Origin of the sequence: Agrobacterium sp. ICMP 6402, from assembly GCF_009498615.1 — a bacterium.
Classification (GTDB): Bacteria; Pseudomonadota; Alphaproteobacteria; order Rhizobiales; family Rhizobiaceae; genus Agrobacterium; species Agrobacterium burrii.
On sequence record NZ_QSNV01000009.1, the window covers coordinates 1 to 57,671 of the forward strand.

Here is a 57,671-nt window from a genome sequence, read left to right on the forward strand (position 1 = left end):
ACTTCGGCCGCGATCTCGTCCCACATCACCATGCCATGGCGCTGGGCGTTCGACTTGGTGACGACAGTCAGCAGTTTACGCGGGCGCGCCTGGGCCAGCTTGAAGGCGTAGCGCATAATGCGGGTCACGCCGACGCGGGTGAAGATCGCTACTTCCGTGCCGACCTCTTCCGGAAGGCCCCTATGGGCGCGGCCGCCATGGCCGGAATACTCGCCTTCGGAATTCTCCCGCACGATGACCCAGTCGAGATCGCCTGGACCGCAATTGCGCAAGGGCGGCGTGATGCCGGGCAGGATCTTCGTCGGGCGCACATTGGCGTACTGGTCGAACCCCTGGCAGATCGGCAGGCGCAGGCCCCAGAGCGTGATATGGTCGGGAACGTCAGGGGCGCCGACCGCACCGAAAAAGATCGCATCGAACTTCTTCAGCTTGTCCAGCCCGTCGGCCGGCATCATCACGCCGTGCTTCTTGTAATAGTCCGAACCCCAGTCGAAGGTTTCGGTATGGATCTTGAAGTCACCGCTGCGCTGTTCCAGCGCCTCCAGAACCTGCAGGCCCGCAGCTATAACCTCAGGGCCGATCCCATCCGCAGGGATCGCTGCAATCTTGTATTCACGCATGTCTGTGCTCCACTTTGAGATTTAACGATTTTGGACTGAGGCGACCTTGGCCCCGTTTTCCGATGCGGTGCGCGACAGCACGAGCGTCACGATCGCGGATACGACCAGCAATGCGGCGACGAAGTAGAGGCCACCCGCAAAACTGCCGGTGACGTCCTTGATCCAGCCGATCATCGACGGACCAACGAAGCCACCCAGGTTGCCAATCGAATTGATGGTGGCAATACCCGCTGCGGCCGCCGGCCCGGAGAGGAAGAGCGTGGGCATGCTCCAAAGCGGTGGTTTCGACGCGCTGATTCCGATATTGACCAGGGTCAGCGCAGCAAGGACGGCGAAGACAGTGGTTGCACCGGTCGCGAAGGCAAGCCCCGCCGAGGCGAGCAGGCAGGCGGCCACCACATGCCAAGTTCTTTCGCCCGACTTGTCGGAATGGCGTGCCCATAGAACCATGCCGACGACAGCGAATATCGCTGGAATTGAATTCAGCATGCCTACCTGGAAGGACGACAGACCGAACTCCTTGATGATCTGCGGCGCCCAGATTCCCAACGTGTAAAGGCCGGCGGATGTGCCGAAGTAGACGAGCGCAAGGGCAAGAACGCGCCGATCCGCCAAGCCCGACCACACACTGTGGCTCGCCTTCGACTTACCAGCGTTCTCTTTAACCATTGCTTCCACCAGCCAGTTCCGCTCTTCGGTCGTCAGCCAGTTAGCTTTCTCCGGGCGGTCGGTCAGGTAGAACAGCACGACCACGCCGAGCACGATCGCAGGAACTGCCTCGATCAGGAACATCCACTGCCAACCGGTGAGACCCAGAAATCCGTGCATCTCCAGCAGTGCACCGGAAATCGGCGACCCAATGGCTGTCGCAATCGGTGCTGCTGCCATGAACATCGCCGTTACCGCTGCTCTGCGACGGGCGGGAAACCAAAAGCTGAGATAGAGGATGATGCCTGGGAAAAACCCGGCTTCCGCGATACCGAGAAGGAAACGCAGCGTATAAAAACTTGTCGTTCCCTGAATGAAAGCCATGGCACCGGAGACGAGTCCCCAGGTGATCATGACGCGGGCGATCCAGATGCGAGCGCCAACCTTGTTAAGGATGAGGTTCGAAGGCACTTCGAACAGGAAATAGCCGATGAAGAAAATGCCTGCGCCGATGCCGAATACGGTCGGCGAAAACCCGAGATCCTCGTTCATCGTCAATGCCGCAAAGCCGATGTTTACCCGGTCGATGAAGGCGATGAGATAAAGTGCCATAATGAACGGCACGATGCGCAGAGTGATTTTGCGCAGGACGCGCGTCTCCAGGTCGCCATTCATAGCGAACTCCTCCCAATGATCAATTCGACGCACCTCCTGCGTCATCAACAGACGCTAATCCTCGCTTCCCTTCAACGCCATGTTGCTCTAATTATATAATCAAATGATACAATCGGTGCGCCATGGAACTAGAACAATTGAAGTGCTTTGTAGCAGTTGCCGAAGAACTGCACTTCGGCAGAGCAGCTCAAAAAATGGGATTGCTCCCAGCATCCTTGGGAAGGCATGTCAGATTGCTCGAAGAATCCCTGGGTACCCGCCTCATGTCCCGTACGACGCGGAGTGTCTCGTTAACGGAAGACGGAGCCGCCCTGCTCGAAGAGGTGAGACCCCTTCTCCATCGCCTGCAAGCACTCGCGGAAGAGTTTCGATCCAGGAAAAACCAGCAGGCGACCGTGCTGCGCATCGGCGCGATCGACAGTGCCGCAGCAGGCCTCATACCGCCGTTGCTGCACGATTTCCGTGAGCAGTGTCCAGGCATTGTCACTCAACTGGTCGAGGACAAGTCCATCCGCCTCATTCCAAAATTGATTGCCGGGCGACTGGATATCGTCTTCATTCGGCCCCGAGAGGGACTGAGCCGCAATCTGTCCGTTCGCACCCTGGTGCATGAAACGCCCGTTATTGCCCTTGCCGTCACGCATCCGCTAGCGGCCAGCAACCGCGTATCCGTCAAAGAATTGGGAGACGAGCCCCTTATCGTGCCCGAGCGTCGCTCTCGCCCGCACAGCTACGACCTGACGATGAAGCTGTTCCAGGATGTCGGGCTGCACCCGCGTATAGCCCAGATTGCCGACGAGAAGCAGACAATCATAAACCTCGTTGCAGCAGGCATCGGATCCGCCATCGTTCCTCGCTGGACAGCGAAACTGGCAGTATCTGGAGTGACCTTTGTTCCTCTTGCGAGCGCTGATGTATCATCATTGCGAAAACTGCCGCTCGCTGTAGCATGGCCCAAAGCTGTTCGCGATGCGGGGCGGGACCAGTTGCTGGAACTGCTCGATAAAAATATCGGGCGATATGCGGAGCAGGCCTAACCGCATGCGACGCGCTTCTAGCAGGTATGGGGTAGGCCGCGACCGTAATCTTCATTGTAATAGGTGAACCCACAGATCGCTCCGGGCAGACCCGAATGGGGTTGAGACCATCTTCGCATAGGCTGCCAGCAAGCTTATCCGGCGACCAAGGACTTCAACTGTAAGCGCTGTTTTCCTCCCACCTTCCGGATTGCCGGCTTATCGTTGATGTTGTGCCCGAACAGGGCTTCGACATATGACGATTACAGGGTTTACGCCTAGCACCAAGGCCGATGAGATGGTGCAGCGGTTTGAGGTTTTCACTGGATCAGGTCGCCGCCGCGAATGGAGCGACGAGGAGAAGCTTCAGATTGTTGCCGAAAGTCATAGCGGCGAGATGTCGGTCAGTGCTGTTGCGCGGCGGCACGGTTTGTCGCCTGGTCAGTTCTTCACCTGGCGGCGGCAGTCGCGGAAACCATCGGAGCAGACGTCAACGCCGATGTTCGTGCCAGCGGTGATGGATAAGCCTGCAGAGATGCCTTTGAGACGGCGAAAGACGATGGCTAAGAGCACGCCGCTAGCAGTCGCCATCGAATTGGAGATTGACGGTGCGCTACTCAGGATCGCATCTGGCACGGACAGCGCGACCATCGCAGCGGTCATCCAAGCTATGAAGGCATCGTCGTGATTGGCCCGTCTGGTGCGGTGAAAGTCATGATCGCCACCAAGCCCGTCGACTTCCGCAAAGGCGCAGAGGGATTGGCCGCATTGGTGAAGGCCGAGATGGGTGCTGATCCGTTCTCCGGCACAATCTATGTGTTCCGGGCCAAGCGAACCGACCGCATCAAACTGATATTCTGGGATGGCAGTGGCGTATGCCTGGTCGCCAAGCGGCTTGAGGATGGCGAGTTCCATTGGCCCCGAATGCAGGACGGCGCGATGCATCTGACGGCCGCGCAATTCTCGGCTTTGTTCGAGGGACTCGATTGGAAACGCGTGCATGCGCCAATCGAAACGCGCACCCCCGTTAAGGCCGGATAGCGGCCGCGAGCAATTGAATCAGCCGCATCCAATAGCTCGTTTTGCGAGGCAAAATATGCTGTTCTTGTCCCATGACGACAAGGGCGGAAGAGCTTCCGGATGACCTGAACGCGCTGAAAGCGATGGTGCTTTCGCGCGAGGCGGAGAATGCCCGCCTGCGTCAGATCATCAAGGAATTGCAGCGCCACCGGTTCGGTCGCCGCGCCGAAACGCTTCCCGAAGATCAGCTACTTCTGGGCTTGGAAGAAGCCGAGCAGGTCGAAGCGAATGGTCTGGAAGCGAAAGAAGAAGCCTCTGCCCCAGAGCGCCAGGCCCGTGTTGCCAAACGGCGGACGAACCGGGGTTCATTGCCAGCTCACCTGCCACGCATCGAGATGGTCGTCGATATCGATGATCACGCCTGTCCCGACTGCCGCCATGATCTGCATCGGATTGGCGAAGACGTCAGCGAAAAGCTCGACATTGTCCCCGCCCAGTTCCGTGTGCTGGTCGTGCGCCGCCCGAAATATGCCTGCCGGGCCTGCGAGGATGTCGTGGTTCAGGCTCCGGCTCCCTCCCGGCTGATCGAAGGCGGTATTCCGACCGAAGCAACCGTCGCCCAGGTTCTGGTCTCCAAGTATGCCGATCACCTGCCATTGTACCGCCAAGCGCAAATCTACAAGCGGCAAGGGGTCGATCTCGACCGCTCGACGCTTGCCGATTGGGTCGGCCGGGCCGCCTGGCACCTGCGGCCTGTTCATCAACGGCTGCTCGACCTTTTGAAGACATCATCCAAGCTCTTCGCCGACGAAACGACGGCCCCGGTTCTTGATCCGGGACGGGGCAAGACCAAGACCGGCCAGCTCTGGGCGTATGCCCGCGATGACAGGCCTTGGCAGGGAACCGATCCGCCCGGTGTCGTCTATGTCTACGCGCCGGATCGCAAAGCCGAGCGTCCGATGGCCCATCTCGACGGCTTCGTCGGCATTCTTCAGGTAGACGGCTATAGCGGCTATCGCCCGTTGGCTGCCAAGAACACCGTATCGCTGGCTTTCTGCTGGTCGCACGTTCGTCGGCGCTTTTACGAACTGGCGGCCGCCGGTCCCGCACCCATTGCTAGCGAGGCACTCAGACGCATTGCCGAACTCTACAAGATCGAAGACGAGATACGTGGCCGCACGCACGAAGAGCGCAGCACGGCTCGTCAGGAAAGAAGCCGTCCGATCACCGATAGCCTCGCTCCCTGGCTGCGTGAACAGCTTGGCTTCATCAGCCAGAAGACGAAGCTTGCAGAGGCGATCCGGTACGCACTATCACGCTGGGATGGGCTGACCCGGTTCGTCGACGACGGCCGCATCGAGATCGACTCCAACACAGTCGAGCGATCCATCAGGCCAATCGCCCTCAATCGCAAGAACTCACTGTTTGCTGGCTCCGATGCAGGGGCCGAACACTGGGCAACCATTGCCTCGCTCATTGAGACCGCCAAGCTCAATGGCGCTGAACCGCTTGGCTATCTCACCGACGTGCTTACCAGAATCGTCAATGGCCATCCCAACAGCCAGCTCGAAGAGTTGTTGCCGTGGTCATATAGGACCGATAAAATGGTCCCAATAGAAGAACAGACGTGGAGTGCACCGTGACAGAGCAGAACATCTCATGGGAGCAGGACGGCATCGACACGGGCTGGTTCTTTGCGAAGAATATCGGATCAGTGAGAAGCAGCACCAGTTATCGATCTGGAGGCTGGTGGTTCCTTGCAAAGTGGCTGCCTGACACGGAAGAAAACGATATCGGTCCTTTCAAAAGCAAAACTGCCGCACTGGCAGAAGCGGAAAGGCTAGCTGCTCAGCAGCGCACAAAATAGCTGGACACGCTGACGTCCGCTCCCGTGGCCCCAGAACAGCGCTTACCTTCAACTGGTCGGTCAACAGGTTGCAAACAACAGCCCCGTCAACAGCAGATCGGCCGTGACACGTTTGCCACCTGGCATTCGTGAACCGGTGAAACGTTCCAGTTCGACTGGTAGGAAGTCAGGGCAATTATCGGCAGTGAGCGCACTAAGTTGCAGCTGGCCGATACAAGGCCGAGTGATATCTCTGCTTAATCTCTGGAGCTAGGCAGGTACTACCACGTCTTCATGACCGCTTAGATCGAGAGACCTCCGAATGAAACCACTTGCTTTCATCCGGCGGATAAGTTCCGCGATATATTCTGCGGCAATCGGCCGGTCTGAACTAACGCCGACCGCTTGCGGTATGGCCATGAACGCTTCGCCCATCACCTCCAGGTCATGCTTTTCGTCGGCGACCTTCTGCATTGCTTGACGGACGCCGGCCAACCCATCGACTTCTCCGGCTTCCAGGGCGTTCACCGCTTGGGGAAATGAACCAAAGCGAACGATTCTCCCCGCCCAGCCCTGCCGAGAAAGGAAGAGTTCGTAGGCGCTCCCTCGCACCGCACCGATCCGTGAATTGCTTCGCCCGAAGTCGTCCAAGGTGATAATGGATTGGAGCCGAGGTACCAGATATGCCCCCTCGATCTGAACGTATGGCTCGCTGTATGCAATGCGTTCCGCTCTTTTGGGATCGATAGCAAGGAAGCAGACGTCCCACTCTCCGTTGCCTGCACTACCGGAGACATCACCCGCTTTATCGTAGTGGCGAAAGCGGATGGGGAGAGAAAGGCTGTCTGCGACTGCTCTCGCAATGTCCACAGAAACTCCGGTAGGGCTGTCGTCCGATTGTCCGCGCCGTACTAGAACGACATTCCCGTGATTGAGAGCGCATATCAGCGTCCCAGTGGGAGCGAGCTGCTTTCGAACGGCCTCTTGGTCGAGGTTGGTCAATGCCTTTTCCTTCGAATTACCGTTGGCGAACTAGATGGACTTCATCCACGAGTCTTCGATCGGGAACTGCGTAACCATTAGTTCTAGTCCGTCCTCGCCAGCGATTATGGTAGGAGCTGGCTCATCATGCCTTACGAAAAGCAGCGAGAACGGTTTGTAGGTCTCTCCGTCGTGAACGAGGTTACCGTTCAGTACGATCAGATACTGGCCGCCGCCGCCGTTCGTATCTGGCGTCTGCACCTGCATGTTGGGCCCAAGGCGAAACACCTTGCAGTTCATTCCGTCGTCACCCGGCTGTTCTTCAATCACCGTGTCCACCGTCAGCTCGGTTCGGTTGCGCAAGACGGGTTCGATCGACAAAGCGACGGCCTCCGAAGTACGGTGACGCCGTTTTGTCGGCTTGAGCTTCTCACGAACGTTTGGCGTCGTCAGGTACACAAGCCCGGCGTCCGTTTTGCTACGCAAGGTCAAGTAAGATAGCCCCTGTTCGCTCGCGATCAGCGGACCGTATCCCGTATGATGATCGGCGTAGTGCACCGTTACAAGGCGCACTTCGTCCCGGCCGATCATGCCACTACCAGCAATAAAGACCTGGAACTGATCGACGATATGAAAGTGGGATTCGAGCTTCTGATGAGCGTTAAGATCAAGGCGGAAGGCTTGAGGATCGGGGGCTGCGATGTCCGAATTCTTACCGAACATGTTGATTTTCCATGACTGGCCACGGCGGAATCGCAACGGTTCTTTTTCAGCGTAGGATGCAGCTTGCATCGGATTATCCTTCTAATATTTCTAGCCGAGAATTCTTCAATGACGATGTGGGGGTGGGAACTCGACGTCGAGCGCGGACGAGATGGCATCTCGGTCCATGCCAATCATGTCCTGCAACTTGCCGAACTGTTGCGGCGCATTGATCGTTTGAACGGCCAACAGACGACCGTCCCTGAAGCCCAGAACCGAGAAGGCTCCGCTCGCAGGGGCGTTCAGCACGGCCTCCATATCGGTGTCGTTGACGTTGCCGGACATCTGGATCTGGATGTCCGCCTGATGCGACCAAAAGCGAGGTAGGCGTTTAGGAGGCATCTCCGCTCCCATAATCGCAGCCGCGACGATTTTTGCTTGATCCTGCCCAGGATTTACAGCCTCGTTGCGAAAATGGCGCCCGAGCTGAGGTTCGAACCAAGCGGAGCAGTCACCGACGGCGTAGATTTCAGGGTGAGAGGTCTGTCCGTACTCTGAGGCAAGAATTCCGTTGTCAACTTTTAAGCCTGCCTCACGCGCTAGCGTTTCTTGTGGCGCCGCTCCGATCGCGGCTACGACAATGTCGGACTGGATTTGCTCGCCGTTGGATAATATCACCGCGTTCGCAATCCCGTCGTTGTTCTTCCTTATCGAGTCCACGCCACTACCGAGCAGGACGCGCATTCCTCTGTTCAGATAGCGGTCCAGGATATAGTTTGAGATGGATTTGCTGACGGTGCGCTCCATTATTCTGGAACCAGCCTCAACCACCGTTACCAAGAGGCCCTTCGACAAGGCTATTGCGGCAATCTCCATGCCGATCAAGCCGCCCCCCACGATCACAATCGACCTCGCGTGTGTTAGCTTGGCTTTCAAAACGACCAAATCCTCATGCGTGCGCAGATAGTTCGCGACTTCGCCCGGATCGATAGAAATCGGTAGGCGTCGAGGCTCCGCTCCGCAGGCGAGAACAAGGCGATCGTAGTGGAAACGATCGCCGCGCGAGGTTTCTGCGTATTCGCCCTCAAGATTCAATCCAACGATTTTCACACTTTGGTGCAAGTCGATACTGTTGTTGACGTAGAACGCCTCGGGACGGAGGAACGTCGGCGCGAATTCATCTTTGGACAGAGCTTCTTTCGAAAGCGGCGGACGATGGTAAGGGAGAACGGCCTCCTCGGTCACCAACGTTATGGGGGCGTCGCACTTGGCTGTCCGAAGCGCCGCAGCCACAGCGACGCCGGAATGAGAGGCGCCAATTATAAGGATTCCCGACATGGGCATACGATCTCTTATCCGATGACGACCATGTCGAACTCACTCTTGCGAGCCCCGCACTCAGGACAAACCCAATCGTCCGGAACGTCCTCCCAACGTGTACCAGGCCCTACCCCGCCGTCTGGATCGCCAAGAGCTTCGTCGTAAACGTAGGCACACAGCACGCATTGCCATATTTTATAGTCGCCTCTCTCGGCGACTTGCGCTGACGGCACCATCGAGACTCCTCCCATCACACTAGATTTCTCGCAAGTTAGACGACAGGGCATGGTATCGCCAGATGTTCTGCTCTACTATCAGTCATAACAAATTGGCATAGCTTTGATGGAACGGATGATATGGATATAAAGCAGCTTTCCTACTTCGTGAGAGTGGCTGAGCTTGGTAGTTTCAGCCGAGCGTCAGCGTTCCTGCACATCGCCCAACCGGCGCTTAGCCGCCAAGTGCGAAACCTTGAAACCGAGCTGAAAGAGCCGTTACTTCTTCGTAACGGACGCGGGGTCGAACTGACGGAGGCAGGTGAACGTCTTCTCGACAACGCGAGAGGCATTCTTCGCCAAATCGAGCGCACATACGAGGACATCGAGAATTCAAGGACGGGAAAGTCCGGCAAAGTGGGGATTGGGCTTCCCGCTACGATTTCTACTGCCATTGCAACCGCTCTCATACGCCGGCTGAGAGAGGAATTATCGGATGCCCAGGTGATGCTCGTCCACGGTCGCTCGAACCAGCTCCAGGAGTGGATACTCAGTGGACGGCTCGACATGGCGATCATGTACGACGCACCGTCCTCGCCGATGTTGGAGATCCACGACCTCGTTGACGAGAACCTCTATCTCATAGGGCGGAAGGGCGTGTTCAATGATGACCAGCCCGTGCACGTTGAAACTCTGGCCGACGTTCCGATGGTCATAGCGTGCCGGCCAAACAGCACGCGGGTGCTACTCGACTCAGAATTGGCGCGGTTCGGCCAAAAGCTTAACATCGTCTTCGAGCTCGATCCCTTGGATACGATGTTTGACCTCGTAAGGGATGGCTATGGATACACGGTGGCGTCAATTCGTACCCTCGCCTCCAAGGGGCCAGACGCCGGGCATGACTTGGAACTTCGCAAGATCGTTGGTCCTGAGTTGATCCTCTCTGTCCAGCTCGTGCAGCCGGCGAGAAGGCTCCCGAACCGTCTGCACGAAGCCGCCTTCAGGATATTGCGAGACCTCAGCTTCGAGCTTTTAAACCCGGAGGCCAAATAACGTTAAACATCGTCCGGACGGAACCGCATCTTTGACGCTTTGGGCAGACATAGCAAAGCGACTACGAACATAACCGCGGCACTGCAAGATACCGGTATCCGGAGCCCGAGGAACTCGGAGCTGAATCCCAGAACAAGGGCCCCTAAAGATGGACTGGCGCGGAAAATAAGGCCGTGGACGCTAAGCGTTCGTCCCCTCAACGCGGATGGTGTCCCTAGCTGGACGTAAGTCTGGGTAGCGATCAAGCTTACCGATGTAAGATATCCCATGAGCATCGCGAAAAACGCGAGCACCCATATCGAGTTCGTGCCAGAGAAGCAGCCGGCGGCACCCGACGCCAGCAACCAGGCCCATGTTATTTGGAATGGAAGTCTCGATGTCGAAAGGTAAGAGTTCATGGTCAGACCTGCCATGACTGATCCGAACGCCATGGACGAGGTTAGCACGGCCAGGCCAGTCGCCGGCACCAATGACAGATGTGCGGCAAACGCTGGCAGCATCTCGGCGATAGCTCGAACGAACATGCCGCCCGCAAACAGAAGCATCAGCATCACCCGCATATCCGCGTTTGAAGCGACGTATCGAAAGCCTTCGGCAATTTCGGTCACGACATTTTTTCCAGAATGTCGCTCTCGCCGAACTCCTTCCGATTGAACGCTTTGAAGCACGAATACGAAGACCAGTGTGACAAACGTGTTGAACAAAAAGACCGAGGCAACGTTCATGTTGACGATCACGACGCCGGCCAAGGCAGGTCCAACAAGTCTCGCTAGATTGACATTCATGGAGTTGATCGCAACGGCCGTCGGAACGTCGTCTCGCGAGACGAGTTCCTGAACGATCGTCATTTTAGCCGATTGGCCCAGTGCGATGACACAGCCTTGAACCGCTACAATCGAGATCAAAAACGTCAAGCTCAGCAGGTTTGCGTAGAATAACGCAGCCAGTGACGCCGCGATCAGCGTGAGGACGAACTGACAGAGTCTGTTCAATTTCAGAGCGTCCCACCTGTCGGTGGCGGCACCGCCAACCGGACCTAGAATGACTGTGGGAAGAAGGTCAGCGGCAGCAAGGACGCCAAGCCAGAATGGCGACTGGGTTAAATCCCAAACTACGAGGCTACAAGCGATACGCTGCATCCACGTGCCGAGAAGAGAGAGGCAGTTTCCGGCCGTGTACCACGCGAAATGCCCCCCGCTTAGCAGCCTCAAGAGCCGGGATTCACGAAATTTCCTTCCGCTCGCCACCTTAAGCTTCGACCGCCGCTCTCAGGTTGACAATGCGATCGGGGCGACCATCCAAAAAGGCTCCGATCAGGCGAACAGCGTCTTGGTAGTAGGTCCCCAGCATGTCCTTCGTAAAGTAGCCGATGTGGGGCGTTATTACGACGTTGCCAAGGCTTCGAAACGGATGATCGACCGGGAGCGGTTCGTGTTCATACACGTCGAGACCCGCCCCCGCTATCGTTCGGGCCTCAAGCGCGGCGAGCAACGCTGCTTCATTCACGATCGCACCTCGCGCAGTGTTAATGAGATACGCAGTCTCCTTCATCGACTGAATCTCAGTGGGCCCCACGATACCTCTGGTCCGCTCGCTGAGAGCGACGTGAACCGTGATGACGTCGCTAGTGGCAAACAGTGCTTCCTTGGATACCAGTACCGCGCCCGCAGAGGCTGCCTGCTCCTCTGACATATTCTGGCTCCACGCCTGGACCTTCATCCCAAACACCTGCCCGATTTCCGCGACACGTTGTCCAATCCCCCCTAGGCCAAGGATCCCAAGGACCTTTCCACCAACCGTCATGCCAGCACGCGTCTGCCAGCCTCCACCGCGCATTACGCGGTCTTCTGACGCGATATTTCGTGTGGTGGTGAGGATCAGACCCCAGACGAGTTCAGCCACCCCGCCAGCACCTTTTCCGATTACAGGAGTGTTGGAAACTAGGATGCCCTGTCGGGCCGCTGCAACAACGTCGACAGTATCGTAGCGCTTCCCGGTTACGACGATGTACTTCAGACGAGGCAGACGAACGATCAGATCGGCGGGAATAGGCATCCTCTCGCGAAGGGTGCATATCACGTCGAAATCAGCGAGCTCCCGAGCTGCCTCTTCTGACACAGCCAAGGGCCTGTCAAACACCACGATGTTTGCGCGGGACCGAAGTGGACCCCAGTCGGCAACTTCCTGGGAAATGCCCAGATAGTCGTCAAGAATGGCAACGTTCATCTTCATAATCCGGTCCCGCGCTATTATCGAACAGTTTTTCTGAGCCGACGCCCTGCGCTATTGCCGGCGCCATTCCTCCGACCAAATCTGCAACGGATCCAAGGTTCCTTGGCGGAAGTTTTTGAGGTCAGTCACTGTGACGTAGGCGCGCGGATAGAAATAAAGCGGAAGCATGGGGAGATCTTCGGCGAAAATGTCCTGGACCTTTGCCCATTTCTGCTTGGCGGTGTCAGGGTCCAGGGCCGATTCGAGGTCGCTGATCGCCTTGTCCATCTCCGGGTTTGAATAGGCGGAGAAGTTATTGCCGACACCGTTGTTCCCAGCGCTCGGTATCGCGTCCGATCCTAGAGCAATCCGCGGCGAAACGGATGGCGAAAAGTCGATCGATGACATTATCAAAGCCTTGAATTTCCGCTTTCTGGCCATCTCGCCGTTGAATTCCTGCAGGGGGACGAAATTGTTAGTGATCTCGACGCAGACATCCTTCAATTGGCTCTGGATTACCTGGGCAATTTGTTCGCGAGTCTGATTCCCCGCGGTCGAAACTAGCTCCAGAGATAGGCGGTCGCCTTTGTCGTTGACGCAGATGCCGTCGTCACCAGGTTTCCATCCCGCACTCGCCAGAAGTTCCTTGGCCTTTTCGGCATCATACGAATAGAGCTTCACGTCCTTGTTGTAGTAGGTGTTTTCATTGCTGAGAATTCCGTTCGCCACGGGTTGGAGCCCCCCGAACAATTCGTCGCTGATCGCTTGGCGATCGATCGAATAGAGAAGCGCTTGGCGGACCGATTTATCTTTGAGGATAGGGTTGTCGAAGTTGACAGCGATCCGCTCCATGTTGGTTCCGTACGCCATATGGTAGGTGAACTTGTCCGGCTGCTGACTCTTGAGATCTAGCATCTGCGAGAAGCTGATACCGCCGGGACTGACGGGAACGGCTTCTACGGAACCTGCAAGCAGATTTTGAAGCAGAGAGGAGGAGTTGTCTCGGTAACTCAGAATGATCCTCTGGAGATGAGGCTTCTCCCCCGGCCATTTGGGATTGGGCGTAAAGACAATACGGGTCCCGATCTCGTAGTCGCTCAGCAGATAGGAGCCATTCCACAAGCCAGGATTGGTCGGCTCGGTGTTGTAGAGCGATTGCTTGATGTAAGTGTCGAGCGTCGGATTGGCCGCGTAGACAGGCCCCTCGAGATGCTCGGGGATCACCTGGTCCCAGGAATTGTAGCTTGAGATCACCTGCGGGATCGTAAGCTGGACAGTGCGATCGTCAACAACCTTCAGCTCGGAAGCGCGTGCCCAAGAATTGTAGTTGGTGAAGCCGATCTTCGGATCGCTCGCCATCTTCCAGGTGAATTCGATATCCTTCGACGTAACCGGTACGCCATCGCCCCACGCAAGCCCCTCCCTGAGCTTCAATGTGACGTTCATCCCCTTCTTACCATCGGGAAGATCAACGATCTTGGCCATGCCGTTCTCGATGGTCGGCAAAGTTTCGCAGAGTACGCAGTGGTTGATGACATTCTCATCGAAAGCAGTCATCGGTCGCAGTGAGTAGTTAATGACAAGCCGCTTCGTGTTGTTCACCTGGACCAGCGGATGGAAGTTCGTCAGGAACTGCAACTGTCCGACGACCAACTGATCCTTCGCCTGAGCCATTGCACTATCGACGGATAGCGGTGTTAGGACAGCCGTCGCGAGTGCCGCGGCGAGAAGCGATCTGAGTCTTTTTCCTACAGGCGTCATATTATCCTCCATCAGACTTCTGTTAGTTGGTTAATGGGATCCCGATCGGGTTTCCGATCTCGGGTCGAAGGCGGAGCGGACGCCGTCGCCAACGAAGTTCACGGCCATGACGGTGGTGAAGATCAGAAGGCCTGGGTAAACCGCTAGCATAGGGGCAGAGATAATGAGCTGTTGTGCGTTGGTCAGCATGTTGCCCCAGGTGGGCGTCGGTGGAATGATGCCGAAACCAAGGAAGCTGAGCGTAGATTCGAATAAGATGATGCGGCCAACCGACAGCGTCATAGCCACGATGAGTGGAGTTGCGATGTTGGGAAGAATGTGAACGAAGACGTTGTAGCTTCCCTTTGCGCCACTGACGGTGGCTGCGCGGACGTAATCTACGTCGCGTAGGCCGATCGTGCCGGCTCTAGCGATCCTTGCGATAGTCGTCCAATCGACCAGTGCTATGATGATTACGATACGAAGAAAGACCGCCAGAGGAGATGTGGCTGCAGCTTGGCTGAGCCCGAGCTTCGTCAGATCTACGGCGCCGAGCACAATCAGCACGGGGATCAACGGCAGGGCGATGATGCAGTCCGTCATTCGCATGAGTACGTTATCGAATTTGCCCCCTATGTAGCCGGCGGTCACGCCGACCGTGATGCCAATGACTGCCGTAATAAACGTGGCAAGTAGGCCAACCGCGATGGATACCTGTCCTCCATTGAGTAGACGGAGAAGCACGTCGCGGCCGAGGTCGTCTGTGCCGAGCCAGTGTTGAAACGTCGGCGGCTTGAAACGTCGCAAAAGGTTCGTCGCGTTCGGGTCTATGCCAGCTAGGTGCGCGATGGGTCCTGCGAACGCGCACGCTAATGCAAGGACGACCACGAAGATCAGCGAGATCATGGCCAGCTTGTTGTGCCGGAAGCGCTCCCACCGCTTGCTCCACACGGAGTTCGATTCTGCGCGCTCAGGCGTGGTGTCGGTGACAACTGTGCTCATTTCAGTGTAATCCTCGGGTCAAGCCAGGCATAAGCGAGGTCGGCGAGCAGACTTGAGAACAACGTAACGATTGTCGCAAGAAGGAGGCCGACCAAAGCGAGGTTGAAGTCGATATTGCTGATTGCGTCGTAGATGACCTTGCCCATGCCGAGCATGCCGAAGATCGTTTCGACAACGAGCGCTCCGGAGAACAGGGATCCGAAACCGAGGGCAAGAACAGTCACCATCGGGATTAACGCGTTGCGCAGGGCGTGGCGGGTAATCACGGTGGCTTCCGAAAGGCCCTTCGCCCGAGCCGTCCTAACAAAGTCCGAGTTCAGCGTTTCGATCATAGATGCCCTCACATATCTGACCAACGGCCCGACATGAAAGAATGTCAGAACGACTACAGGCAGGATGAGATGGATGATCTGCTCGCCGATGGGAGCCCCCGCCAAGAGCGGCGTGCCGCTTGCCGGCAACCAGCCCAGGTTTACGGAAAACACGATAATCAAAATGAGCGACGTCCAAAAACCCGGTAGCGAAATGCTCGCGAAGGAGACAAGGCTTATTATGCTGTCCGTCCATCCCCCTGGCTTTCTGGCGGCGAGAGCGCCGAGCAGCATGGCCAACGGAATGCTGATGACCTCTGTTGCGATTAGAAGCTTTGCGGTCTGTATGACTGCAGGCCCAAGCACGTCCATGACGGGTTTGAAGTAGACGCTCGAGTAGCCTAGGTCACCCTGGATTGCTGAATACAGCCAGTGGCCATATCGGGTGAAGAGCGATTGATCCATCCCATACAGCGCGCGCATCTGTGCCATTGTCTCGGGCGTCAGCGATGGGTTGCCTTCAAGCATGTTTTCGACGGGATCGCCGGGCATGAGCCCAATGAGCATGAACAGCAGAAGCGACATCACCAAGGTGACGAGGACTGCCTGGAGAAGACGTGAAACGCTATATCTCAGCATCGGCTCAATCCTTGAAGTGACAGGCGGAAAGCTGCGTAGGACGTCCGGGCGCAGGCAAGAGGGCGGGCCGCTCCACCTTGCAGACGTTCTGGGCTTTCGGACATCGAGTGTGGAAGACGCATCCGGAAGGAGGCGCCAGGGGCGACGGTATTTCGCCCCGCAGGATCTTCTCCTTTTTTCGACGACCCCGGCCAATTCTGGGCACCGAGGCAAGGAGGGCTTGTGTGTAAGGATGGCTAGGCTTCAGGAAAAGATCTTCCGAGGCTGCAACTTCCATAAGCCGCCCCAGGTAGAGAACAGCGACGCGGTCGGCCAAATGCCGGACGACGCCCAGATCATGACTGATGAACAAATAACTGATGCCATGCTGCTTCTTGATATCGTCGAGGAGGTTTAGGACCTGACTCTGGATCGATACGTCGAGTGCTGAAAGCGGCTCATCTGCAACGATCATTTCCGGCTCGGCAATCAGAGCACGGGCGATCGCGATACGTTGACGTTGACCACCCGAAAACTGATGCGGATAGCGGCGGGCTGCTTCCGGCGGCAAACCTACCTGGCCAAGCACTTCAACGGCCCTAGCCTGTCGTGTCTCGGGTGGAATGCCCTTAAGTCGAAGTGGCTCCGCCACGATCTCCCCAACGACCATGCGCGGGTCCAACGCGGAGAAGGGATCTTGGAAGATGACCTGGACAGGCATTTGATCTTGTCCAGCAGGCCTCGCACTTTTGAAGGTCACCGTGCCGGCTGTTTGCTTTCGAAGTCCCGCGACGACATATCCGAGCGTCGACTTGCCGCTCCCACTTTCGCCCACGAGTGCGAGCGTCTCGCCCTTGGAGACGGTCAAAGAGACGTCATTGACGGCCTGTAGCCACATGGGGGGCTTCAAGAAGCCCCCGCCGATCGGGATGTCAACGTTGATGTGATCGAGTGTCAAAAGTTCGGTCATGGCATTACCTTGTGGCAGGCGACCTGATGTCCGGGCGAGACTTCGCGAAGCTCCGGCTCAACCTGTAGGCAGCCTTCGTCTGCAAAGGGACAGCGGCGCGCAAAGCGACAGCCCTCCGTGATGTCGGACGTGACGCGGCCCGGTATGACGTAGAGCCTGTCCACGCGCTTATCCGGATCGGGGATCGTTTGAATCAATCCCTGGGTGTACGGGTGCATCGGATTTCTAAAGAGCTCGTCGGCCGGGGAGTGCTCGACCGCCTTGCCGGCGTACATCACCATGATCGAATGCGCGACCTCTGAGACGACGGCGAGATTGTGGCTGATGAACTGGATCGACATCTTTGCGTCGTCCTGCAGTGTCAGCATGAGATCGAGAATTTGAGCCTGAATGGTTACGTCGAGGGCTGTGGTAGGCTCATCAGCGATTAGTAGTTGCGGACGGCAGGCGAGCGCCATGGCAATCATCGCACGCTGTCGCATTCCGCCCGACAATTGATGGGGATAGTCTTCCGCGCGACGCGCGGGAGAAGGGATGCCCACTTGCGCGATCAGATCTACCGCACGTGTGTGGGCGTCTTTCTTGCTGAGCTTCTCGTGTTTTACGAGCACCTCTGCGATTTGCCGTCCTACCGGCATAACGGGGTTCATTGCCGTCATAGGCTCTTGGAAGATCATCGCGATCTCGCGACCGCGCACGTGCTGCCATTGTCGTTGCGTCAACTTCGCTAGATCTTTTCCCTCAAAGTCTATCGTACCGCTAACCGTGCCGGCACCTGCGACGAGGCCAAGAAGAGCAAGCGACGTCATAGTCTTGCCGCAGCCACTTTCCCCGACGATACCCAGCGTCTCGCCGCGTGGAATCGAGTAGTTCAAGCCTCTGACAATGTTGACAGGACCTTGAGGGCCAGGGAATGAGACTTTCAGGTCCTGAACGTTCAGTAGTGGCTTAGAACTATCAGTGGCCGACGCAGCTCCGCCACCAACGACATCGCCGTTGACATAAAGCATTCGTCACCTCCCTTTGACTTTCGAGCCCGATGGGCACTTGTTGTTATGCAGTTATCGCCTGCCGCAGCCGCCCGCGGCAGGCGATGTAGATTTACAGATCGATAACGCCTACGCCGTCTTTGATTTCGATCCGAGTTCCAAAAGGCTCCGAAAGGCGGCGGTAACGATCGATAATGCGAACAGCATCTTCTCCCTTTGCCATCATCGGTCGACCTTCGGTATTGTGATGTTCGCCCTTACCCGTGCGACGCGTCTGCTTCACTTCGGACGAAGTGTCGCGACCCATCTCGACGGGGTGAAGCAGAATGCGTCGCAGTTTGTCCCCTTCCATGTCCAGCTTAATCACGGCGGAGCTCCACCATGTATCTGTCGGAGTATCGAGGCCTGGGTGGAGCGGGTGTGCCGCCGGAGTGAGCATGGAAAGACGATCCACATCGTGGCCCCACGCGTCATAGCTATCGAACGGAACGCGCTGGATAAACTCGGACTGGGCGAAGAAGTTGCCAATGCCGTAGAAGATTGGCTTCCCGTTGTAGATTTCGACACCGAGCGTCCTGTGCCAGCCGTGGCCTACATAGATATCGGCGCCGCCGTCGATGACGGCATGGGCAAACTCCCTTACGAAACCGGGAGGCGTATCCCCGCGAGGACCATCGGATACGCTGAAGTGGTGGGCGACGATCACGAGGTCGGCCATCGCACGCGCTTCGTGCACCGAACGAAGATTGCGATCAAGATCACGCTTGTGGCAACGACTGATGATCTCGCACTTGTCGCCCACGAAGAAGGATTCCGGATCGCCCCATTGCTGGGCGCCGGGAATTTGAATGCCGAAGGACCCATCGCGGCCATGCTTCGGCTTTTTCATGAAATTGAACTTCTCGCCGAAATCCTTCAGATTCTTGGCTGTCTGCTCGTCGACCATGAATTCGAACGTTAGGCGCTGGGGATTGACGCCAGGGCGGCCTTTCAGCGCTCCCTTCGGCATGCCTGCCCACATGAAGTGCTGATTTCCGGAACTCGTGGAGACAAGTGCGATGCGGCCGTTCTTCTTGTCTACATAGCCCGGCTCGCCTGCCAGCTCGAGATCAGCGCCCGTTCCAGCGGTGACGATACCAGCAGCCTTCATATGCTTCTTGGTCGCAAAAAGGCCTTCTGCTCCAAAATCGAAGCTATGATTATGTGCTGTCGACATGATGTCGAATCCCGCCCACCGCAGATCCTTGGTGATTTCCGGGTCCGCCATCATGAAGCTGCCGATGCCCTGACCTCGGGCGGGCCACTTGAGCTCATCATAGTCTGCAAAATTCATTTCCAGATGGCCGTAAGTAACATCCGCGTCCTTCAGGACGTCCCAAACCTCTTTGAATTCGGGCTCGTCGTGCATGGCGAACGGGCGACACACCATGCATTCGCCCGCCAACGCTACTTTCCAGTTCCGTGTCGACACCATAAAACCTCCTGAGCCGGCGCTGATGCAAAGCATCTAGGTCCGCCGAGCTGCCGTTCTGTCATGTTTCTGAGCGTTAAACTCCCACGCGACTTCTCTCTCTCCCGTCGCATCGAAACCATAACAGTCGGTCCAGGTATCACAAGATTTGTATGTTGCCTTTCAGAAATGCCGTTTTGGCATATCTCGATTTTAGGCCTTGTCTTAATACACCTTCCGGGTGGCGATTTCGGAAACGGGGCAGCGCGATCGCCATAACAAAACGCTAAGGCTGATATTCCAGCGACCCACCTAGCGAAGCATCGGTAATTGTCTAGGGTGGCGCTACGGTTTGCCACGGAGGATGGGCTTGCCGGTGCGACGCCCAATTCGAACCTATCGAGGTTCCTCGCGCTTAACTGAGTGCGAGGCGGTTCGTCATGGCTTCTCCGCTCTCTTCGTTGGCGCGCACTGCCTACCTAACCTTGGAGGAAAGAATGAAACTTGCACGTCGTACGTTCATGACCGCAGTCGGGATTACAGCGGCCTCCGGGTTTCTCTGGAACGAAAGCAATGCTGTTGAGGTTGAAGAAGTGCATCACGCGGTGGCAGCGGAAGTTCCATGGTTTTGTAACCAGGTGGCCCTTACAACGACAGGGGACATGTTCTTCGGCCTGCCGCGGTATCCCGACTACGATCAGACACCTTCGCTCGCAAAGATGGGGTCGGATGCGAAGCCTGCGTCATTTCCGGGCAATGCCTGGAATGAGTGGAAGCCCGGCGATGATGGCCGGGACAGCTTCGTCTACGTGAATTCGATCCACATTTTCAAGGACAACACAGTCTGGGTTGTCGATCAGGGAGCGCTACGCGCGGACTCCTATCCTCCCGAGCTTTCCAATCCTCGTCCTGGTGCTCAGAAGCTGGTTCAGCTCGATCCTTTGACAGGTGATGTGCTCACGGTATTGCGCTTCGACGACCATATCCTTCCGAAGGGAGCGAAGATGAACGATCTTCGCGTTTTCGGCGAGCATGTTTATGTCACCGATTCCGGGCTCGGCGCGCTGATTTATCATAACCTGACAACGGGGCAGACCATGCGTCGTCTGTCGGGCCGTGCTCAGATGCTGGCGAAGGTCGATCCCAATTTACAGCAGGGCAATCACCAAACGCCGAAAATCGATATGATCGAAATCAGCGATGACGGCGACTGGATCCTCGCTGCCGCGCCTACCGGACCTTTTATTAAGTTGAAGAGCTCCGCGGTACGCGACCCCTCCCTATCGGACGACGCCCTGGCAACCTTAATCGAAGAGTTCGCTCCCATTGCGCGTAGCGGTGGATGTGCGCTGGACACGCTGGGCAATCTTTATCTCTCCGAACTCGATAACAAGCGCGTAACGATACTGTCTCCGGATGGGCGTACTGCAGTGCTGACGTCGGACGATGAATTCATCAGTCCCGACGGCTCGTTCATAGCCGCTGATCGCAAACTCTACATCCCTGTGACGCAGTCGAGGCGCACAAAGTTATTTGGCAACAAACAGGACATGGTGAAGCGCCCTTGGAAGATCTACGTCGTAGACCTTCCAAACGACGTCGCCGGCATAAAGCTTGGAAACTCCTTGAACGGCGTGAGAGCTGGCTAGCAGCTCACTTTAGGGCATTTGCCGCGAAAAATCGCGAAGGACGGGATGCCCCGTCAAAGCAGCCTCTTTGTAACCACGGCGGACATATCGCCAGATCCTCGATTCTTAAAGTTTGGAGAAAAGATGCAAAGTCACATCCTTGGAGCGTTTCCGAAACGCATCGGTCTGCTGGCGGGTTTAACGCTCAGCCTTTTGATGACTTCAGCGGTTCTCGGTAATGCAGCGTCGATTGGCGACGTGGCCGTCACGGGCGGAATGGTCAGGGGCGTTGCGAGCGATACGCCCGGTGTTACCCAATATCTCGGCATTCCGTTCGCAGGGAACGTCGGAGGTCAGAACCGCTGGAAAGCGGCGCCACCTGTCACGCCGTGGGAGGGTGTCAGGCTCTCCGACAAGTGGGGCGACCAGATGCTGCAAGACCCTAACAAGCTGTCGAGCGCGCCTATCAGCGATGACGGGTTGAACTTATCCATCTGGACGCCCGCCGAAAGTCCAACAGACAACCTCCCTGTCTATGTGCTGATCCATGGAGGGGCCAACCGTCTTGGCTCAAGCGCGATGAGTGACCTCTATCCAGCGGTGCTTGCTGCGCAGGGTGTCATCGTCGTCTCGGTCCAGTATCGTCTCGGTGGACAGGGATGGTTATCGCTGCCCGAGATGGCAGAGGAAAATCCGCAGGGGCCGAAGGGCAATTTTGGTGTGCTGGATCTGGTCGACGCCTTGCAGTGGGTTCACAAGAACATCGATGGCTTCGGCGGGAATCCCTCTAAAGTCACGATCGGTGGGCAATCAGCCGGCGGAGAGAACACTGTCGCGCTTTTGCGAACCCCGCTTGCGAAAGGGCTTTTCAAGCGGGCGTTTATTCAATCGAGCTTCACGGGATTCCTCCCCGGAAAGATAGTCTCATTCGCAGACAAGTCGACGCAGAACCAGGACGCCGTGAACAAGCTGTTCGGTAAACCTACGAAATTGTCCGACCTTCGTGCACTGGACCAGGAGACCTGGTTGGCGAAGTTGAACGGCGGCAAGGAGAGTCTGTACAATTCATTCGCCGGCGCGGTGGGCACCAACCAGTTCTACACGATCGACGACTATGTCTTCACCAAGGATTCGGTCAACCTTCTCAAACCGGGCAATCTCGACGGGCTTGATATCATTATCGGGCAAACCGCCGATGAATACACTGGCCTTCGCCCAAATGACTTGGAGATGACGGAGGAAGAGCAGCAGAAGGCTATGCTGTCGGCCGTAAGACCGCATCAAGCGGGGAACGTCGATGAGCAGGTATTTCCACTGTATCGAACTGACGATCCGGTAGAAGCCTACCGGTTGTCCCTTCGAATGCTCAACGACTACATGTTTGAGTACGTGCGCATCGGCGCAGAATTCGCGAAGGCACATAACAAGGCCAACGTCTATCTGTACTACTGGGACCATTGGCCGCCAGGCAAGGACCAAGGATTCCGGCGCGCCTGGCATGCCGGAGACAACTGGTACTTCAATGGGGCTATTCGTTCTGGTGACGCCACGCAGTTGCCATGGACTGATCCGGATTTCGCGATGCGAGACATCGCCGTCCGGTACCTGGCGAATTTTATCAAGACTGGTAACCCGAACGGCAACGACGTTCCGCACTGGGGTCAGGTAACACCGGAGTCGTCCGGTCAGTTTATTCGCTTTCACGAAGGCGAGACGCAGATGCGTACATCCACTCTGTACCCCACACGTGATGCATATATGCGGGAGAAGATCATTAAAGGGATTGGTATGACGCAGGAAGAGGTCTTTGGTGGCGGGAGATAAGTTTCTCGCCAAAGTCGGGTTCGACCGAGGCGACGCGAGGCCGCTTTTTCTAGGGCGAATTTTCGGTTGTTAATCTGCCTTCAAAGTGGCGTCGAGATGAGCTCGCGATCGCCGGCAAACACAGCCCCGATACCAAAAACGTCAAGACCGCCCGGAACACCCACTAGTAACCGCCGACGATTTTTAGCGCGATCGGCGCATACATTCAGGAGATATTCATGTCGGACAAGAAAACGGCGCTCGTCATCAGCGCCCATGCGGCGGACTTCGTATGGCGCTGCGGTGGCGCGATCGCTTTGCATGCCAAGCTCGGTTACGAAGTGACGGTGGTCTGCCTGTCTTTCGGCGAGCGCGGCGAATCCGCCAAGCTCTGGAAGCAGCCGGGCATAACGCTCGAGAAGGTCAAGGCCGCCCGGCGCGCGGAAGCGGAAAAGGCAGCCGAAGCGCTCGGCGTGCACAAGCTGGTCTGCTTCGATCTCGGCGACTATCCGCTGAAGATGACCGACGAAGACAAGAACCGGCTGGTCGACGTGATCCGCGAGGTGCAGCCAGCCTTCATGCTCAGCCATTCCCAATACGATCCCTACAACACCGATCACATGTACACGACCCAGGTGGTGCTCGAAGCCCGCATGATCGCCCAGGCCTGGGGTCACAATCCTGGCCAGAAGGTGTTGGGTGCGCCGCAGCTCTATCTCTTCGAACCGCACCAGACGGAACAGATGGGCTGGAAGCCCGATGTCTTCCTCGATATCACCGACGTCTGGGACAAAAAGCGGGCCGCCATCGAGTGCATGGAAGGCCAGGAGCATCTGTGGGAATTCTATACGCGGGTGGCGCAAAACCGCGCCAACCACTTTCAGCGCAATTCCGGCGGACAATCCGGCGGCCGTGCAGCGCTTTATGCCGAAGGCTTCCAGTCCGTGTTCCCGCGCACGGTCAACGAGCTTTGAACGGCACCGAGCTGCCTTGGGAGGAATACCTTGGAACCCTGTTTTGACATCGCCCATCTCGCCCATGTCGAGATGTATACGGACAAGTTCGAGGAGAGCCTGGACTTCTTCCTCAACGTCTACGGCTTGACGCTTGCAGGCCAGGACGAAACCTCGGCCTATCTGCGCGCCTGGGATGACTACGAGTTCCACACGCTGAAGCTCACCCGCCATCACACGACCGGCATCGGCCATGTTGCCTATCGCACATCTTCTCAAGCGGCACTTGAGCGTCGCGTCGCCGCCATTGAGGCAAGCAAATACAAAGTCATCGGCTGGGTGAAAGCCGATCTCGGCCATAACAGCGCCTTTCGTTTCGAAGACCCCTTCGGCCATGTCTTCGAAATCTACTGGGACACGGTGCGCTATATGCCGCCGGAAGAACAGCGTCCGAAACTCAAGAACCTCGCGCAACGCTTTCACGGTCGTGGCTGCCATCCTCGCCGTCTCGACCATCTCAACCTGCTTGCCAGCGATGTCTCGGAATTCCGCAGCTTCATGGAGACCTGCCTCGGTTCCCGCGTCACCGAAATGATCCAGCTCGACAATGGCCGGGTCGGCGGTTGCTGGTTCACGGTCAACAACAAGACCTACGATCTCGCCTGTACAGAAGAACACGCCGGCGGGCATGCGCGGCTGCACCACGTCACCTATGCGACGGATACCCGCGAGGACATCCTGCGCGCCGCCGATATCTTCCTGGAGAACGGCGTGCACATCGAGACCGGGCCGCACAAGCACGCGATACAGGGCACCTTCTTCCTCTACGTCTGGGAGCCCGCTGGTAATCGCGTCGAACTCGCCAATTCCGGCGCCCGCCTGATCCTCGCCCCCGATTGGGAGCCCGTCGTCTGGACGGAAGCCGAGCGCAAGAAGGGACAGGCCTGGGGCCTGAAGACCATCGAAACCTTCCATACCCACGGCACGCCGCCGAACGAGAAAAAGGAGCACTGAGCCATGGCTGTGGTGGTGCAGAACATCAAGCGCGTCGATCAAGCCGTCATCGACGGCCTCGCCAGGGCCGGCGTTGCAACCCTACACGAATCGCAAGGGCGCAAAGGCGTGCTGTCGAGCAGCATGCGGCCGATCTACGCCGGCGCGCAGATTGCCGGCTCCGCCGTGACGATTTCGGCACCGCCCGGCGACAACTGGATGGTGCATGTGGCGATCGAGCAGTTGAAGGACGGCGATATCCTCGTGCTTGCCCCCACCTCGCCCTGCGACAACGGCTATTTCGGCGATCTTCTTGCCACGTCGGCCATGGCGCGCGGCTGCCGCGGCCTGATCATCGATGCCGGCGTGCGCGACATCCGCGACCTGACCGCCATGGGCTTTCCGGTGTGGTCGAAGGCTGTCTCCGCACAGGGCACGGTCAAGGAGACGCTGGGTTCGGTCAACGTGCCAGTGGTCTGCGCCGGCGCTCTGGTCGAGGCGGGTGACGTGATCGTCGCTGACGACGATGGCGTCTGCGTTGTCCGCCGCGACGAAGCCGAAACCGTGCTGGCGGCGGCAGAAAAGCGGCTAGCCAACGAAGAGGCCAAACGCAAGCGGCTGGCGAGCGGCGAGCTCGGCCTCGATATCTACGGCATGCGCGAAACGCTCGCCGCAAAGGGGCTGAAATATGTCTGACGGCGGCATTCCCTGCCTATGGATGCGCGGCGGCACCTCCAAAGGCGCTTATTTCCTTGCCAAAGACCTGCCCGCCGATCCCGGCGAGCGCAATGCACTGCTGCTGTCCATCATAGGCTCGCCCGATCCGCGTCAGATCGACGGCATCGGTGGCGCTGACCCGCTCACATCGAAAGTCGCCATCCTCTCGCCATCGAGCCGTGACGATGCCGATGTCGACTATCTCTTCCTGCAGGTCTTCGTCGACCAGCCACTTGTCAGCGATGCGCAGGGCTGCGGCAACATCCTCGCGGCTGTAGGACCAGCAGCCATCGAACGTGGACTGGTAACGGCCGAGGATGGCGAGACCGAGGTGCGCATCCATATGGTCAACACCGGCGAGATCGCCATCGCCCGCATCCAGACGCCGGGCGGCAAGGTGAGCTATATGGGCGACACCGAAATCGCCGGTGTTCCCGGCACCCATGCAGCCGTGCCGCTGCTGTTCGCCAATGTCGCCGGTTCGATGTGCGGGGCGCTGCTGCCCACCGGCAACACCGTCGATGTCATTGATGGTGTCGAAGCGACCCTGATCGACAACGGCATGCCCTGCGTCGTTATGCGGGCATCCGATTTCGGCCTGACCGGCGTGGAGAACCGCGAGGCGATCGAGGCGAATGCGTCGCTGAAAGCCCGTATCGACGCCATTCGGCTCAAGGCCGGGCCGATGATGAACCTCGGAGATGTCGCAACCGTCTCAGTGCCGAAGATGACGCTCGTCTCCGCTCCGACCGCAGGCGGTGCGATCTCCACCCGCAGCCTTATTCCCCATCGCGTGCATGCCTCGATCGGCGTGCTCGCCGCCATCACCGTTGCGACGGCAACGCGGCTTGCCGGAAGCCCGGCCGCGTCTCTTGCCATCCCTCCCGCAGACGGCCGTTACGTCATCGAGCACCCGACCGGTATCATGGAGGTGTTTCTCGATCTCGATGGAGCGGGAAACATCAAAGGCGCGGGTACGGTGCGGACGTCCCGGAAGCTCTTCGACGGATGGGTTTTCCTCTAATGATAAACTGCGGGAATGCAGTTCCCACCGACGAATATCTGAGCAAGCCATGTAATCCGCGCGAACTGGCCGCTCGCATTCGCGCCATCCTGAGGCGTCGCCATAGCCAGCCAGATCGTTCGGTTGGCCCTCATATATTTTCGCGAATTGTGTCGCGGATTTTGAATGTCGGACTCTCACAGCCCCCAATGGCAACCCTGTCAGTCTAACCGGTCGTGAATTCGAATTGCTGATGGTCTTCCTTCAGCGTCCCCGTTCTCTGATTTCCCGCAACCTGTGGCTCGAACTCACTCAAGATCGCGCGGCCGGTTCATCGGACCGTTCAATTGACATCTTGGTCAGCCGCCTGCGCCGTAAGCTTCATGAGGCCGGTGTCGTCACGATGTTGAGAACCATGCGCAGGAAAGGCTACCTGCTAGCCGTTGCGGTAGAAGTGCGCAATTGATGGGGGTCCGGCTCGTCGATGTTGGCCTGATGGCAGCACGCAGATGGTGGGGCGAGAGAAAAGACGCCTCAAACAGCATCGACCAGGCCGCGATAGCGTCATTTGTAAATGAACCCCACCGAACCGTAGTAGCGACCTTCTGGCTTCTTTCCAGCGGTGCCGTAAAGTCGGTTAACATGGCCAAGGAAGCCGCTTTCCAAATCGTTTGCGGGGTTGAAATTATCGTCGGGTCGAGAAATCGCTGACCGGGCGACGGGCCGAACCAGATACGGCGTCGCGATGATGACCAGCTCTGATTCATTGCGGATGAAGTCCTTGCTTCGGAACAGCGCGCCGAAAACGGGAATCTTCGACATGCCGGGCAGGCCGGAGATGGCCTGACGGACATTGTCCTGCACCAGTCCCGCGATCACAATCGATCCCCCCGACGGCAGCTCGACGGTCGTGGATGCTTCGCGTTTTCGAATGGCGAGGTAGGTCTGGCCGGGAACGCTTGTGTCCGAATTGCCGCTAACGACAGAGCCTTCGAACGTCGGCTCAGAGACCTTGGTTTCGATGGACAGACTGATGCGGCCAGGCCCGAGCACGACAGGCTTGAAGTTGAGCTCAATGCCGTATTCCACGCTCTCGGTCTCGCGGGTCACGGTGTTGCTGCCATCGTCCTCTTCCGTGACCTCTTGGCCGGAAGCCAAGCGGTATTCGCCACCAACATAGAGCTTTGCTTCTTGTCCGGAAATGGCGGTGAGACTGGGTTCAGCTAGCGTGCGCATAACGCCGGCCTGTTCCATTGCGTTCATTGAGCTCGATAGATCAACGCCACCGACCGAGCCGTGGAGCGTCGATGAGGTTGTATTTCCCGCATTGCCGAGGTTGGATGGATTTGAAAAAGAGAAGTCGACCCCCGACCCGGTGATCGAGCCGCTAAACCCAAGTTGTTTCAAAACCTGCCGGCTAACCTCGGCGACGGTTACCTTGAGCGTAACCTGGTCCTCGCCCTCCACTCTTAACAAGTTAACAATCTGCGACGTCTGGCGGTCCTCTGCAAAGATGTCGGCGTCACCGTTGTTACCCTGTGCGGTTATGCTACGGGTCGTTGCCTCCCCTCCCTTCAGAAAGGCCTCGGCCAGATCAGCGGCAGTCGTGGAATCCAACGTGGTATTTACGGTGCCGGTAAGCACAATGTTGTCGGAGATGATTTCAACACTGATATCTGCATCCCGTATGAAGCGTCGAAGGTTGGCCTCCAACTCCGCAATGTCGCGCTCGATGCGGATGTCAAGTCTGACGATCTCTTCACCGTCAGGGCCAAAGACGAAGATGTTTGTCTGGCCAACCGACTTACCAAAGAGATAAATTCGCCGCGATGTTCGTGTCACCGCATCGGCAAGGGACGGGTCGGCAACAAGTATATCATGCGCGTCCGAAGGAAGATCGACGACAACAGCCTTGTTGAGTCCAAGTTTTATTGCCTTTTTTACTCCGGGCCCAGTGTTCGTAATCCTCATGATTGTATCGTGGTGCTCTGGTCCCTCCAACCTCGAGGCGGCATGATTTTCGGCATTCGCGAAGGATGCACCGAGGCAGGTCCCTAGGGCGATTGCGACGTAAACCCGCATCATGAACAAAGCCTTTGTTAGCCTATCGATTAAAGCGAATAAAAATCCTACATTACTAGTTATATACTATAGTGATTCGTGCAAATTGTTTTGCATTTCAGTAATGTATCAGTTTATGTCTAATTGGTTCATTAACATATCGATTTGTTTCGGAGTCGCTACCATTTTATATTGATTCATGTGGCATGGACATGAGTAACCGCTCGCTGCGGCCGCTCACGACTTGGGCCTGCGGTTATGTGTAGTGGAAAACTGTCGCGAGGAAGTCAGCGCGTTCCAACCTTGGCGGCGAACTCTCGTGCCCTCGCTCTGTCCGGCTGCTGCAGATTTTGCATCCTTGCTCTCCGCCAGGATCTGAGCCCCGCCGCAGACCTGCCCATCCGGGCGGCGGCCTCGCTTGCGCAGGCGGCCATCACAAGCACGGCGGCCGGGCGGGTCTTGAGCCATTGGCGGTCAACTACCCCTATATTGATGGACCTCCGAGCGCGAAGCTTGCCGCGGAGCTCGGATTTTACCCAGTTTTACATCCCCTTAACAGCGCTTAACGTTGGTTCGTCTATCAAGAGCCACTGAAGGTTTCACTGCCTATCGCAGAGATCGCCTGGGTTTGGCCGCCTGCCTCTAGCAGCGAGATTGCCGTGTGCAATTCCTGATCTCACTTATACGGGACTGTACGATGCAACTGAAAAGAACTGATCGTCCGCATGAGATGCACCCTCACCTGGCAGCATTATTGTCAGTTACGTTGATAATAAACGGGTGCACAGTCGGGCCAGACTACAAGGAACCGGTAATGTCTCTTCCAGCTCTCTGGACCAAAGAGGGGCTTCCGTCTAAACCGCCCGAGCTCGCCCAATGGTGGAAGCAACTGGGAGATCCAATGCTTGATCAGCTTGTTGCTGATGCTGTTGAGGGAAACCTGGACGTTGCCGCTGCGAAAGCCAAGATCCGCGAAGCCAGGGCAGCCACCAAGGAGGACGCTGGAAGCCTCTTCCCAACACTTTCCGCTGCCTCGGCAGTCGATCGGCTCCGGAATTCATCGTCATCAGCCGACGCGTCGGTCTCCAGCCAGTATCAGGCAGGTTTTGACGCCAGCTGGGAACTTGACTTATTCGGCGGAAACAAACGTGCGTTGGAGGCTGCAAAATATGCAGAAGACGCATCCCAGGCGCAACTGCGCGATACGCTGGTCACTTTAGTGGGTGACGTGGCGTCCTATTATGTTCAGGCGCGCGCGTATCAGGAGCTTATCGATTTAGGCGAGCGATCGGCCAGATCACAGCGGCAAACCGCAACATTGACACGGCAACAGCAACAGGGCGGAGAAGCCTCCGTCGTTGATGTCGTCAAGGCGGAGGCGCAAACAGCGGCTATCGAGGCGGACATCCCGTCTTATCGGATAGAATACGCCAAGTCAGTGCATCGCCTCGGCGTCTTGCTCGGTCGAGCGCCCCTCTCCCTCGAAGCCATCTTGGCGAGGAAGGGAAAAATCCCGCTGCCACCCAAGGCGCAATCGATAGGCATTCCCGGCGACCTGCTTGCCAACAGACCAGATATCAGAGTTGCGGAGCGCCAACTCGCGGAGTCGACCGCTGGTATCGGGCGAGCCGAGGCGAACCGATATCCGTCAATTTCGCTGACAGGGTCCATCGACTCGTCGGCCACGAGTTTTGGCGACCTGGGCAGGAATTCGACGATAAGCTGGTCCCTCGGCCCCAGCATCAATATCCCGATTTTTCAAGGCGGTCGGCTAAGGGCTGCGGTCGATGTGGCCAAAGCCCAACGTGATCAATCCTTTTTGGAATATCAGGAGACTGTTCTTTCGGCCTTGGAAGACGTTCAGAATGCTATCGTTTCCCTCAATCAATCGCGCCTGAGGCGATCAAAGCTCACATTGTCCGCCGCCGGATACCGGGAGGCTGTCAAGTTCTCTCGCGAAATTCAAAACTTGGGCAGTGGTGACCTCTTTGCCGTACTCGACGCGGAGAAGACACTCTATTCGGTCGAGGAAGACCTGATCGAGACCAAGCTGGATGTGGCGCGCTACTACATCGCTCTGAACAAGGCGCTGGGGGGCGGTTGGGACGGCGTCGTAGACGTCTCCGAGCCGGCAGTGGTCGACACGAACTCTCAGCTCCGTGTGGTTGTGGCGCCGCGCCGCCGCGGCTGAACGTGCTCAGCATTTTAGCCCCGCTTTTGCACGCCTCACCAGCTTTCAGGCTTTAAAGGTCTCGCTGTGTTTCTGTGGTCATCAATCGAGAGGATAAAAGTGAGTACGAGCCTGTTGAACGCGATAGTCGGGATTTCCGTAGCAACACTTCTAACTCTTGGAAGCGGTGCACATGGGGCCATCAGCCAAAGCCCGGACAGTCGCCGCTATTTGCTGGACGAACCAGGCCTCGCGCAAACCGTTTCAAACGACGATTCAGGCGCCGGCAATGGGGACAACGCCAAAAAGCTTGCCAACGGCGCAGATCGGATCAAGGAGATCTATGGCGACTGGGCGGTTGAATGCAGGATGGTCGAAGCCAAAAGAGCGTGTTCCATGGGCCAGTTCTACCACAATGCCAATACCGGCATGGTCATGTTCGCCATCGAACTTTTCCCGCCAGAGAACGGGTTGACGAAGATGCTCTTAAGATTGCCTCTTGGCCTAAGGCTCTCAGAGGGTATCAATCTCAGGCTTGACGACGAAAGTTCCGGACAACATGCGGGCATTGTTACATGTACGCAGGAAGGATGCCTTGTTCCACTGACGTTGTCGGCGTCGAGCATTGATACAATGAAAAAAGCAGGATCGCTCAAGGTCAGCGGGATGGCGTTCGCAGAAGGTGCCAATCCCGTTTTCCACGTTTCGCTAAAAGGATTTTCACTCTCATTCGAGCGGCTGGAGACAATGCGATGAGCGATCGTCGTCTGTCAAAGTTCGGAAAAAGCACAAAGTCGCGGGTCAACACCGCTGCAACAATGGTGGCGGCAATAGTATGCAGCTTTGACCGTGAGCAAGAACGCGCGCCTTTTTAACGGGGGCATTGATCAAGGCCGCCTCGATGAGTACGCTTGCATCGTGCTATTATATCTGACTGAATGTAAAAAGCGGCAAAGGCGGAGTAAAATTAAGTAATATTTGCCCACTATGTGAACGTCTATATGCTCCGAGGCCTGCCCCAACAACGGACTGCGAAAACGGTTCCGAGAGGCTGGTACCGGATGATGGTATAATCTCGCACCCGAACGGACGACGCTGGCTCAGTCTGCACGCAAGGCGGAACCAGGTACCCAGTTTCCGTGCAATGACATGCGCAGCCGCATCGGGAGTTTGATCGTTGCGATCGGACCTTCGGATATCTGCTGCGCGTCGAGCACGAGAAGATCCGTCGCACGCTCCGCCAGCCGGTTTACAAGGCCGATGATGTAACCCTCGCCCTCGGGTGCATCGGCGCGCCTGGGCACGAAGATCGGCTCCTGGAAGCAGGACTGATCATCGGCAAACCAGGTCTTGGTCTTACCCGTCGCAACGTTGATATGGGCGAGCATGTTGAAAAACTGAAATGGACGTCGCCCAATCCGGGCCTCGTCAAAGGGCTTTGTCGGATCCATCGCGATGACGAAACCGTGCTGATATTGCCGCCCCATATATCGATCGTCACTGCGGGGAAATTCACACGGAAACTGGGTCAGCGGTGTCATCCGCAGCGTGTTTCCCGGTGCGTTCATATCGAAGGTCAACCGCATCATGTTCGAGGACAATGTCTCCGGTGGCGGAACCGTGCCGTCCGCTTGCGGGAAGAAATAGAAGATGTTGCCGCTGGTGACCGGCATATCGATGTAGATGCGCCCGCCATCGTCAAAGGCGTTGAGTGTATGGCCCTGGAATCCATTGGGGGCCGTGAACCAGCGCACGTCGCGACCGTCACCGTCGCGGCGGAGCACGCCGAAAAGCTGATTGAGCCCAGGTTGCCACTGAAAGTGCTTGCCGCCTTGCCTGAGCCGCTCGGCGTCGATGGTGAGCGGCATCAGAGGAAAAATCACGTAGTTCTCGGTCACAGCGAAATCATGGATCATTGCGGCATAGGGAGCAACAATCCATGTCTCCCGCTTCTTGCGGCCCTGTGCATCAATCTCGTAATAAACGATGTCGGGCGTCGCATCGCCCTTGGCCTCGTAGCCAAAGCAAAGAAGGTCGCCGCTGGCAGGGTCGATTTTCGGATGCGCGGTGAAGGTGGCGCTGGTGAGCTGGCCGTCGAAATCCCAAAGGCCGATGGTTTCAAGCGTAATCGGATCAAGCGCGTAGGGCGCGCTATCCTCCTTGAGCGCCAACAACTTGCCGGCATGCAGGATCACATTCGTATTTGCGGTGCTGTTATTCAGCTCCCGAACGCTTGGGTCATTCGTGTGCTGGTTGCGATAGACACCGTGCAGTGAGGCGCGGGCGGCACGCTGCGCCTTCAGCCGCTCCGTCATGACGTATCGGCGCTTAAAATCCACATGCCCGTTCTTGAAGCGGAAGGCGCTGATAACGCCATCGCCGTTGAAGAACATGTCTTCACCAAGCATGGGCGGATACTGGGGGTCAGGTGCGGCCTGAAAGAACGTGCCGTCGATTTCGGCCGGCACTTTTCCCTCGATCTCGAGATCGTAGACCTCACCTTCGAAGCGGACGGGTTTGTAAAGTGCCCCGGTGAATTCCGGACTGCTGGGGAAAGGTCGTGTCATGTGAACTCCTCCTATAACCGTACATAACTGTACTATTATAAACTTATTCCCAGGTCAACTTAACAGTACGGCTCTGTCCGGTTATAACGACATCATGCGTGTTCGAAGCGAGAAAAAAAGAAACGAGATCATCGACGTTGCCGGCGCACTCTTCCTGCGCGAAGGGTACGGCTCCGTTTCCATGGCAACGATCGCATCAGCCGTCGGCGGCTCCAAGGGAACCCTCTACGGCTATTTTTCGTCCAAAGAGGACCTCTTCGCCGCCTTTGTCATCGCTGCGGGCAAGCAGAGACGCGAGGAGTTCCTGTTGCTGCCGGGTAAGGAAGCAGCGCTTCTTCCGACGCTGACGGCATTGGGCAGAAACTATCTACGATTGTTGCTTTCACCTGAGATCATGGCGATCAACCGGCTTGTCATCGCCGAGGCGTCCCGGTTCCCGGAACTTGGCCAGATTTTCTTCGAGAACGGCCCGAAAAGCGTCATCGACGTAATAGTCACCCTTGTCACCGACGCCGCAAACCGGCACGAACTCATCTTGGATGATCCTGTGGCCGCCGCCTGGCGCTTCAAGGCCCTCTGTGAAGTCCGTCTGTTCGAACAGTGCCTCTGGGCAATCCGCGATGGAGCGACCGAGGAAGAGATCGCGCAGAATGTCGAGCCCGCGATCCGCATTTTCCTGAACACGTACCGCGCCGGAAACAGCAAGAGCGCCTGACAATTCTGCTATGGTCCGCACGATCTTTCGGGACGCGGCTCACCAGAGCTTACGAATGAAGCTCAGCTGCAGGTAATTGCCGTCGAAGGCGTTCCGGCTGTAAACGTCCGTCAGGAACTTCAGCGAAACGGTGCTGCGCTGCTCGGGAAAGTCGATCGCCAGAATCGGACCAAGGCGAATTGACTTGTGGCGCTGACCGTCCGCCGCCGGAACGGCGAGCGAGCCCGCGTCGTCCTCGATCTGCCATTTGACGTTGCCAGCAAGACCGAACTGGAACCGATCGTAACGCTCGCTGATGGCGAAATCAGCCGAGATGTAGTCGCCGTCGCGGTAGTTGAATCCCCCGGTCGCATCCTCACGCTCGAAATTGTGGTTGTAGAAAATCCGGGTGGAAAATTCTGTTCCATCAAGGAAAATCGGCCTGGTCCGGTAGGTGAAGGCAATATTCGGCTGTAGGATCCAATTGTTGAAGCCGGGGCTGCCGACCGTGCTGCCGTCGAAAATACCGATCGGGATCGTCACGCCGAGCCCGAGGCCCAGCGTGAAACCGACGGGCATGGGCGGAATGAAATCCGGGCCCGGTACCGGCTGGCCCGCCGACCCGGGCGGTGGTCCTTCGTACCAGCTCTTCGACCAGAAGAAGATGTCGGAATAGGCGTCGAAGGATCCGGTGTGCTTGTCGCTGAGGTCGACCGGCAAACTATCGGTGATCGTCAGATCGTGCTTGCCGTAGGTAAAGATCAGCGAGGACGCCATCCGTCCACCCAGGAACTCCCCCGGATAGACGTAAAGTCCACCCAACTGGCCCTGCAGAAGTCGATCATCCGTATCCGGGAACATTGCATCGCCATTGCCATCGCTCAGCGAGTCCCGCCAGTGACCCCATACGCCGCCGATGGCATAGAATCCCGCTTCCGGTGGCAGCTCGGCGGCCCGTATGTCGGATGTGGCTCCGGGTGTGGTGGTCTGGTAGAACTCGGCGGCGTTGGCGATATCCCCGGCCATCGCGCCGGTAAGGCCGCTGAGAACCAACAGAGTTGCTTTTAGTTTAAGCGATTGCGTTTCCATCGTGATCCCCCACTTCGGATGTTTGGAATTTGCACACGCGCTCGCGAAGACCGCGTGTGGTAACAGAATTGCCGACAGCCGCGACGACGGGGGAGCAAGCCCCACCCCCGATTGCTTTTGTTCAATGGACAGGCATGATGTCGCGGCCGGACGTTGCCGGTTCTTTGAAGGAATGGCCGAAGATCAATCCGGTCATGAAAACCAGAGCCGCGAAAAGCGTGATACCGGCAAATGTGGCCATGGCCGCAACCATCCCGCCGGATGCGGCTGCAACGACGTTTACGCCGATGGGGCAGACGAATTGTCCGATAAAAAACATCGAGGTCCAGATCCCCGACGCCCGCCCGCGGTAGTCGCTGCGCAGATTGCTCATCGTGAAGGCGAGAACGAGCGGAAGAGAAATACCGCAACCGATATTGTTGATGAACATACCGATGGCACCGGCCGCCCATGAAGGCTGGGTGTAGAGGACGATGTAGCCGATGGCCTGCGCGGCCATGGCGACAACGAGCAGCGCGCCGATCGAGCGCTGCGACTGCATGCGGAAGGCGACTGCGCCAACCACGACACCGATAGAGCCAACGGCGCTGGCAAGGCCGAGCATGCCCGCATCGGTGAAACCGCGTTCGCTCAGCACCAGCGAGATATGGACCGGCGTGACATAAAACAGCACGCCGCACAGGAGCGTCAGCGCAAGGCAACCGATGAAGCGCGGCGTGAAGAGGCCCGGCGCCTTGTCTTCCCGAACCAGGGAGCGCGCCTCGGGCGCGACAGCTGCCGGTTCGAAGATGAGCATCAGGACGAGCGGGATGAAGAGAGCCGTCGCACCATAGACAAGGAATGGCGCACGCCAGTCGTATCCGCCGAGGAAACCTGCGAGCATGAAACAGAAGGTTGCGACCAGCGACGCCGATCCAAACTGCACCGAGAGCCAATGGGCGCGGCGTTCCCCAGTGAAATAGTCGCAGATCAGCGCGGTGCTCGCCGTCATCACGCCGGCCTCGGCGATCCCGACGACGACCCGCGACAGAATGATGCCATGGAGGTTGTCTATCCAATGGGGCGCGATGCCGGCCGCGGCATAGAGGGCGAGCGCTACGAGCAGCAGGTGTTTGCGCCCGGTTCTGTCGGCCAGAATGCCGGCAAGCGGCGCAAGCAACGCAACAAAGAGGGCGGGCGTCACCAGTGCCAATGGAGCGAGCAATTCGGCGCGCGGCACGTCGGAAAAATGTGCGATCATCTGCGGCAGTACCGGCGCGAACAACGTCGATCCGATCGGCGCCAGCCATGCAACGGCCACCAACAGCAACCCCTGCCGCACGCCTGCGGACACATTCTGCATATCAACGTCCTCCTGTGAAACAGACCACCCCCCGCGGCCTGGATGGATGCGGCGCGCGCCAAGGTTCTTGGCCCCTGGCGCCGCGCAGCCGTTAGCGCTGGATCGACACGAAGTGGTCGGTGGTGAATTCCTCGACAATCCATTTGCCGTTGAAGCGCCCAAGACCGGAATTCTTTTCACCGCCGAACATCACATGCGGGTAGTCGTGGATGGTGATGTCGTTGATATGCGTCATTCCCGCCTCGATGCGTTGCGCAAAGGCAAGGCCACGGGCTTCGTTGCCGGTGAAGACCGCGCTGGAAAGGCCGAATTCGGTATCGTTGGCAAACGCGAGTGCCTCTGCCTCATCGGCCGCGCGGATGAGCGGCGCGACGGGACCGAAAATCTCCTGGCGCGCGAAATCGGAATCGTTGGTGACGTTTGCAAAGACATGCGGCGGGACGACCCGGCCATCGATCATGCCGGCAAGGCATTCGCGAAAGCCGGCGGCGCGGGCCTGCTCGATGCTGGCGCGCACATTGCGCACCTGACTGTCGTTGCAGAGTGGCCCAACCAGCGTATCGGGCAGATCGGGATCGCCATATTTCACCGTCTTCGCCGCTTCCGTGAAGGCTTCAACAAATCGGTCGTAGAGTGAGACATCGATGATGATGCGGTTGGTACTCATGCAGATCTGACCCTGGTGCATGAACCGGCCGATCAGCGCCGCATGGACGGCCTTGCCAAGCTCGGCGTCGTCGAGCACGACCAGTGGAGCATTGCCGCCGAGTTCGAGGCCGACGCGCTTGAGCAGCGCCGATTCTGCCGCAACGCGCGCAATATGCCGGCCAACCGGCGTCGAGCCGGTGAAGGTGAGAACGCGCGGAATAGGGTGGCGGGAAAAGGCATCGCCGATTGTCGCGGAACTGCCGACGACAACGTTCAGGACACCTGCGGGCAGGCCCGCTTCCTCGTAGATTTTGGCGAGCAGCAGTCCACCTGTCACGGGCGTGTCGTTGGAGGGCTTCAGCACAACCGCGTTGCCGAGCGCTATGGCCGGCGCAACCGACCGGTTGGAAAGGTGCAGCGGGAAGTTCCACGGGCTGATAACGCCAACCACACCGACCGGCTTCTTGTACACTCTTGCTTCTTTGCCAGGGCGGTCGACCGGGATGATATGCCCTTGCGCCGCCGATGGCATAGTTGCGGCCTCCAGCATGCCGGCACGTACAGCGCCCCACTCGATACCCGCCTTGATGCGGGTGCTGCCAGATTCGCGCACGATCCAGCCAATGATCTCGTCCCTGCGCGCCTCGAGGATAGCAACGGCCTTTAAAAATACCGCCGCACGTTCGGATGGCAACGTCTTTGCCCATTCTCCCTGGGCGGATCGGGCCGCCTCGAACGCCAAGTCCAGATCGGCGAGGCTCGCAAGGGAGATTTCCGCCACGGTATCATCGTTGAACGGGTTTCGGTCAAGCGAGATTACGCCTTCTGTCCCCTGAACCCAACGACCGGCAATATACTGTCCGGTAAAGCCGCTATAGGCGTCGGCAACGAATGCGGAGGGGTGAACATGTTGCTGCATTTCCAAATTCTCCTGGTGGCAGAACCGCCGGTTCCTACGGTGGCATTTCATTGAGACCCACGAATTTTCTCTGCCCCGCAATCAACGGGTCAGGCGACAATCGCAGGGAAATAACGTTGGCTCGGAATGGCAAGCCGCTGGCCGGCCGTGGCAGGCGGCGCTCTACATGCCGGGCATTTTCCGGATGGCATGGTAGCCGGGGAATGCTGCAAAACTGATGTTGCCGTCATGCGGGCGGCCCGCCACCCGATAGCTCGGCACGTTGTTTGGTGCGGAGGATGGTTTTAGCGCGCAACACCGCAATAAGGGAGAAAAGGACGCATTTAACCGTCGGGGCCGTCGCGACATGGAGCCCTGAAACCGCCAACCGGATCGGTCACGACACTCCAGCGAACCCGCCGAGCCGGTCTCGTGCCTGCGCTGCCGGCATTTCCGTGACGGCATTTGGCGCCTGCATGCAGCTTGGACATTGTTTCCTCCCGCGCAAAGCACCATCGACGCTTTGTCTCCTCGCAGGAATAGATATGCCGATATCATCGACCCATGTCAACTTAAATTACTATATTTTGATAATTTAAGACACTAGAGAACGATACATACCGGAAATCGATAATTAATCCCGATCCGAATGACTGATCGGCCTCAATTTCGCGGCCAGCATGTCGGCGGCAGGCATGAGGGTCATGACGAGACGCCGTTCCACAGCCTCAGTGCAATCCTCCTGCCTTACAATGAGGCTCATGCTCGCGTTGATCGCGGCTTCAGGACAAGACAGCGGGACGGAGATACCGACGAGGCCCTTGTCGACCTCACCCCGCGTGATCACATAGCCGCGCCTGCGGATACCACCGAGTTCCACCGTAATGTCGTCCAACGCTGCGCCGGCCTCTGCCACGCTCTTGAGGAGTTTGCTGAGCCTGGCACGCGGCAGCTGTGCCAGAATGGTTTTTGACGTCGCACCACGCATCAACGGCATCGGACGGCCGCGTTCGTAGCTCGTTGCGATATCGCCGTCGGCGCCGCGTCTGTCGGCAACGCAGATCACTTGGTCGCGATAGAGCCGCGCGAGTACGGCGACGCATGGTATCGGCGAAGCATGGACAACATCACGGAGCACAGGCTCGCCTTCGCGTATCAGTGGATCGGAGATGCGCAGGCGCCGGTCAAATTCGATGAATGCGGCACCCAGCCTGTAGTGCGCCTCGATCGATGGATCGAGAAAGCCCTGGCCCACCAATTCGCGGACCGTCCGATAAACCGTGCTGGCCGGAACTGCTGTGGCATCGGCGATCTGCTGGATGGTCCAATCGGTCTTGTGCTGATCGAAAAGTCTCAAAATATCGACAAATCGATCAAGCCCTGCCATCGAATTTCCTCAAAGACCGGTGTTCGCGCCGGGTTACGCGCCCCTAATTGCCACTCAGGATCGCAGCCTGTCAATGCGAATACCGACCTGCCCGGCGAAGGTCCTGCTGGACGCGCATCATAGGGCGGCAACGAGAGATACCGAGGAAGGCGCGCTTGCAGGACCTGTTCCCAGAGCGGCCACCTTTTCGCGAAGACTGTCAATCGAAGCGGCAGGTACAGCCGCGGCGATATAACGATCCCGCCGCAGAAGCAGGGCGTGTCCGAGATAGCTCTTCATCTGCGGCACGCTGAAGAGCCGGCTTACATCGCGATAGACGGAAATACTGCCGTTGACCGGGTTGATCCATTCCGGTGTCAGGCCGATCACCTCCGCACCAGCCTCGCGCAGGAGGCGTACCGAATCCCTGCTGACCGCACGATCCGGAAACTCGTCGAACACCAGAACAACCGGCTGGTCCGGCAAGACCTGATCAAGGAGCTGGCGGCGCAGGTGCGTATCCTCTACCACCGGCTGCGGCACCAGGCGACCGACCATGGTGGATTTTTCGGGCCGCCCATCGCCCCACATCAGACCGGCTCGGAAACGTGGCTTTGGCTTGTAACGCATCTGCGCAAAGTAATCGCGCGCAGGGGAATAGGTCCCAAGCATGCGAAAGGCCGCACGCGTCACGAACGCCTTGAGGTCGTTGTCCGGCATCATCACCCGGCCCATCCTGAGCGCGAGCGTGATCATCTCCCAGGCATGCGGCTTGCGCTCGATCTCGTAGCTGTCGAGAACGTTGCCTGGAACAGTTCCACGAACGGCTTCGGCAAGCTTCCAGCCGAGGTTGTGTGCGTCGCGCAGGCCGCTGTTCATGCCCTGCCCGGCGAAGGGTGGTGAAAGATGCGCCGCGTCGCCCGCCAGGAAGACATTGTTTTCGCGCCAGCGCGTGGCCACCCGCGCATGGAACGTATAGACCCGGACGCGACGGAAGACACAGTCACGGTCGGGGCCGACCTGGGCGAGAAGATTGCGGACGAAGGCCTCGTCCGTTGCCGTTTTCTCATCCTCGCCCGCATGCAGCATGAATTCGTAGCGGCGGATATTGTGGGGCCCGGGCAGCGAAATGCAGGGGCGGGCCGGGTCGCAATAGACTTCCGTGTGCCGAAAGCGGTTTTCGGTCCGCACAAGGTCGACAATGAGCCAGCGCTCAGCGAAGGTGGATCCTGCGAGTTCTATGCCGAGCTTGGTGCGCGTGGGGGATCGGCCGCCGTCACATGCCACCATGTAGCGCGCCGCTACTCTGCGCATCGCGCCATCGGCGCCAGAGATTTCCAGGAACACGCCATCCCCATCCTGTGAAATGGACTGCATCTCCCAGCCGAACATTTGCGTCACATGGGGATAGCGGTTCACTCCGGCGCGCAGCAAAGCCTCGAGTTCCGGCTGTTGAAAGGCGTTGCGCTTGTCAAACCCGTAGTCCCGCGAGGTCGGCTCCACGGTCAGGAAAAGCTTCTGGCGCGGCGAGAGATAGCGCGAGCCATAACCCCGCGCGACGATCCCCTCCACGGCGTCGGCAAGACCGATCGCTTGCATGGTGCGCATGGATTCGTCATCGATCGAGACCGCCCGGGGTTCCTCGACCGTCGTCAGGTTTCGTTCGATCAGGATCGTCGATACACCCATGCCCCCGAGCAGATTGGCAAGGGTCAGGCCGGTAGGGCCGGCCCCGATGATGGCGATATCAGCCCTTGCGGCAGGCTTGGTAACGGTCATAGGCTCCTCCTCATAACTTTGCATTAGCGGCGCAATGACTAGCTCTCCGTTGCAATCGGATTGATGAGCAGGCCGACCCCCGGAATATCCACCTCGAACACGTCGCCCGGTTTCATGAACAAAGGCGGGTCGCGCCGGTCGCCGACGCCGCCTGGCGTACCGGTGAGGATCACGTCCCCAGACTGAAGAGGCGTGAAGGACGAGCAGTAGGAAATGAGCGTCGCGATGGGGAAGATGAGGTCCGCAAGGGTCGCGTCCTGCATGACCTCGCCGTTCAGCCGCCCGCTGATGCGCAGAGTGCGATAATCGCCGACCTCGTCTGGCGTAACCAACTGCGGACCGAAGGCTCCCGTCGAGGGAAAGTTCTTGCCCGGCGTGAACTGGAAGGAATGACGCTGCCAGTCCCGCACGGTGGCATCATTGTAACAGGCATAACCGGCAATATGGTCAAGCGCTGCCTCCTGCGAAATATAGCGCCCGCCGCGGCCGATCACGACCGCGAGTTCGGCCTCGAAATCGAGGTGGTCCGACACCCGCGGCTTCAGGATCGCCTGGCGATGGGCAATCTGGCTATCGGCGAACCGCGTAAAGATCGTTGGATATTTGGCGTCCGGACGCTTGGTCTCGGCGCGGTGGCTCTCGTAGTTGAGGCCCACGCAGAGAATTTTCCCGGGAGCGGGAATGACCGGCAACAACGTCACATCCGCATCGGTAAACTCGGCGCTACGTCCGGAGACATAGTCCCGAGCCACCGGCAGAAGCCCGGCGGCGATGGCCTGCTTCAGACTGGTTATGCCGGGCGCGAGCCGTTCCGTGAGATCAACGATCCCCTCCCCGACCTTTGCCCCGAAGCCGGGGCGGCCAAGACGCGTATAGCTTACAAATTTCATTGTCCTATTCCTCTTCTTGCGGTCGGGTCACGAGCGCAGGATCGCCTTGCCCCACAGGTTCAGCGTCCGCGGCTCATTCGGCCACTCCTTGACCGGCCGGTCGTGGATGACCTCGAGCTCGGCGGAGATCTCGATCCAGTTCTTGTCGGGATCCTCGAGGAAGATGAAGAGGTTGTTGCCGGGCCCGTGGCGGCCAGGACCCCACATCAGCGGAATGTTCCGTTCCGCAAGATGGTCGCACCAGTCCCTGATCGTGTCCCATTCGCCGGCTTCGTAGGAGTGATGATCCACACCCGTCCGGTCGGATTTGAAGCAGGCGATGGTGTGATGCTCGTGGTTGGAACGGGTAAAGCAGGTCGCGAGCGTCCCATCCTTGTGAAGGACGCGATCCGAAAGCGCAAAGCCCAGCTTGCCATGGTAGAAATCGCTGAATGCTTCGACATCGAGCGACGCAAAAGTCAGGTGCTGGGTGGGGCCGCAAATGCCTTTGAGTCCTGCCTTCTGCGGCTTTGCGAGACCAAAGGCGATCAGGTGCCCGTCCGGATCGCGCACGGCGAAAGCACCGTCTTCAAAGAAGGCCGACGGTGAAGCCAGGATGTCCAGCCCTTCTGCCTCGGCACGGGCCTTCAGCTCGGCAAGCCCTTCCGCATCCCTGCAGGCGAGGCCGGCATAGGCGAGCTTCCGGCTTTCCCCGGCCCGCACGACATAGCGGCGCTGCGGCCCTTCGCAGATCCACTCGCCGTCCGTTTTCGTCAAGTCCATGTCCATTGCATCGGCATAGAATTGGGCCAGGCGCTCGGGGTCGGCGCTCTCGAAGGCTACATGATGCAGATAGGCGCCCGCGCGCACCGCTGTTAGGGTCATTTTCCTGATCCTTCCTGATTTCAACACAAGCATAATTATCATATTTTGATAACTCGGCAATGCTCGAATGAATATAAAGGCGTATTTTTTATAATTCGCGCTGCCGTCATGTGGCCATTCGGCATTTTAGGTGTATCTTCGATGCCGCTGCAGTCGAGCGCAATGACGTTGTGGGCAGATGCCACCGCGGCCGCAGAGCGATCGGTCTGGCGGCAAAGAATATGTGGAGCGCTATTTTCAGGAGTGCGTGTGCGCGAGCAGGCCTGCGAACCAACTTGATGACATTAAGTGGCTCACGGCAACCGGTGACACACTGCTCACAAATAGTGCGCCTCATGCGCGCCGGGGAAAGAGCGGAGTACGGATGTTTTTTTGGGCAGGTCAGAAGACGCTTATGAGCTTGCTCAAGAGACGGTTCAAACGGTCTCGCTCAGATGCAGAGAGCGTCCGAACGCCTTTCAAGAAGCGCGATGATCGAGCGACCTGTTCACGGGTTTCCAGCAATAGCCTTTCACCACTGTCGGTCATCTGCACGAATATCGTGCGCTTGTCCGAACTTGAGGGAACACGGACGACGAAACCCTTCTGCTCCAACCTCGTAATTCTGCCGGTGATCGCGCCTGTGGTCACCATGCAAAGCTCAGCGAGATCACTCGGTCGCAAACGATGAGGCGCAGGCTGGTATCGAAGATGATTGAGCACGTCGATCTCCCCGATGCCGATATCGAATGCCACAAGCGTCTCATAGAGAGATTCCTGGTCCAGTAGGTGGAGGTGACGGAGGCGCATGGCGATCGCAACAGGCGTGCTGTCCTCACCGGGGAAATCAATCTCCCACTGGCTGATAAGATCAGAAAATATGCCTTCAGTCTGCGCCATCGGTGTTTCACATCTAACTTAGAGCTAAAAGGAAATAGAGAGAAAATCCTCTCGTTCTACATAAAGTTCTGATTCCATTCGCGCAATCGCTTTCGCACAAAAATAGCGCCAAGCCAGGAGCGGTATTGACCACAAGTATTTTAGTGCTAAGATACCTCTAAGCTATTTGTGGAGAGTTTGCGATGATTGGGAGCCCGGCGGCACAGCATTTTGCTGTACAGGAAAACAGGCCTGAGAGATGTCCTGACTTCGAGGACCTGCGGAGCGCTTTCAGCCGGCTTCCATCAGGTGTGGTCGTGGTCACCAGTACGAGTCCCTGCGGTGCGTTTGCCGGAGCGACAGTCAGCAGTTTCACGTCATTGTCCTTCAAGCCTCCGCTGGTGGTCTTCGGCCTCGCGCAGAGCTCGACAACGCTTTCAGCCATTCTCAGCCACGGGCATTTCGCTGTCCACGTGGTTGCCGAACCGCAACAGGATTTGGCGATGCGCTTCGCATCCAGCGGCAACAACAAATTCAATGATGTCGATTTCAGGCTGTCCCCATTCGGCGTGCCGCTTCTGACGCAATTCGACACTTTTTTTCAATGCGCGGTGGATCGCGCCCAGCCAGCCGGCGACCATCAGCTTTTGATCGGTCGCGTTCTCGAGGTGTCCCTCGCTGGACAGAGCTCCAAACCGGTCGCCTGGCTTCAACGACGCTTTCACGTCTTCGAGCGTCATTCGGCGCTGTAGTGCGCCGCGTTCGGCCGTCAATTTCAAAAAAACAAGGAAATGTCCCAATGGAAATGAGCATGAAGCAATTCGAGCATTCGGCGCCATCCGCGCTCGACTCGCCTTACAGCACGGAGGTGGGTCGCAAAATTCGCGACAAAGCCAAGGCGCTGGTGCCGTTGTTGCGAAAGAATGCGGGGGACGCAGAAAAGCTCGGCGCGCTCACGGCCGAGAGCCTGAAAGCCTTGAACGACATCGGTGCGTTCAAGCTGACCTTGCCAACAGATTTCGGCGGACACGCGCTTGGTGCGCGTGACGTCGTCGAGATCGTTGCCGAACTTGGCAGAGGCGATGGTGCAGCGGGCTGGATGGTTTTTGTCGCGGGTGGTTTGCGCAACGTGCTCGCGTTTCCGGAGCAAGCCGTACAGGAGATCTTCGCAGACAGCCACGATTGGATTGGACCACTCGCGGCGGGCGCGTCGGTCTTCGCCACTAAGGTCGGCTCGGCGCGCCGCGTCGACGGCGGCTGGATGGTCAGCGGCTCCTGGCATTTCGGAAGCGGTTGCAAGCATGCCCAATGGATGGTGGTCGGTGTCGAATACGAAAACGGCCCGGGCATTGTTGGCCGAGCAATAGCGGTATTGAAGGCAGGCCAGGTGGAAATCATCGACAACTGGCATGTCATGGGGATGAAAGCCACCTCATCCAACAGCTTGACCGTGCGCGAAGAACAGTTCGTGCCGGACCAACGTTTCATGGATCTGGCCGAATTTCCCCTCCGAATGGATGAAACCCGCAAACGGTATCAGGGGCTGGCGAGCAAGTTTGATGGCCGCGGGCTGATGCTGCTGACCAATCTAACCCATCTCTCGATCATCCTCGGCATGGCTCGCGGCGCGCTGGAAACCTATATCGATATGGCCAGGAAGCAGCAGCCGTTCAACCTGCCCTACCCGCGCGTTGCTGACATGGCCTCGACCCAGATTTGTGCCGCAAAGGCCTATGCCATGATCAAGCTGGCCGAGACGACAGTCCACTGCGCTGCTGACCTTCTCGATCGTCACGCGATTGAGGGACTTGAGATCTCGGCTGAGCAGGAGCAGGCGATGATGATGGAGAACGTCTATGCGGCCCATACGCTCGACAGTGCAGTCGGCACACTCCAGCTCAGCATCGGGTCGGCCACTGCGAACGAGAACAACGCCATCCAACGCTTCGTTCGCGACATACGCGTAGCGATGCTGCATGGCACGGTGAGGCTCGACCCCACAGCCGAAATCTTCGGACGCCAACTGATGGGCATTGCTCCCTTCCCGATGTTTGCCGGGGGCTTGCCTGATCGAGCGGCTCAGCCAGCGAGCTGACTGAGCCGGCAGCGTGCGGTTGGAGGCCGCACGCCACACTTAATAAGAGGAGGAGGAAGTCTTGGAACAGGGAAAGAGGCCGTGTGCCGTCGCCAATCCTGAGACGACTAAGGGATTCGAATACAGCGTTAGTGCAGCAAAAGTGCTCGGCGCTTTGTGGTTGATCGTGCTGCTTGTCGTAGCGGTACCGAGTGTTGGCACTTCGGTCGTCAACGCCCGAATGATCGCCGACCTCAACATGGATCGAGTGATATTCGGCATGGGGTTTGGGATCTTCGTCATGATGATGGGTTTGCAAGGACCCATCGTTGCCGTGCTGGTCCGGAAATTCGGCTATCGAGCAACGGTTACCATTGGATGTCTCGTGCTGCTTGCCGGATCGCTTGCGATGGCAACGATTGTTCATACGGGGTGGCAATATGCCGTGGCCTTCGGGCTTATGGTCGGCACGGGTGTCTGCATCGCCGGGATGCTGCCGGCACAGACGGTCGTCACGAACTGGTTCCTCGCGCGCCGTGCGCTGGCCGTATCGATCGTGTTTTCGGCCGTTGAGGTGGGTGGGTTCTTCTCCCCGCCTGCTCTTGAGAAGCTCATCGCCATGTCTGACGGCAATTGGCGCATGGCGTGGTGGGTCATCGCCGGGTCTGCGGTTGTTGCCATTATAATAGCGTGGACTGCGCTCAATGAGCGGCACGTTGAAGGGGTGATAGCCAAAAACCCGACGGGCCTTCCAGTGCGCGACCGCGGCAAGGTGTTCAAAAGCTCGACCCACTGGACGCTCAAGGAAGCTGTTCGCACCAGAGCTTACTGGCTCATACTGGTCTACATGAGTATCGCCGGCGTTGCTTGGGTCTTCCTCATGGCCCACGGCGCCGTGCATCTGCGGGACGTCGGGTATTCGCCGGCCGAAACGGCCAATGCCGTAGCAATCATTATTGTCGCGTCCTTTGTCGGCAACATGACAGCCGGCTTTCTGGGGGACCATATCTCGCCCTCTGTAATTGCAGCTGTGAGCATGGGTTTGGTCGCCGTGGGGTTCTGCATGGTTGTCAGGCCGGAAGGATTTGCTGGGATCTTCTTGTACGCGCTTCCCGCCGGAATTGGATACGGAGCCTCGCAGGTCTGCCTGATGGCGCTCCTTGGCAACTACTTCGGCAAAGAGTCCTTCTCGACCATCTTGGGCTCGATGATGCCGGTCTCAACACTCTGCGCCGCAATTGGTGCCGGCTCGGCGGGGGCGGTCTTTGATCAGACAGGAACATATGGGTGGATGTTCGTGATCGTGACAGGCCTTTGCGTCGTCGCGCTGCTCGCCATTGTCGCTGCTGTGCCGCCGCAAAGTCGCAGGCGAAAGGAAGAGCAGTCAGTCAATCCAGTTGCGGCCGAGTGAATAGGTTTATTCTTAGGGGAGGATAACAATGCGAATTCTATATATGACCACTGTGCCGCTGTTACTGGCACTCGTAGCTCCAGCTTTGGCTGCAGAACCCGCTCTGGTTTTGGAGGACACTCCTCCCGCCATAGGGGGCATTCGCGAGCCGGTCTATTCGGGGCCATTGGCGGACATCGGCAAGTCTCTTCGCGACAACGGAATCGATCTACGACTGGACTACGTCAACATCTACCAGAATGCGCCTTCCTTTGGTTTCGAAGGCGGCTCGTCGGCCAATTATGGTATGTTCATTTTTGGTGCCACGGGCCATCTGTCTCCCGATCTTCGCATCAACTTCACCGAGACGATCAACTACCCGACATACAATGTCGAGAACTACCTGTTTGATCTATCGAACGCCTTTTTTCCGGTGCCAGTCGTCGACTCTCGCACGGATCTTACGCGTCTCACACTTGAGGCTGACTTTTTCGATGACCGCTTCCAGATCGAGGCAGGCCGCATGGGCCTGGCTCGAGACTTCATGACCAAGGGGTTCTGTGGGGGTCTTGGCTGCCTCAATTCTACGCAGGCTATCAGTCTCAATATTCCCGGAGAGTCGCTTTCGGTTTGGGGTGCAAGGGCCGCCTACAAACTGACACCCATCACAACGCTGGGGTTCGGAATAATCGAGGACAATCCCGATAACTGGCAAAGCGGCAATGGTTGGGATTGGCAATCCGGCAACTCGGAAGGGTATATCGCAATCGCCAACCTTCGTCATGACGAGACGTTCGTGGAAAGCACCAATCCATTGAAGTTTGAAATCGGTGCGTATCACCGTTCGGCTCCCTATGAGGATGCTCTCTACAATGACGGATGGGGAAATCCGACATTCGGCCCCGCTCCAACAATCCTCACGCACGAAAGTGGCACGAGCGGCATTTACGCTCAGGCTCGCAAGGTGATCTGGAGCAACCCTTCGGGCGGTATTATCCCAGAAAACCTAGCAGTCTACGGGGGTATCTTCCACACCTTTGGTGAGGGGCAAGCCTATCCATGGGAGGCCTATGCTGGTCTCGAATATTCAGGTTTCTGGGCAGAAAATCCGCTCGCGACGATCGGCGCCTCTGTTCGTTATATCGGCCTCAGCGACGAACGAGCACAATATGAACGCAACGCCAGGCTCTTCATCTCAGGAATTGATGAGGCGCAGCCGAAAGACACTTTCATGTTTGATTTGCATGGAACCACGGGAATTTTCGGCAACGGCATTCTCGACGTTGGCGCTGCTTACCTCGTCAATCCAAACACCTCCGTTCTGGCCGATTTTTCAACGAGCAGGCAAAAAGACGGCTTCGTCTTTTACGCGGCACTCGCATTCGACCTGAGCGGCGGCCTGGGTCTTTCGCCCCGTCGTGGGCCGTAAGCGACTTTGTGTGCCACAGCAGGAGAACGTAGCAATGCATGATTTAGAGGTCGGCGGCCAAAATCGCCTTGAGCGCCACAAGCACCTAGTCCGGGAGTTCTACCGTCGTGTTTTCGACGGCCAGAACCCGGAAGCCGTCAAGGACTTCGTCACCGAAGACTATAAGCAGCACAACAGTCACCTTCCAGGCGGTCGTGAAGGGCTTGAGGGGTTCGTGCGATCTGTATTCCCGAACGGTCCGGTTCCGGAACCGGATGAGATGAGCATTCCTCCGGCGTTTATCGTGGCCGAGGGCGATATGGTCGTAGTGGCTGCGTCCTTGCCGCAACCGGACCCCGACAATCCCGGTGCTACATACGACTACTATGTTTTCGATGCGTACCGGATCCGCGATGAGCGGTTGTCGGAACATTGGAGCGGTGTGAATAGGATTGCACCGCCAAAACGCCCTTGAGGGGCGGCGCTTAAGATCTCGTCTCGTTCGAGGCATGACGGAACCGAATTTCAACTAATCTTTTCCAGGAGTCTAATACATGAAGCTTTATCACACACCCGGCGCCTGCTCGACGGCATCCCGCATCGTCCTCGAAGAGGCCGGCATCGCCGTCGAACCGGTGGAAGTCAACTTGAGGGACAAGACACTTCCTGACGGGACGAGTTTTCTCGAAGTCAATCCAAAAGGTCAGGTTCCGGCACTTGTTCTCGGAAGTGGCGAGGTTCTGACCGAAGGCGCCGTGATCATGCAATATATCGCTGACCAGGCGCCGGCATCCGGATTGCTGCCACCGCCGGGCAAGATAGAGCGGTACCGGGTGCTGGAATGGACCAATTACATCGCTACGGAACTGCATAAGAGCTTTTCACCGTTAAACCGCCCGAACACGCCGCCGGAGTTTCGCGAGATCGTCAAGACGGCTCTGTTGCCCCGAGTTTTCGGAGTCCTCAATCAACGGTTGGCTGCGCGCGACTATCTCGCCGGTGATAGTTTTTCGATCGCGGACGCCTACGCCTTTGTCATTCTCAGCTGGACCAGGCCTCAGGAGATCGACCTTTCCGCGTGGCCGAACATCCAAACCTATCTCAAACGGATTGCAGACCGGCCCGCAGTAAAAGCGGTGATGTAGAGAAAGAAGATAGCCATGACTTATCTGATCAGACAAATGGGCCACGTGGTCATCTCGTCGCCTGACCCTCTGGGTGCGGCAAAAGATCTTTGCGACGTTGTCGGATTGAGGATCACCGAAGTTGACGGCGAAACGGTGTATCTGACCAGCAATGACCGTCATCACGAAGTGACGTATATCAAGGGCGACGGAAAAGCCGTTGCGTGCGGGCTTGAGGCTGTGAGTGCGGAAGCCGTCGACGAGGTCTATCGTCGCGCAAAGTCGGACGGTCTGGAGATCTTATCGGACAGGCCTTTCGGCAAGCATTACGATCGTGCCGTGCGTCTGGTCGCGCCCGGCGGCACCATATTCGAGGTTCATACCCCGATCGCTCGCAACCAGCCTCAACACTACAGCTATGCGGGCCCGGGTGCGCGCCCCCGTCGGGTCGAGCACATCAACTCCTTTGCCCCGGATACCGCCGCCTATGGCGAGTTCTGCCAAAAGGTCCTCGGCTTGAAGCTGTCAGACATGACGGAGGATGGTGCGCTGCGCTGGTACCGGGCAGAAGACGGGTATCACCACACGATTGCGATGGGTCCGGGTGAGAGTGGACTGCATCATTATGCCTTTGATCTGCATTCGCTTCAGGATCTGCAGACGATTGCCGACAATCTCTCCCAGAAGGATCGGGCCCTGGTCTGGGGCCCTGGTCGCCACGGTGCGGGCGGGAACATCTTCACCTACTACGCCGACCCCCATGGCTGCCTGGTTGAGAATTCGATCGAGCTTGATCGGATCGACAACGACGACGCCTATGAGCCACGCAGCTGGGACACCTCGGAAGGCCTGGCGGGTCGTTGGCTGAACCTTTGGGGCACTCCACCGACTGCGTCGTTCCTTCGCCCCGGCATTCCGTTCGATCCCGCTGCCTAGGCAATTCGGGGCCCTGCGCGGATGCGCGCCTTCTTTAGGAAAGATTGGCTAGATGAGCTTTACACTGAACCGTGCTTTTCGTTACCGCATGCCCGTCGTCTTCGGGCCGGCGCCCGGACCGCGCCAAAAACCAGGTGGTGGCATGTGGGCGCCTGAAGAGACCGGCCGGATGAACGCTGAATGGATGGCCGTCACCTATCGCACAGATCCAAAAAAACTGGAGGCCCTGCTTCCGCCAGCTATGGAACTGCGAGGCGAGCCGCTGCTGACCGTTTCCTGCGCCTGGTTCAAGAACCTCTACTGGTTGGCCGGGCGCGGCTACGGCATCGTCGTCGTCGACTTTCCCGTAACCTATCGCGGCAGGACGGAAACGCTGGAAGGTACCTTCTGCCCGGTGCTATGGGAGGGCGCACCCGATGCCATCATGACCGGACGCGACGAATTGGGCTTTCCCAAGATGTTTGCTGACATTCCGGAAATCGCACACGATAGAGAGCGCAAAACCGCCACCTGCTCGGCGTCATGGATGGGGTTCAAATTCTTCGACATCTCGCTTACCGACCTGGCAGAGGCCGGCGATGAACGGGCACTCCCCGGGGCGGATAACGGCCCGGCGATGTATTACAAATACCTGCCACGTACCAGTATTGGCGGACGCGAGGGCGCCGATGTAGCTTATGTCACGACCGCCGCGCCGCCACCTGGAATCGACGGCAGGGTTGGCAATATAAATTTCGATGGCTTCGAGTTCAAACGCTGGTCTGCCCAGGGCGGTCTGAGCTGGCATCGGGCCACGTTCGAGCAATTGCCGCTCAGTGCGCATGTCGTCAACGGCATGGCCGATCTCGACATTCTCGAAGTAACCAAGGTGCAGATGGTCGCCTTTTCCGGCCCCGGGATCGCGGTTTCGGTCAATTCCATGCGCGCTGTCGAACCAATTTGAACAAGGAAATACATCATGAAATTGGCAAGATTCACGATCGACGGCGCCACCCGTCTTGGCAAGGTCGAGGGCGACAAGGTTGTCGATCTGACCGACGTGACCCCGGATTGCAGAGGTTCAATGCGCCTGTTGCTAGAAGCGTATGAGGCTCTGCGGCCTGACCTGGAGGCTGCGCGGGAGCCGTCATTCGCGCTCGACGCCGTGCACCTGGAGGCCCCTATCGCCGATCCGCGGAAGTTCCTGGCGATCGGCATGAACTACAAGGCACATGCCGAAGAAGCGGCGGCGGCCGGCATCAAGATCCCCGAGAGCCAGTTGTGGTTCAACAAACAGGTCAGTTGCATCAACGGCCCCTACAGCGACATCGTCGTACCCAGTGCCTCGACGACGGTCGATTACGAGGCTGAACTGGGCTTTGTCATCGGCACGCGCTGCCGCCATGTGAATAGCGAAGAAGCCCGCTGCGTCATTGCCGGCTATCTGGTGGCCAATGACGTGACCGCACGGGACTGGCAGTTCCGTTCACCCACCTATACGCTCGGCAAATCGTTCGACACGCACGGCCCCATCGGCCCCTGGATCACGACGGATGACGAGATAACCGATCCGCATGATCTGACACTCACTCTTTCGCTGAACGGACAGGAGCGGCAGCGAACATCGACCGGCGACATGATCTACAACATCTACGACCAGATCGCTTACCTCTCGACGGTCATGACATTAGAGCCTGGAGATGTCATCATCACAGGCACCCCCTCCAACGTCGGAATTGCGACGAAGACGTTCATGAAACCCGGAGACGTCGTCCGCGTCGAGGTCAACGGCCTCGGTGCGATCGAAAACCAATTCATCGCGGAAGTGTGACGGATCGAAAGCTACGGGTGTTCGCAAAAAATTCAAGAGATCCCCCGCCGCAACGATGGTCAAAAGACTCTATGTTGCCTTGATTGAGACAGCACTATCCAAGGTAGAGCTTCAAAAGGTCGGCCGAAGGCGGCAACCTTCAGACCGAGGCCCTCCAGGAAGGCCTCGGTGAGCCGGAGCGGATTATCCGGCCCTACTCGACCTGTTTGAAGCAAGAAAGACTGGCAATGGCTGAAGCCGTTACCTCCGGTATCGTCAAGGCGACGCCGGAGGCTTTCAATCGTTCGAGCGTTGAAGTCTGCTCTCGACCGTATCGAGTCACATGCTAGATAAAAATACTCCAGCGGGCTTCTCCGCGATTGCCATCAGCAGCATGCTACGCGACCTTACTCTTTGAAAACCGTACATTGAACGATCTCAGCACATCATCCAACAGTGTGAAGACCACCGGGATGACCAGGAGGCTCAAGAAGGTCGAGGTAATCAGGCCGCCGATCACGACGACGCCCATGGGTTGGCGAAAGCTGGAGTCGCCCGACACAAGGCTGAGCGCCGCCGGAAGCATGCCGCCGGCCATGGCGATGGTTGTCATGACGATCGGTCGGGCACGCTTGTGACATGCATCGACGAGCGCATCAAAACGGGACATGCCAGCTCTGCGGGCCTCAATAGTGTACTCGACAAGTAGAATTGAGTTTTTTGAGACGATGCCCATCAAGAGCAGCAGACCGATCACCGCCGGCATCGAGAAGCTTGTACCACTGAGAACTAGCGGTAGCATCGCCCCGCCAAGCGCCAGCGGCAGGGCCATCAGGATAGTGACGGGTTGAAGGAAATCATGAAAGAGAAGGACCAGAACGGCGTAGATGCAGAAGATGCCAATCGCCATGGCGGTGCCGAAACTGCTGAACAGCTCGCTTTGACGCTTGAGTTCGCCCTGTTCGACAAATTTCACGCCTTGAGGCAAGTTCTGGTAGCTGGGCAACTGAGCAGCCTGCGCCATTACGTCTGACAGGTTCCTACCATTCAGTTCGACAGTTAGGGAGACATTGCGTGACCGATCGAGCCTATCTATTTCGCTGGGGCTGGATCCCAGAGAAATGTCGGCAACGGCACCGAGCGAAACATTGCCTTCTTTGCCCTCAACAGGGATCAAGGATATGGCATCGAGTGACTGTCGGCTTGTCGTGTCGAGCATTACCCGGATGGGCACCTGGCGTTCGGGTAGATTGAGTTGCGACAAGGCGGCGTCATAGGCGCCTGCGGTCGCGACCCGAATAGCCTCGGCGATTGCCTGGGACGTTACACCCAGAGACGCGGCTTCCGCCAGATCCGGTTTGATTGTAACCTCCGGCGATTGCATAGCTGCCGATGACGTCACGTTGCCGATACCTGGCAGGGTGCGCAGATCGGCCTCAAGGCTTGCCGCTGCCTGCTCCAGAAGTTCGGAGTCATCGCCCGCCAGCGTGAGAGCGAGCTCCGTTCCATTGCCGCCCGAGCCGATTTCCACACGAACACCGGGCAACCGCTCCAAAGCTTTGCGCAAATCCGCTTCGATTTGTGACTGCTTGATATCGCGGTCGTCGATCGGTGTGAGATTGACGACGATCGTGGCACTGTCGATGCTTGCATTCGACGTACTGTTCATGCCGCCGGTCGACGCTGTGCCTGTTGCCTGAAACACCGAGGTGACATGATCCACGCCAGCGATGATCTCGGATGCCTTTCGCGCGGCTTCGTCAGTCGACTCAATCGTCGACCCGGGAGGCGTGGTTATGGAAACCTGGGTCTGCCCTTCGTCAGACGCCGGAAAAAAGCCAGTCGACAGATTGGTAAGGAGCAGCACCGTTAGTGCCAGGAATCCTGCCGTCCCGAGCACTGGTATCCAGCGGCGCCGAAGTGCGCCTTTTACGAGCCAAAGAAAGGACCGCATCAAACGACCGTCCCCTTCATGCTTCGTGCCACTCGCCTTCATAATATATGCCGCCATCATCGGCGTGATCAACCGCGCTACCAGAAGAGAGGCAAGAACGGCAACGGAAGCCGTGATGCCAAATTGTTTGAAGATGATGCCCGGAATTCCGCCCATGAAGGCCGTGGGCAAAAACACGGCGACCAATGTGAAAGTGGTGGCGATAACCGCCAGTCCGATTTCGTCTGCCGCTTCCATGGCCGCGTCGAATGGACTTTTGCCCATATTGAGGTGTCGCTCGATATTCTCAATCTCGACAATCGCGTCGTCGACGAGAATTCCAACGACCAATGACAGCGCCAAGAGCGTGATCGTGTTCAACGTGTAGTCGAGCAGATACATCACGAGAAACGTGGGTATGATCGACAGCGGCAATGCAACGGCAGCCAGAAGAGTCGCCCGCCAATCGCGAAGAAAAAGCCAGACCACAAAGATTGCGATCAGCGCCCCCTCGTAGACCATGTGCATCGACGATTCATAATTCTGCTCGGTCGGAACAATCGTGTTGTAGGCTTCCTCGATTGTCACGAGAGGATTGGCCGCAGCAAACACTTTCATCGCATCGCGGACATTCTCGGTAACCGCGATATCTGAATAGCCTTTAGACCGCTTGATCTGGGCCGCAATGACCGGTTTGCCGTTCAGATATGCCAGCGAGGTGATGTCGCTATGGGAATCGGTGACCGTTCCAAGTTCATCCAGGCGAACCCAGCTTCCCTTTGGCAAAGGAATAGGCGTTCCGCGAAGCTGATCGGCGCTGTCTGCGGCCGCCAAGGTGCGAACCGACTGGCTTTCGCCGCCAATTCTTCCTTTCCCGCCTGACAGATCGGATTGCACCGCTTCGAGCTGCCCGTTGACATCGTTTGCGGTCAATCCCAAGCCATCGAGCAGGTTTGCGTTGAGCTCCACCCTGACTTCTCTGTCGACGCCTCCCAGGCGCCCGACTTCGCCCACACCTTCCACAGCCATCAGCGCTCGCGACATGTCGTTGTCGATGAACCACGACAATTCCGCATCGTCCAGTTTGTCGGAACGCACCACGTAGGTAATCAACGGCGAAGCATTTAGCGACAGTTTCGAGACAGTGGGCGCGTTCATGTCCTCTGGCAGGTCGTCCTGCGCCTGGTCGACGGCGCTCTTCACCTCGTCCAGCGCGACTTGAGTATCTTTTCCGACTTTGAACGCGACAGAGATGGTTACAGAGCCGTCAGTGATCGTCGTGGTGACAGAATCGAGCTGTGTGAGACCAGTCAGCTCATCTTCGATCTTGCGTGCCACTTCCGTTTCGAGCTGAGCAGCTGCCGCCCCATCGAGTGAAGCGCTAATCTCAATCGTTGGAAGATCCATATCTGGAAAGTTTTGCACGTCGAGACGATTGAAGGCCCATAGGCCACAAGCGGTCAACAATGCAAAAAGTAGGATTGGCGGAACGGGATTGCGGATAGACCAGGAGGAGAAATTCATTTTGTCTCCTCCGTCTTGGCGGTTGCAGAGCCTTCTGATACCCGCACAGTTGAACCGTCCGCGAGGAATGCGCCGCCGGAGGTCACCACCTTGTCATTCTTTTCAATTCCCGAAACGAGTTCGACGCGGTCGTTCTGTCGCCGACCGATCTCGACACGCTTGCGCGTGACAGTCGGCTGGTCTGCCTCGTTCACAATGAACACGTAGGAGAAGCCGTCCCTCAGGGTAACGGCAGTTGCGGGAACCGTGAGCGCATCGGTGCGATCAAATTCAAAATAACCACTGGCCAGAATGCCGGTCTTTGGCTGCGGCATGCCCGCGTCCGGATGCAAGGCCACATAGACCGTCACTCGACCATTGTCAGTCGATGTCGTCGGCGAAATCAGCCTGACCTCACCGCGGACGTCACCGATCGGCGTGGGGATGATCGCTTTTGTACCGTTTTCGACGTCAGCCAAACGCTTGATCGGCAACTCGGCCTTCCATTCGACCCGGTTCTGTCGGATGAGCTTGAACAGTTCGTCGCCGGCGGTGACGACGTTTCCAAGAGATGCCGAGCGTTCGGAAATGACCCCATCGTCTACGGCGTAAATTTTGGTGCGATCCAATGTAAGTTGCGCGGATGCCAACGCGGCTTGCGCCGAAAAGAGTTCGGCTTTCGCTTTACGCTCCGTAATCAGGTATTCTGTCGTCTGCTGCTTTGATAGCGCACCGGAGCCTGTCAATCCGCGGGCGCGCTCGGCATCGATGGTTGCTTGTTCCAAGGCAGCTTTAGCCTTTTCGACGGCAGCTTGCTGTTGTTCAAGTTCCGCTTGCGAGGTCTCGGGCGCGAACTGCACGAGCAGGTCGCCTTTCTTCACGGATGTACCGACATCCGCCTTGACATCAATGATCCTCAGTCCGCTGACCTCGGCGGCAATTATCGCCTCATGCCATGCAGCAAGACGACCACTCGCCGGGATAGTCACCGGCCACAACGAAACCTCTGTTTTGACAACGCTGACGGTCAATGCCGCCGCTCGAGTGTCGTTTTGTTCGACTTCCTGGCCCCGGGCAGTAAAGGGGAGCACAAAATAGGGCGCTATGGCGAGCGCCATCGCGAGAGGAATGAAGGCAAATCTACGCATCAGTGTATTCCATTGACAGAGGCAATCGAGGCGTCATCCGGGGCGGACCAGCCGCCTCCCAAAGATTTGTAGAGGGCAATCCAGTATTGGACCGCGTCGCGCCTGATTTCGATGAGGGTGATTGCGGCCGATTGCGCCGACCGACGGGCCTCTTCGCGGTCAAGGATACTGACCCCGCCGGACTTCCAGTTCTGGTCGACTGAGCTGAAATAGCTTTGATAATTGTCAGCCGCGGTCTTGGCATCGGTGATCCGCCGCAATGCCGTATTGACCCGGATGAGAGCCATCTCGACTTCGGCGACAGCACTCAAAACGCCAGATTTGTAACTCGCGACGGCAATATCATAGTCCGCGACGGCGCTTCTCACCGCTGCCCTTCTTGCCCCGCCATCAAGCAGCGGTATCGACAGCGCAGGCCCGAATGACCATGGGACTGATCTGCCCGTCACGGTGGACTCGCTGATTGAAATCGATCCGCTCAAGCTGAGACTGGGATATAAATCAGCTTTTGCTGCACCGACGTCTGCGACCGTCGCTGCGACTTCGGCTTCCAGGGCGTTGATGTCAGGTCTTTGCCTCAAGACCTCAGCGGGCACTGACGCTATTCGCAGCGCAGGTGGCTGAGGAATGCGGCTCTTTCCCAGCCCTAGAAGTTT

General features: G+C 57.8%; 52 protein-coding genes (1 of these 52 running past the window's edge). 25 read left to right on the plus strand and 27 right to left on the minus strand.

The window, feature by feature from the left end; genetic code table 11:
• Nucleotides 1-620, minus strand: a 620-nt coding sequence (locus DXT96_RS20330; RefSeq protein WP_246670609.1) for an isocitrate/isopropylmalate family dehydrogenase, incomplete at its 3' end; no start/stop codon positions are given.
• Between the two features lie 21 nt (nt 621-641).
• Nucleotides 642-1,943, minus strand: coding sequence for an MFS transporter (locus DXT96_RS20335; protein ID WP_173998201.1), 1,302 nt, complete (start codon nt 1,941-1,943; stop codon nt 642-644).
• Between the two features lie 122 nt (nt 1,944-2,065).
• On the opposite strand from DXT96_RS20335, the gene DXT96_RS20340 reads away from it, so the two are divergent.
• From DXT96_RS20340 to DXT96_RS20360, 5 genes are all read left to right on the plus strand, one after another.
• The gene (locus tag DXT96_RS20340) at nt 2,066-2,980 is read left to right on the plus strand and encodes a LysR family transcriptional regulator (protein WP_153516191.1); all 915 of its coding nucleotides are present in this window, start codon (nt 2,066-2,068) and stop codon (nt 2,978-2,980) included.
• A gap of 235 nt (nt 2,981-3,215) precedes the next feature.
• A complete protein-coding gene (locus tag DXT96_RS20345; RefSeq protein ID WP_153516192.1) occupies nt 3,216-3,647 on the plus strand; it encodes a transposase in 432 nt (143 codons plus the stop codon).
• Nucleotides 3,644-4,000 (plus strand): IS66 family insertion sequence element accessory protein TnpB, encoded by a 357-nt coding sequence (gene tnpB / locus DXT96_RS20350; protein WP_037103391.1) that lies wholly within the window; start codon nt 3,644-3,646, stop codon nt 3,998-4,000. Before DXT96_RS20345 ends, tnpB begins: the two co-directional genes overlap by 4 nt.
• A 71-nt stretch (nt 4,001-4,071) precedes the next feature.
• A complete protein-coding gene (locus DXT96_RS20355; protein ID WP_153516194.1) occupies nt 4,072-5,622 on the plus strand; it encodes an IS66 family transposase in 1,551 nt (516 codons plus the stop codon).
• A complete protein-coding gene (locus DXT96_RS20360; RefSeq protein WP_037103395.1) occupies nt 5,619-5,846 on the plus strand; it encodes a hypothetical protein in 228 nt (75 codons plus the stop codon). Before DXT96_RS20355 ends, DXT96_RS20360 begins: the two co-directional genes overlap by 4 nt.
• 249 nt (nt 5,847-6,095) lie before the next feature.
• Here the strand turns inward: DXT96_RS20360 and DXT96_RS20365 are convergent, their stop codons facing one another.
• From DXT96_RS20365 to DXT96_RS20380, 4 genes are read right to left on the minus strand one after another with little or no spacing between them, the layout of a single operon-like run.
• The gene (locus DXT96_RS20365) at nt 6,096-6,827 is read right to left on the minus strand and encodes a transporter substrate-binding domain-containing protein (RefSeq protein WP_153516195.1); all 732 of its coding nucleotides are present in this window, start codon (nt 6,825-6,827) and stop codon (nt 6,096-6,098) included.
• A gap of 30 nt (nt 6,828-6,857) precedes the next feature.
• The gene (locus DXT96_RS20370) at nt 6,858-7,598 is read right to left on the minus strand and encodes a hypothetical protein (RefSeq protein WP_153516196.1); all 741 of its coding nucleotides are present in this window, start codon (nt 7,596-7,598) and stop codon (nt 6,858-6,860) included.
• A gap of 36 nt (nt 7,599-7,634) precedes the next feature.
• The gene (locus DXT96_RS20375) at nt 7,635-8,852 is read right to left on the minus strand and encodes an NAD(P)/FAD-dependent oxidoreductase (protein ID WP_246670610.1); all 1,218 of its coding nucleotides are present in this window, start codon (nt 8,850-8,852) and stop codon (nt 7,635-7,637) included.
• Between the two features lie 8 nt (nt 8,853-8,860).
• Nucleotides 8,861-9,064, minus strand: a complete 204-nt coding sequence (locus DXT96_RS20380) for a rubredoxin (protein WP_153516198.1) — start codon at nt 9,062-9,064, stop codon at nt 8,861-8,863.
• A 120-nt stretch (nt 9,065-9,184) separates the two neighbouring features.
• Between DXT96_RS20380 and DXT96_RS20385 the strand changes: the two genes are divergently transcribed.
• Nucleotides 9,185-10,096 (plus strand): LysR family transcriptional regulator, encoded by a 912-nt coding sequence (locus tag DXT96_RS20385; protein ID WP_153516199.1) that lies wholly within the window; start codon nt 9,185-9,187, stop codon nt 10,094-10,096.
• 2 nt (nt 10,097-10,098) lie between these two features.
• Here the strand turns inward: DXT96_RS20385 and DXT96_RS20390 are convergent, their stop codons facing one another.
• The 8 genes from DXT96_RS20390 to DXT96_RS20425 form a co-directional block, all read right to left on the minus strand.
• Complete coding sequence (locus DXT96_RS20390) at nt 10,099-11,343, minus strand: MFS transporter (RefSeq protein ID WP_194287690.1); 1,245 nt, start codon at nt 11,341-11,343, stop codon at nt 10,099-10,101.
• 1 nt (nt 11,344) lies between these two features.
• The gene (locus DXT96_RS20395; protein WP_153516201.1) at nt 11,345-12,328 is read right to left on the minus strand and encodes a D-2-hydroxyacid dehydrogenase family protein; all 984 of its coding nucleotides are present in this window, start codon (nt 12,326-12,328) and stop codon (nt 11,345-11,347) included.
• Between the two features lie 51 nt (nt 12,329-12,379).
• Nucleotides 12,380-14,068, minus strand: a complete 1,689-nt coding sequence (locus DXT96_RS20400) for a peptide ABC transporter substrate-binding protein (RefSeq protein ID WP_153516202.1) — start codon at nt 14,066-14,068, stop codon at nt 12,380-12,382.
• Between the two features lie 30 nt (nt 14,069-14,098).
• Nucleotides 14,099-15,049, minus strand: coding sequence for an ABC transporter permease (locus DXT96_RS20405; protein ID WP_153516203.1), 951 nt, complete (start codon nt 15,047-15,049; stop codon nt 14,099-14,101).
• A complete protein-coding gene (locus tag DXT96_RS20410; RefSeq protein WP_153516204.1) occupies nt 15,046-15,999 on the minus strand; it encodes an ABC transporter permease in 954 nt (317 codons plus the stop codon). Before DXT96_RS20410 ends, DXT96_RS20405 begins: the two co-directional genes overlap by 4 nt.
• 4 nt (nt 16,000-16,003) lie before the next feature.
• The gene (locus tag DXT96_RS20415) at nt 16,004-16,948 is read right to left on the minus strand and encodes an ABC transporter ATP-binding protein (protein WP_153516205.1); all 945 of its coding nucleotides are present in this window, start codon (nt 16,946-16,948) and stop codon (nt 16,004-16,006) included.
• Nucleotides 16,945-17,958, minus strand: a complete 1,014-nt coding sequence (locus DXT96_RS20420; RefSeq protein WP_153516206.1) for an ABC transporter ATP-binding protein — start codon at nt 17,956-17,958, stop codon at nt 16,945-16,947. Before DXT96_RS20420 ends, DXT96_RS20415 begins: the two co-directional genes overlap by 4 nt.
• A 91-nt stretch (nt 17,959-18,049) precedes the next feature.
• The gene (locus DXT96_RS20425) at nt 18,050-19,411 is read right to left on the minus strand and encodes a CapA family protein (protein WP_153516207.1); all 1,362 of its coding nucleotides are present in this window, start codon (nt 19,409-19,411) and stop codon (nt 18,050-18,052) included.
• Nucleotides 19,412-19,884: 473 nt separating this feature from the next.
• On the opposite strand from DXT96_RS20425, the gene DXT96_RS20430 reads away from it, so the two are divergent.
• The 7 genes from DXT96_RS20430 to DXT96_RS20460 all read left to right on the plus strand — a co-directional run bounded on the left by DXT96_RS20430 (nt 19,885) and on the right by DXT96_RS20460 (nt 26,950).
• Nucleotides 19,885-21,036 carry a hypothetical protein gene (locus tag DXT96_RS20430; RefSeq protein WP_153516208.1) on the plus strand — a complete coding sequence of 384 codons (1,152 nt, stop codon included), beginning with the start codon at nt 19,885-19,887 and terminating at the stop codon, nt 21,034-21,036.
• A gap of 123 nt (nt 21,037-21,159) precedes the next feature.
• Nucleotides 21,160-22,839 carry a carboxylesterase/lipase family protein gene (locus DXT96_RS20435; protein WP_153516209.1) on the plus strand — a complete coding sequence of 560 codons (1,680 nt, stop codon included), beginning with the start codon at nt 21,160-21,162 and terminating at the stop codon, nt 22,837-22,839.
• Nucleotides 22,840-23,057: 218 nt separating this feature from the next.
• Entirely contained in the window at nt 23,058-23,792 is a 735-nt protein-coding gene (locus DXT96_RS20440) for a PIG-L deacetylase family protein (RefSeq protein WP_153516210.1), read from the plus strand.
• Between the two features lie 30 nt (nt 23,793-23,822).
• Nucleotides 23,823-24,785, plus strand: a complete 963-nt coding sequence (locus DXT96_RS20445) for a VOC family protein (RefSeq protein ID WP_153516211.1) — start codon at nt 23,823-23,825, stop codon at nt 24,783-24,785.
• 3 nt (nt 24,786-24,788) lie between these two features.
• Nucleotides 24,789-25,460, plus strand: coding sequence for a 4-carboxy-4-hydroxy-2-oxoadipate aldolase/oxaloacetate decarboxylase (locus DXT96_RS20450; protein WP_153516212.1), 672 nt, complete (start codon nt 24,789-24,791; stop codon nt 25,458-25,460).
• Nucleotides 25,453-26,505, plus strand: a complete 1,053-nt coding sequence (locus DXT96_RS20455) for a 4-oxalomesaconate tautomerase (protein ID WP_153516213.1) — start codon at nt 25,453-25,455, stop codon at nt 26,503-26,505. Before DXT96_RS20450 ends, DXT96_RS20455 begins: the two co-directional genes overlap by 8 nt.
• 232 nt (nt 26,506-26,737) lie before the next feature.
• On the plus strand, nt 26,738-26,950 hold the full coding sequence (locus tag DXT96_RS20460; RefSeq protein ID WP_153516214.1) for a winged helix-turn-helix domain-containing protein: 213 nt from the start codon (nt 26,738-26,740) through the stop codon (nt 26,948-26,950).
• 98 nt (nt 26,951-27,048) lie between these two features.
• Here DXT96_RS20460 and DXT96_RS20465 read toward each other — a convergent pair whose 3' ends face one another.
• Complete coding sequence (locus DXT96_RS20465) at nt 27,049-28,455, minus strand: type II and III secretion system protein family protein (protein ID WP_236776483.1); 1,407 nt, start codon at nt 28,453-28,455, stop codon at nt 27,049-27,051.
• An 820-nt stretch (nt 28,456-29,275) separates the two neighbouring features.
• Here DXT96_RS20465 and DXT96_RS20470 point away from each other — a divergent pair.
• Together DXT96_RS20470 and DXT96_RS27220 are read left to right on the plus strand one after the other, a co-directional pair.
• Entirely contained in the window at nt 29,276-30,736 is a 1,461-nt protein-coding gene (locus DXT96_RS20470) for an efflux transporter outer membrane subunit (RefSeq protein ID WP_236776492.1), read from the plus strand.
• A 99-nt stretch (nt 30,737-30,835) separates the two neighbouring features.
• Nucleotides 30,836-31,471, plus strand: coding sequence for an invasion associated locus B family protein (locus tag DXT96_RS27220; RefSeq protein WP_153516217.1), 636 nt, complete (start codon nt 30,836-30,838; stop codon nt 31,469-31,471).
• A gap of 344 nt (nt 31,472-31,815) precedes the next feature.
• On the opposite strand, the gene DXT96_RS20480 is transcribed toward DXT96_RS27220, so the two are convergent.
• Nucleotides 31,816-33,282 (minus strand): carotenoid oxygenase family protein, encoded by a 1,467-nt coding sequence (locus tag DXT96_RS20480; RefSeq protein WP_153516218.1) that lies wholly within the window; start codon nt 33,280-33,282, stop codon nt 31,816-31,818.
• 94 nt (nt 33,283-33,376) lie between these two features.
• Between DXT96_RS20480 and DXT96_RS20485 the strand changes: the two genes are divergently transcribed.
• The gene (locus tag DXT96_RS20485) at nt 33,377-33,997 is read left to right on the plus strand and encodes a TetR/AcrR family transcriptional regulator (RefSeq protein WP_153516219.1); all 621 of its coding nucleotides are present in this window, start codon (nt 33,377-33,379) and stop codon (nt 33,995-33,997) included.
• A gap of 39 nt (nt 33,998-34,036) precedes the next feature.
• Here DXT96_RS20485 and DXT96_RS20490 read toward each other — a convergent pair whose 3' ends face one another.
• The 8 genes from DXT96_RS20490 to DXT96_RS20525 form a co-directional block, all read right to left on the minus strand.
• Nucleotides 34,037-35,065: a transporter gene (locus DXT96_RS20490; RefSeq protein WP_153516220.1), complete on the minus strand. Its 1,029-nt coding sequence runs from the start codon at nt 35,063-35,065 to the stop codon at nt 34,037-34,039.
• A gap of 121 nt (nt 35,066-35,186) precedes the next feature.
• Nucleotides 35,187-36,407, minus strand: coding sequence for an MFS transporter (locus tag DXT96_RS20495; protein WP_153516221.1), 1,221 nt, complete (start codon nt 36,405-36,407; stop codon nt 35,187-35,189).
• 91 nt (nt 36,408-36,498) lie between these two features.
• Complete coding sequence (locus DXT96_RS20500) at nt 36,499-37,974, minus strand: aldehyde dehydrogenase family protein (RefSeq protein ID WP_173998173.1); 1,476 nt, start codon at nt 37,972-37,974, stop codon at nt 36,499-36,501.
• Between the two features lie 613 nt (nt 37,975-38,587).
• Nucleotides 38,588-39,340 carry an IclR family transcriptional regulator gene (locus DXT96_RS20505; RefSeq protein ID WP_153516223.1) on the minus strand — a complete coding sequence of 251 codons (753 nt, stop codon included), beginning with the start codon at nt 39,338-39,340 and terminating at the stop codon, nt 38,588-38,590.
• A gap of 117 nt (nt 39,341-39,457) precedes the next feature.
• Entirely contained in the window at nt 39,458-41,122 is a 1,665-nt protein-coding gene (locus DXT96_RS20510; protein WP_371418948.1) for a bifunctional 3-(3-hydroxy-phenyl)propionate/3-hydroxycinnamic acid hydroxylase, read from the minus strand.
• 14 nt (nt 41,123-41,136) lie between these two features.
• Nucleotides 41,137-41,988, minus strand: coding sequence for a fumarylacetoacetate hydrolase family protein (locus tag DXT96_RS20515; protein ID WP_153516225.1), 852 nt, complete (start codon nt 41,986-41,988; stop codon nt 41,137-41,139).
• Between the two features lie 27 nt (nt 41,989-42,015).
• Nucleotides 42,016-42,852 (minus strand): VOC family protein, encoded by an 837-nt coding sequence (locus tag DXT96_RS20520; protein WP_153516226.1) that lies wholly within the window; start codon nt 42,850-42,852, stop codon nt 42,016-42,018.
• Between the two features lie 381 nt (nt 42,853-43,233).
• Entirely contained in the window at nt 43,234-43,731 is a 498-nt protein-coding gene (locus DXT96_RS20525) for a MarR family winged helix-turn-helix transcriptional regulator (protein ID WP_153516227.1), read from the minus strand.
• A 182-nt stretch (nt 43,732-43,913) separates the two neighbouring features.
• On the opposite strand from DXT96_RS20525, the gene DXT96_RS20530 reads away from it, so the two are divergent.
• The 9 genes from DXT96_RS20530 to DXT96_RS20570 all read left to right on the plus strand — a co-directional run bounded on the left by DXT96_RS20530 (nt 43,914) and on the right by DXT96_RS20570 (nt 52,452).
• Nucleotides 43,914-44,462, plus strand: a complete 549-nt coding sequence (locus DXT96_RS20530) for a flavin reductase family protein (RefSeq protein ID WP_153516228.1) — start codon at nt 43,914-43,916, stop codon at nt 44,460-44,462.
• A gap of 47 nt (nt 44,463-44,509) precedes the next feature.
• On the plus strand, nt 44,510-45,805 hold the full coding sequence (locus DXT96_RS20535; RefSeq protein ID WP_153516229.1) for an acyl-CoA dehydrogenase family protein: 1,296 nt from the start codon (nt 44,510-44,512) through the stop codon (nt 45,803-45,805).
• 61 nt (nt 45,806-45,866) lie between these two features.
• A complete protein-coding gene (locus tag DXT96_RS20540; RefSeq protein WP_153516230.1) occupies nt 45,867-47,195 on the plus strand; it encodes an MFS transporter in 1,329 nt (442 codons plus the stop codon).
• Nucleotides 47,196-47,238: 43 nt separating this feature from the next.
• Complete coding sequence (locus DXT96_RS20545; protein ID WP_246670611.1) at nt 47,239-48,603, plus strand: carbohydrate porin; 1,365 nt, start codon at nt 47,239-47,241, stop codon at nt 48,601-48,603.
• A 34-nt stretch (nt 48,604-48,637) separates the two neighbouring features.
• A complete protein-coding gene (locus DXT96_RS20550; RefSeq protein WP_153516232.1) occupies nt 48,638-49,057 on the plus strand; it encodes a nuclear transport factor 2 family protein in 420 nt (139 codons plus the stop codon).
• Nucleotides 49,058-49,136: 79 nt separating this feature from the next.
• Nucleotides 49,137-49,727, plus strand: a complete 591-nt coding sequence (gene gstA / locus DXT96_RS20555; protein WP_153516233.1) for a glutathione transferase GstA — start codon at nt 49,137-49,139, stop codon at nt 49,725-49,727.
• A 15-nt stretch (nt 49,728-49,742) separates the two neighbouring features.
• Nucleotides 49,743-50,642 carry a VOC family protein gene (locus DXT96_RS20560; protein WP_153516234.1) on the plus strand — a complete coding sequence of 300 codons (900 nt, stop codon included), beginning with the start codon at nt 49,743-49,745 and terminating at the stop codon, nt 50,640-50,642.
• Between the two features lie 52 nt (nt 50,643-50,694).
• Nucleotides 50,695-51,585, plus strand: a complete 891-nt coding sequence (locus tag DXT96_RS20565; RefSeq protein ID WP_153516235.1) for an acetoacetate decarboxylase family protein — start codon at nt 50,695-50,697, stop codon at nt 51,583-51,585.
• A 15-nt stretch (nt 51,586-51,600) separates the two neighbouring features.
• On the plus strand, nt 51,601-52,452 hold the full coding sequence (locus DXT96_RS20570) for a fumarylacetoacetate hydrolase family protein (RefSeq protein ID WP_153516236.1): 852 nt from the start codon (nt 51,601-51,603) through the stop codon (nt 52,450-52,452).
• Nucleotides 52,453-52,828: 376 nt separating this feature from the next.
• On the opposite strand, the gene DXT96_RS20575 is transcribed toward DXT96_RS20570, so the two are convergent.
• The 3 genes in view from DXT96_RS20575 to DXT96_RS20585 are tightly spaced (each overlapping or abutting the next) and all read right to left on the minus strand, a layout consistent with a single transcriptional unit that may run on beyond the window.
• The gene (locus DXT96_RS20575; protein ID WP_153516237.1) at nt 52,829-55,888 is read right to left on the minus strand and encodes an efflux RND transporter permease subunit; all 3,060 of its coding nucleotides are present in this window, start codon (nt 55,886-55,888) and stop codon (nt 52,829-52,831) included.
• The gene (locus DXT96_RS20580) at nt 55,885-57,015 is read right to left on the minus strand and encodes an efflux RND transporter periplasmic adaptor subunit (RefSeq protein WP_153516238.1); all 1,131 of its coding nucleotides are present in this window, start codon (nt 57,013-57,015) and stop codon (nt 55,885-55,887) included. The genes DXT96_RS20575 and DXT96_RS20580 overlap by 4 nt, the downstream gene beginning before the upstream one ends.
• A protein-coding gene (locus DXT96_RS20585; protein WP_153516239.1) for an efflux transporter outer membrane subunit crosses the window boundary here: on the minus strand, nt 57,015-57,671 show its end. The gene runs 771 nt beyond the window's last position; only the last 657 of its 1,428 coding nucleotides appear in the window; its start codon lies beyond the right edge, outside the window; the stop codon is at nt 57,015-57,017. Before DXT96_RS20585 ends, DXT96_RS20580 begins: the two co-directional genes overlap by 1 nt.

Coding starts and splice junctions, on each gene's coding strand:
- DXT96_RS20335 (WP_173998201.1), bottom strand. CDS start 1,943: ATGAATGGCGACCTGGAGACGCGCGTCCTGCGCAAAATCACTCTGCGC.
- DXT96_RS20340 (WP_153516191.1), top strand. CDS start 2,066: ATGGAACTAGAACAATTGAAGTGCTTTGTAGCAGTTGCCGAAGAACTG.
- DXT96_RS20345 (WP_153516192.1), top strand. CDS start 3,216: ATGACGATTACAGGGTTTACGCCTAGCACCAAGGCCGATGAGATGGTG.
- DXT96_RS20355 (WP_153516194.1), top strand. CDS start 4,072: ATGACGACAAGGGCGGAAGAGCTTCCGGATGACCTGAACGCGCTGAAA.
- DXT96_RS20370 (WP_153516196.1), bottom strand. CDS start 7,598: ATGCAAGCTGCATCCTACGCTGAAAAAGAACCGTTGCGATTCCGCCGT.
- DXT96_RS20375 (WP_246670610.1), bottom strand. CDS start 8,852: ATGCCCATGTCGGGAATCCTTATAATTGGCGCCTCTCATTCCGGCGTC.
- DXT96_RS20380 (WP_153516198.1), bottom strand. CDS start 9,064: ATGGTGCCGTCAGCGCAAGTCGCCGAGAGAGGCGACTATAAAATATGG.
- DXT96_RS20385 (WP_153516199.1), top strand. CDS start 9,185: ATGGATATAAAGCAGCTTTCCTACTTCGTGAGAGTGGCTGAGCTTGGT.
- DXT96_RS20395 (WP_153516201.1), bottom strand. CDS start 12,328: ATGAAGATGAACGTTGCCATTCTTGACGACTATCTGGGCATTTCCCAG.
- DXT96_RS20400 (WP_153516202.1), bottom strand. CDS start 14,068: ATGACGCCTGTAGGAAAAAGACTCAGATCGCTTCTCGCCGCGGCACTC.
- DXT96_RS20405 (WP_153516203.1), bottom strand. CDS start 15,049: ATGAGCACAGTTGTCACCGACACCACGCCTGAGCGCGCAGAATCGAAC.
- DXT96_RS20410 (WP_153516204.1), bottom strand. CDS start 15,999: ATGCTGAGATATAGCGTTTCACGTCTTCTCCAGGCAGTCCTCGTCACC.
- DXT96_RS20415 (WP_153516205.1), bottom strand. CDS start 16,948: ATGACCGAACTTTTGACACTCGATCACATCAACGTTGACATCCCGATC.
- DXT96_RS20420 (WP_153516206.1), bottom strand. CDS start 17,958: ATGCTTTATGTCAACGGCGATGTCGTTGGTGGCGGAGCTGCGTCGGCC.
- DXT96_RS20425 (WP_153516207.1), bottom strand. CDS start 19,411: ATGGTGTCGACACGGAACTGGAAAGTAGCGTTGGCGGGCGAATGCATG.
- DXT96_RS20430 (WP_153516208.1), top strand. CDS start 19,885: ATGAAACTTGCACGTCGTACGTTCATGACCGCAGTCGGGATTACAGCG.
- DXT96_RS20435 (WP_153516209.1), top strand. CDS start 21,160: ATGCAAAGTCACATCCTTGGAGCGTTTCCGAAACGCATCGGTCTGCTG.
- DXT96_RS20440 (WP_153516210.1), top strand. CDS start 23,058: ATGTCGGACAAGAAAACGGCGCTCGTCATCAGCGCCCATGCGGCGGAC.
- DXT96_RS20450 (WP_153516212.1), top strand. CDS start 24,789: ATGGCTGTGGTGGTGCAGAACATCAAGCGCGTCGATCAAGCCGTCATC.
- DXT96_RS20455 (WP_153516213.1), top strand. CDS start 25,453: ATGTCTGACGGCGGCATTCCCTGCCTATGGATGCGCGGCGGCACCTCC.
- DXT96_RS20460 (WP_153516214.1), top strand. CDS start 26,738: ATGGTCTTCCTTCAGCGTCCCCGTTCTCTGATTTCCCGCAACCTGTGG.
- DXT96_RS20465 (WP_236776483.1), bottom strand. CDS start 28,455: ATGAGGATTACGAACACTGGGCCCGGAGTAAAAAAGGCAATAAAACTT.
- DXT96_RS20470 (WP_236776492.1), top strand. CDS start 29,276: ATGCACCCTCACCTGGCAGCATTATTGTCAGTTACGTTGATAATAAAC.
- DXT96_RS20480 (WP_153516218.1), bottom strand. CDS start 33,282: ATGACACGACCTTTCCCCAGCAGTCCGGAATTCACCGGGGCACTTTAC.
- DXT96_RS20485 (WP_153516219.1), top strand. CDS start 33,377: ATGCGTGTTCGAAGCGAGAAAAAAAGAAACGAGATCATCGACGTTGCC.
- DXT96_RS20490 (WP_153516220.1), bottom strand. CDS start 35,065: ATGGAAACGCAATCGCTTAAACTAAAAGCAACTCTGTTGGTTCTCAGC.
- DXT96_RS20495 (WP_153516221.1), bottom strand. CDS start 36,407: ATGCAGAATGTGTCCGCAGGCGTGCGGCAGGGGTTGCTGTTGGTGGCC.
- DXT96_RS20500 (WP_173998173.1), bottom strand. CDS start 37,974: ATGCAGCAACATGTTCACCCCTCCGCATTCGTTGCCGACGCCTATAGC.
- DXT96_RS20505 (WP_153516223.1), bottom strand. CDS start 39,340: ATGGCAGGGCTTGATCGATTTGTCGATATTTTGAGACTTTTCGATCAG.
- DXT96_RS20510 (WP_371418948.1), bottom strand. CDS start 41,122: ATGCAAAGTTATGAGGAGGAGCCTATGACCGTTACCAAGCCTGCCGCA.
- DXT96_RS20515 (WP_153516225.1), bottom strand. CDS start 41,988: ATGAAATTTGTAAGCTATACGCGTCTTGGCCGCCCCGGCTTCGGGGCA.
- DXT96_RS20520 (WP_153516226.1), bottom strand. CDS start 42,852: ATGACCCTAACAGCGGTGCGCGCGGGCGCCTATCTGCATCATGTAGCC.
- DXT96_RS20525 (WP_153516227.1), bottom strand. CDS start 43,731: ATGGCGCAGACTGAAGGCATATTTTCTGATCTTATCAGCCAGTGGGAG.
- DXT96_RS20530 (WP_153516228.1), top strand. CDS start 43,914: ATGATTGGGAGCCCGGCGGCACAGCATTTTGCTGTACAGGAAAACAGG.
- DXT96_RS20535 (WP_153516229.1), top strand. CDS start 44,510: ATGGAAATGAGCATGAAGCAATTCGAGCATTCGGCGCCATCCGCGCTC.
- DXT96_RS20545 (WP_246670611.1), top strand. CDS start 47,239: ATGACCACTGTGCCGCTGTTACTGGCACTCGTAGCTCCAGCTTTGGCT.
- DXT96_RS20550 (WP_153516232.1), top strand. CDS start 48,638: ATGCATGATTTAGAGGTCGGCGGCCAAAATCGCCTTGAGCGCCACAAG.
- gstA (WP_153516233.1), top strand. CDS start 49,137: ATGAAGCTTTATCACACACCCGGCGCCTGCTCGACGGCATCCCGCATC.
- DXT96_RS20560 (WP_153516234.1), top strand. CDS start 49,743: ATGACTTATCTGATCAGACAAATGGGCCACGTGGTCATCTCGTCGCCT.
- DXT96_RS20565 (WP_153516235.1), top strand. CDS start 50,695: ATGAGCTTTACACTGAACCGTGCTTTTCGTTACCGCATGCCCGTCGTC.
- DXT96_RS20570 (WP_153516236.1), top strand. CDS start 51,601: ATGAAATTGGCAAGATTCACGATCGACGGCGCCACCCGTCTTGGCAAG.
- DXT96_RS20575 (WP_153516237.1), bottom strand. CDS start 55,888: ATGAATTTCTCCTCCTGGTCTATCCGCAATCCCGTTCCGCCAATCCTA.
- DXT96_RS20580 (WP_153516238.1), bottom strand. CDS start 57,015: ATGCGTAGATTTGCCTTCATTCCTCTCGCGATGGCGCTCGCCATAGCG.